47 protein-coding genes, 2 tRNA genes and 1 other annotated feature (2 of these 50 cut by a window edge) are annotated in these 57,671 nt (G+C 49.6%); of the genes, 11 read left to right on the forward strand and 38 right to left on the reverse strand.

Annotated features, from left to right (window positions below; translation table 11 throughout):
• From H70357_RS27000 to H70357_RS27090, 19 genes are all read right to left on the reverse strand, one after another.
• A protein-coding gene (locus tag H70357_RS27000) for a sugar transferase (RefSeq protein ID WP_038595794.1) crosses the window boundary here: on the reverse strand, positions 1-344 show its 5' portion. It extends 277 nt beyond the left edge of the window; the window shows 344 of its 621 coding nt (coding positions 1-344); the start codon lies at positions 342-344; its stop codon lies off the left edge, out of view.
• 47 nt (positions 345-391) lie between these two features.
• On the reverse strand, positions 392-1,396 hold the full coding sequence (locus tag H70357_RS27005) for a copper amine oxidase N-terminal domain-containing protein (RefSeq protein ID WP_038595796.1): 1,005 nt from the start codon (positions 1,394-1,396) through the stop codon (positions 392-394).
• A 1-nt stretch (position 1,397) separates the two neighbouring features.
• The gene (locus H70357_RS27010) at positions 1,398-2,135 is read right to left on the reverse strand and encodes a hypothetical protein (protein ID WP_038595797.1); all 738 of its coding nucleotides are present in this window, start codon (positions 2,133-2,135) and stop codon (positions 1,398-1,400) included.
• 24 nt (positions 2,136-2,159) lie between these two features.
• Positions 2,160-3,992, reverse strand: coding sequence for a polysaccharide biosynthesis protein (locus tag H70357_RS27015; protein ID WP_038595800.1), 1,833 nt, complete (start codon positions 3,990-3,992; stop codon positions 2,160-2,162).
• A gap of 42 nt (positions 3,993-4,034) precedes the next feature.
• A complete protein-coding gene (locus H70357_RS27020) occupies positions 4,035-4,724 on the reverse strand; it encodes a CpsD/CapB family tyrosine-protein kinase (RefSeq protein WP_038595802.1) in 690 nt (229 codons plus the stop codon).
• Positions 4,705-5,481, reverse strand: a complete 777-nt coding sequence (locus H70357_RS27025) for a YveK family protein (RefSeq protein WP_052092269.1) — start codon at positions 5,479-5,481, stop codon at positions 4,705-4,707. Before H70357_RS27025 ends, H70357_RS27020 begins: the two co-directional genes overlap by 20 nt.
• 99 nt (positions 5,482-5,580) lie before the next feature.
• Positions 5,581-7,608 carry an S-layer homology domain-containing protein gene (locus tag H70357_RS27030; protein ID WP_038595805.1) on the reverse strand — a complete coding sequence of 676 codons (2,028 nt, stop codon included), beginning with the start codon at positions 7,606-7,608 and terminating at the stop codon, positions 5,581-5,583.
• Between the two features lie 140 nt (positions 7,609-7,748).
• On the reverse strand, positions 7,749-8,531 hold the full coding sequence (locus tag H70357_RS27035) for a tyrosine-protein phosphatase (RefSeq protein WP_038595808.1): 783 nt from the start codon (positions 8,529-8,531) through the stop codon (positions 7,749-7,751).
• Positions 8,532-8,634: 103 nt separating this feature from the next.
• The gene (locus H70357_RS27040) at positions 8,635-9,222 is read right to left on the reverse strand and encodes a hypothetical protein (protein WP_038595811.1); all 588 of its coding nucleotides are present in this window, start codon (positions 9,220-9,222) and stop codon (positions 8,635-8,637) included.
• Between the two features lie 184 nt (positions 9,223-9,406).
• Complete coding sequence (gene yihA / locus H70357_RS27045) at positions 9,407-10,072, reverse strand: ribosome biogenesis GTP-binding protein YihA/YsxC (RefSeq protein ID WP_038595814.1); 666 nt, start codon at positions 10,070-10,072, stop codon at positions 9,407-9,409.
• Positions 10,073-10,084: 12 nt separating this feature from the next.
• Positions 10,085-12,448, reverse strand: coding sequence for an endopeptidase La (lon, locus tag H70357_RS27050; RefSeq protein WP_038595817.1), 2,364 nt, complete (start codon positions 12,446-12,448; stop codon positions 10,085-10,087).
• 269 nt (positions 12,449-12,717) lie between these two features.
• Positions 12,718-13,140 (reverse strand): VanZ family protein, encoded by a 423-nt coding sequence (locus H70357_RS34565; protein ID WP_052092270.1) that lies wholly within the window; start codon positions 13,138-13,140, stop codon positions 12,718-12,720.
• Positions 13,141-13,198: 58 nt separating this feature from the next.
• Positions 13,199-14,911 (reverse strand): ATP-dependent protease LonB, encoded by a 1,713-nt coding sequence (gene lonB, locus H70357_RS27060; protein WP_038595820.1) that lies wholly within the window; start codon positions 14,909-14,911, stop codon positions 13,199-13,201.
• A gap of 1,075 nt (positions 14,912-15,986) precedes the next feature.
• Complete coding sequence (locus tag H70357_RS27065) at positions 15,987-16,658, reverse strand: DUF559 domain-containing protein (RefSeq protein WP_038595823.1); 672 nt, start codon at positions 16,656-16,658, stop codon at positions 15,987-15,989.
• A gap of 441 nt (positions 16,659-17,099) precedes the next feature.
• On the reverse strand, positions 17,100-18,239 hold the full coding sequence (ispG, locus tag H70357_RS27070; protein WP_038600570.1) for a flavodoxin-dependent (E)-4-hydroxy-3-methylbut-2-enyl-diphosphate synthase: 1,140 nt from the start codon (positions 18,237-18,239) through the stop codon (positions 17,100-17,102).
• Between the two features lie 101 nt (positions 18,240-18,340).
• Complete coding sequence (gene clpX / locus H70357_RS27075) at positions 18,341-19,597, reverse strand: ATP-dependent protease ATP-binding subunit ClpX (protein ID WP_038595826.1); 1,257 nt, start codon at positions 19,595-19,597, stop codon at positions 18,341-18,343.
• Positions 19,598-19,609: 12 nt separating this feature from the next.
• A complete protein-coding gene (gene clpP / locus H70357_RS27080) occupies positions 19,610-20,200 on the reverse strand; it encodes an ATP-dependent Clp endopeptidase proteolytic subunit ClpP (RefSeq protein WP_038595829.1) in 591 nt (196 codons plus the stop codon).
• A gap of 290 nt (positions 20,201-20,490) precedes the next feature.
• Positions 20,491-21,819: a trigger factor gene (tig, locus tag H70357_RS27085; protein WP_038595831.1), complete on the reverse strand. Its 1,329-nt coding sequence runs from the start codon at positions 21,817-21,819 to the stop codon at positions 20,491-20,493.
• A gap of 96 nt (positions 21,820-21,915) precedes the next feature.
• Positions 21,916-22,809, reverse strand: coding sequence for a hypothetical protein (locus tag H70357_RS27090; protein WP_179091744.1), 894 nt, complete (start codon positions 22,807-22,809; stop codon positions 21,916-21,918).
• Between the two features lie 173 nt (positions 22,810-22,982).
• Here H70357_RS27090 and H70357_RS27095 point away from each other — a divergent pair.
• Positions 22,983-23,056 (forward strand) — tRNA-Arg (locus H70357_RS27095).
• Between the two features lie 1,264 nt (positions 23,057-24,320).
• On the opposite strand, the gene H70357_RS27100 is transcribed toward H70357_RS27095, so the two are convergent.
• The 9 genes from H70357_RS27100 to H70357_RS27150 form a co-directional block, all read right to left on the reverse strand.
• A complete protein-coding gene (locus H70357_RS27100) occupies positions 24,321-25,508 on the reverse strand; it encodes an anhydro-N-acetylmuramic acid kinase (RefSeq protein WP_038595834.1) in 1,188 nt (395 codons plus the stop codon).
• Positions 25,505-27,475, reverse strand: a complete 1,971-nt coding sequence (gene nagZ / locus H70357_RS34570) for a beta-N-acetylhexosaminidase (protein ID WP_052092271.1) — start codon at positions 27,473-27,475, stop codon at positions 25,505-25,507. Before nagZ ends, H70357_RS27100 begins: the two co-directional genes overlap by 4 nt.
• 34 nt (positions 27,476-27,509) lie before the next feature.
• Positions 27,510-28,682 (reverse strand): exo-beta-N-acetylmuramidase NamZ family protein, encoded by a 1,173-nt coding sequence (locus H70357_RS27120; RefSeq protein WP_038595836.1) that lies wholly within the window; start codon positions 28,680-28,682, stop codon positions 27,510-27,512.
• A 126-nt stretch (positions 28,683-28,808) separates the two neighbouring features.
• Positions 28,809-29,510 carry a hypothetical protein gene (locus H70357_RS27125; protein WP_063848057.1) on the reverse strand — a complete coding sequence of 234 codons (702 nt, stop codon included), beginning with the start codon at positions 29,508-29,510 and terminating at the stop codon, positions 28,809-28,811.
• A 46-nt stretch (positions 29,511-29,556) separates the two neighbouring features.
• Positions 29,557-30,663, reverse strand: a complete 1,107-nt coding sequence (locus H70357_RS27130; RefSeq protein WP_038595838.1) for an ABC transporter ATP-binding protein — start codon at positions 30,661-30,663, stop codon at positions 29,557-29,559.
• Positions 30,664-30,717: 54 nt separating this feature from the next.
• On the reverse strand, positions 30,718-31,551 hold the full coding sequence (locus H70357_RS27135; protein WP_038595842.1) for a carbohydrate ABC transporter permease: 834 nt from the start codon (positions 31,549-31,551) through the stop codon (positions 30,718-30,720).
• Between the two features lie 21 nt (positions 31,552-31,572).
• Entirely contained in the window at positions 31,573-32,484 is a 912-nt protein-coding gene (locus H70357_RS27140; protein WP_038595844.1) for a carbohydrate ABC transporter permease, read from the reverse strand.
• Between the two features lie 70 nt (positions 32,485-32,554).
• Positions 32,555-33,907: an ABC transporter substrate-binding protein gene (locus H70357_RS27145; RefSeq protein WP_038595847.1), complete on the reverse strand. Its 1,353-nt coding sequence runs from the start codon at positions 33,905-33,907 to the stop codon at positions 32,555-32,557.
• A gap of 26 nt (positions 33,908-33,933) precedes the next feature.
• Positions 33,934-34,776: a MurR/RpiR family transcriptional regulator gene (locus H70357_RS27150; protein ID WP_038595850.1), complete on the reverse strand. Its 843-nt coding sequence runs from the start codon at positions 34,774-34,776 to the stop codon at positions 33,934-33,936.
• 231 nt (positions 34,777-35,007) lie between these two features.
• Here H70357_RS27150 and H70357_RS27155 point away from each other — a divergent pair, with 231 nt between their 5' ends.
• Both H70357_RS27155 and murQ read left to right on the forward strand, forming a co-directional pair.
• Positions 35,008-35,958 carry a BadF/BadG/BcrA/BcrD ATPase family protein gene (locus tag H70357_RS27155; protein ID WP_038595854.1) on the forward strand — a complete coding sequence of 317 codons (951 nt, stop codon included), beginning with the start codon at positions 35,008-35,010 and terminating at the stop codon, positions 35,956-35,958.
• A gap of 22 nt (positions 35,959-35,980) precedes the next feature.
• Positions 35,981-36,877: an N-acetylmuramic acid 6-phosphate etherase gene (gene murQ, locus H70357_RS27160; RefSeq protein WP_038595855.1), complete on the forward strand. Its 897-nt coding sequence runs from the start codon at positions 35,981-35,983 to the stop codon at positions 36,875-36,877.
• Positions 36,878-36,950: 73 nt separating this feature from the next.
• Here murQ and H70357_RS27165 read toward each other — a convergent pair whose 3' ends face one another.
• The 6 genes from H70357_RS27165 to H70357_RS27190 form a co-directional block, all read right to left on the reverse strand.
• A complete protein-coding gene (locus H70357_RS27165; RefSeq protein WP_038595857.1) occupies positions 36,951-38,825 on the reverse strand; it encodes a FapA family protein in 1,875 nt (624 codons plus the stop codon).
• 194 nt (positions 38,826-39,019) lie between these two features.
• Positions 39,020-39,901, reverse strand: coding sequence for a phosphate ABC transporter permease PstA (gene pstA / locus H70357_RS27170; protein WP_038595858.1), 882 nt, complete (start codon positions 39,899-39,901; stop codon positions 39,020-39,022).
• Complete coding sequence (pstC, locus tag H70357_RS27175) at positions 39,901-40,845, reverse strand: phosphate ABC transporter permease subunit PstC (RefSeq protein WP_038595859.1); 945 nt, start codon at positions 40,843-40,845, stop codon at positions 39,901-39,903. The genes pstA and pstC overlap by 1 nt, the downstream gene beginning before the upstream one ends.
• A gap of 82 nt (positions 40,846-40,927) precedes the next feature.
• Positions 40,928-41,791 (reverse strand): phosphate ABC transporter substrate-binding protein, encoded by an 864-nt coding sequence (locus H70357_RS27180; protein WP_038595861.1) that lies wholly within the window; start codon positions 41,789-41,791, stop codon positions 40,928-40,930.
• A 66-nt stretch (positions 41,792-41,857) separates the two neighbouring features.
• Complete coding sequence (locus H70357_RS27185; RefSeq protein WP_038595863.1) at positions 41,858-43,204, reverse strand: stalk domain-containing protein; 1,347 nt, start codon at positions 43,202-43,204, stop codon at positions 41,858-41,860.
• Positions 43,205-43,476: 272 nt separating this feature from the next.
• Positions 43,477-43,920, reverse strand: a complete 444-nt coding sequence (locus tag H70357_RS27190; protein WP_052092272.1) for a hypothetical protein — start codon at positions 43,918-43,920, stop codon at positions 43,477-43,479.
• Between the two features lie 204 nt (positions 43,921-44,124).
• Between H70357_RS27190 and H70357_RS27195 the strand changes: the two genes are divergently transcribed.
• The 4 genes from H70357_RS27195 (at position 44,125) to H70357_RS27210 (ending at position 50,230) form a co-directional block, all read left to right on the forward strand.
• On the forward strand, positions 44,125-44,856 hold the full coding sequence (locus H70357_RS27195) for an ABC transporter ATP-binding protein (protein WP_038595866.1): 732 nt from the start codon (positions 44,125-44,127) through the stop codon (positions 44,854-44,856).
• Complete coding sequence (locus H70357_RS27200; RefSeq protein ID WP_038595868.1) at positions 44,853-45,896, forward strand: ABC transporter permease; 1,044 nt, start codon at positions 44,853-44,855, stop codon at positions 45,894-45,896. The genes H70357_RS27195 and H70357_RS27200 overlap by 4 nt, the downstream gene beginning before the upstream one ends.
• Before the next feature lie 57 nt (positions 45,897-45,953).
• Positions 45,954-46,661 (forward strand): TetR/AcrR family transcriptional regulator, encoded by a 708-nt coding sequence (locus H70357_RS27205; RefSeq protein WP_052092273.1) that lies wholly within the window; start codon positions 45,954-45,956, stop codon positions 46,659-46,661.
• Between the two features lie 227 nt (positions 46,662-46,888).
• Entirely contained in the window at positions 46,889-50,230 is a 3,342-nt protein-coding gene (locus tag H70357_RS27210; protein WP_038595870.1) for a DEAD/DEAH box helicase, read from the forward strand.
• Between the two features lie 138 nt (positions 50,231-50,368).
• Here H70357_RS27210 and H70357_RS27215 read toward each other — a convergent pair whose 3' ends face one another.
• Positions 50,369-50,725, reverse strand: coding sequence for a hypothetical protein (locus H70357_RS27215; RefSeq protein ID WP_038595873.1), 357 nt, complete (start codon positions 50,723-50,725; stop codon positions 50,369-50,371).
• 320 nt (positions 50,726-51,045) lie between these two features.
• On the opposite strand from H70357_RS27215, the gene H70357_RS27220 reads away from it, so the two are divergent.
• The 3 genes from H70357_RS27220 to H70357_RS27230 all read left to right on the forward strand — a co-directional run bounded on the left by H70357_RS27220 (position 51,046) and on the right by H70357_RS27230 (position 54,757).
• Entirely contained in the window at positions 51,046-51,261 is a 216-nt protein-coding gene (locus tag H70357_RS27220; RefSeq protein WP_231578324.1) for a hypothetical protein, read from the forward strand.
• Between the two features lie 319 nt (positions 51,262-51,580).
• On the forward strand, positions 51,581-52,417 hold the full coding sequence (locus H70357_RS27225) for a YitT family protein (protein ID WP_038595875.1): 837 nt from the start codon (positions 51,581-51,583) through the stop codon (positions 52,415-52,417).
• A gap of 53 nt (positions 52,418-52,470) precedes the next feature.
• Positions 52,471-52,692 (forward strand) — a binding site (T-box leader).
• 88 nt (positions 52,693-52,780) lie between these two features.
• On the forward strand, positions 52,781-54,757 hold the full coding sequence (locus tag H70357_RS27230; RefSeq protein ID WP_038595877.1) for an arginine--tRNA ligase: 1,977 nt from the start codon (positions 52,781-52,783) through the stop codon (positions 54,755-54,757).
• 306 nt (positions 54,758-55,063) lie between these two features.
• Here H70357_RS27230 and H70357_RS27235 read toward each other — a convergent pair whose 3' ends face one another.
• The gene (locus H70357_RS27235; RefSeq protein ID WP_038595880.1) at positions 55,064-55,513 is read right to left on the reverse strand and encodes a MerR family transcriptional regulator; all 450 of its coding nucleotides are present in this window, start codon (positions 55,511-55,513) and stop codon (positions 55,064-55,066) included.
• Between the two features lie 173 nt (positions 55,514-55,686).
• Here H70357_RS27235 and H70357_RS27240 point away from each other — a divergent pair, with 173 nt between their 5' ends.
• On the forward strand, positions 55,687-56,538 hold the full coding sequence (locus H70357_RS27240) for an aldo/keto reductase (protein WP_038595883.1): 852 nt from the start codon (positions 55,687-55,689) through the stop codon (positions 56,536-56,538).
• A 499-nt stretch (positions 56,539-57,037) separates the two neighbouring features.
• On the opposite strand, the gene H70357_RS27245 is transcribed toward H70357_RS27240, so the two are convergent.
• Positions 57,038-57,111, reverse strand: a tRNA-Arg gene (locus H70357_RS27245).
• Between the two features lie 280 nt (positions 57,112-57,391).
• Positions 57,392-57,671: the 3' portion of a hypothetical protein gene (locus H70357_RS27250; RefSeq protein WP_038595886.1), read on the reverse strand. 71 nt of this gene lie beyond the right edge of the window; only the last 280 of its 351 coding nucleotides appear in the window; its start codon lies off the right edge, out of view — the gene reads right to left on this strand; its stop codon occupies positions 57,392-57,394.

Below are 57,671 nucleotides of genomic sequence, written 5' to 3' on the forward strand. Positions count from 1 at the left end.
AGTGGTCTTGGGCCTATAAAGCTCATTTCACCTCTAATAATATTAAACAGTTGTGGGAGTTCATCTATACTTGATTTACGCAAAAATGATCCTATCTTGGTCAGCCTCATCATGTCAGGTAATAATTCGCCAGTTCGGTTTGTATCTGCTGACATGGTTCTAAATTTATACAGGGTAAAAACCCTACAATTTTTACCTGGACGTTTTTGCCGAAATAATACTGGACCATCAGAACTCACCTTAATTGCTATAAAGGCAGCTAACATAATGGGAGAAGTAAGAACAATAAGAAAACATGCAGTAAGCCAATCCATAATCCTCTTAACAATTAAGTAAGACTTCATTTATGATCAACCTCTATAGTTTAGATACTGAAAAAAATAGCGGGTAACTACCCCGCCATACCTTCAGCTAATGCCATACCTTTTTGCAATTCGGCTTCAAACGTTGCTCTGTATTGGGCAATAATAGCAGTGCTATGTCCATTACTCTTTAATTTTTGTTCAGCATCTGTAATAATACTATTGAAGCTCGCAGTGAAAGAGGATAACTGTTGTTTGCCCTTAGCTACAAGATTAGCCTTTGCAGCAGCGTCCTTAGCACTCACATACTCTATTGCAAGTCCATAAAGGGTTGAAGTGCTCTGATCGCGCAAGGCATTCAATTTCGCTTCTGTATCCCCTGTTATTTGTTCGTAGGTTAATGCTCCACTTCCACCAGCGCCCCCTCCAGTCGTTCCAGATGAAGGTTTCGGTGAAGGCGTTGAAGTTGGACCTGATCCAGTTGGAGTGGCAACGGGTACCACAGGTGTTGGAGTAACTTGAGCTTGATATGATGGCGATTCAGCAGTAATTGTCTTTGTTGTTTGATTCCAGCTAATGTTGTTGCCTACAGATTCCGATAAAAAACGAAGAGGCACATATAATGTTCCGTTAAGCATATAACTGCCCTGCCCCGTAGGAACTGTTTTGGTAGATCCATTAAATACAAAGCTCGCTTTCACTTTACCCAACATAATATTTTTGGTTACTGCTGAAATACTACCTACATTCCCAACATTCATTAAATATTCTTTAATCACTACCAATTCCGAGCTACTAGGTTCAGACACTGTAACCTTTACGCTCTTGGCATCCCAATTCACACTTTTCTGCAAAGCATAGGACATGAATCGAAGTGGAACATACGTTGTATTGTTGTAGGTGAATACATGCTGCCCGGTAGGAGGCTGTAAACTTACTCCATCAAAAATCATCTTCACGTTCATACTGGATGCTTTGATCGTATCAGCTACTGTTGCAGCTGATGCAGACAGTGGAGCAGATGCTGTTAATGGGGCAACTCCTATCAGTGTAAGCAGTAACAACACCGCTGCTGGAAATTTCGCCTTAGGCATATTACTCACTTCCTTCTTTTTCAGCTTTTTTTGCTTCTTCTTCTTCAACTAGTATTTGATCATGCGTCTTCCCTTGACTTACACCATATTTTTTGGCGACCTGGGACAACTCGTTATATTGTTCTTCAGAAACCTTACCAAGAATGATACTACGGGCTTCCCGCTTCTCTTCTATACTCAGACCACCTTTAGCTAACTCTTGCAGCCGCTTAATATCTGAGAGGCTTAATTGACCCATAACAATTGAAGCCACGTCTGCCTTATCCTTCACAGTAACACTTTCTTGTATTTGCTTTGCTTTGTCTGTTGAGACCTGAGCAGTATAGTCGTCTACTGCTGGAGTATTCGTAGGTTTACTTGTAGGTTTACTTGTAGGTTTACTCGTACCAGCGGTTGCTTGTCCGCCAGCATCCTCCCCCTTATCTGTACCCTCCGCAGCAGTTGTATCTGTAGATTTGGTGATTGCTGTGGATTGAGTTGTTGCTATAGGCTCTACACTTTTAGGTTCTCCACTTGCTGTTGGCTCCGCAGTCGCATCTCCCGCCACTACAGCAGGTTCAACTTGCTCTCCCTTGGTTACATTATCAGTAGTCTGATCCACTTCCACATCGAAGCTATCGGCCATTGAACTCATTAGTTTGTCCACTGCGTAATTGGCTGCAAATAAGCCGCCCACACCAAGCACTACAATCACCGATAGCGTCCAGAACAATATCTTCTTCCATCTCTTGTTGAACACTTCAGGCACCTCCATATCAAAGAATTAGCTAATTGCAGCTTGAGCTACTGGCTGCATTGGAACAATTTGGTTGATGACTTCACGAATGGCTTCTCCGTCTTCAGACAACACACGTTCCAATCGTTTGAATTCCAGTTCAAGCTGGTTCTGGCTTAGCACATTGGGTCTGCCGATGAAGATCCGGTCATGCTGGGTGGAACCCAGATTCTCCTCAGCAGTCAGCAGTTCTTCATACAGCTTCTCACCTTCCCGTATTCCAGAGAAGGTAATCGCGATGTCCCTGTAAGGCTCATAGCCAGATAAGGTAATCAAATCTTCCGCCAATGTCAGAATCTTGACAGGTTGCCCCATATCCAGCACAAAGACTTCCCCGCCGTTCGCGAAAGATCCGGATTGGATAACAAGCTGTACCGCTTCTGGAATGGTCATGAAATAACGCACCATCTCTGGATGGGTAACGGTAACAGGTCCACCGGCAGCAATCTGCTGTTTGAACGCCGGTATTACACTGCCACGGCTGCCCAGTACATTGCCGAACCGCACAGCCGAGAACTTCGTTGGACTTGAAGTGTTAAGACTCTGCACATACATCTCGGCGATCCGCTTCGTCGCTCCCATTACGCTCGTTGGGTTGACTGCCTTGTCTGAAGAGATTAGTACGAAACGTTCCGCTCCATATTTATCTGCACAGTCCGCTACATTGCGTGTACCGAAGACATTGTTCTTAATAGCCTCGGAAGGATTACGCTCCATTAGAGGAACGTGCTTATGTGCTGCCGCATGAAAGACTACGTGCGGTCTATGACACTCGAATACTTCCATAATCCGAGCGCGGTCCTGCACATCGGCTATGATTGTTACAACATTCAACTCAGGAAACTTCTTGCGGAGTTCCATCTCAATCGTATAGATACTATTCTCGCCATGTCCGAGAATTAACAGCTTGCATGGTGCGAATGGAGAGATCTGACGACATAGTTCTGAGCCAATCGAGCCTCCAGCACCAGTAATTAATACTGTCTTGTTGTGCACATATCCAAGGATACTGTTCAGGTCAGCCACAATCGGTTCACGGCCAAGCAAATCCTCTACGCTTACATCACGCAGCTTCTTCACCGAGATTTTGCCGGCGATTAGGTCATTCAGTGCAGGTATAATCTTAAGCTTAACTCCGGTAGCCTTAGCCAGATTAATAATCTCTGAAATCTCCGTTCTTGAGACAGAAGGCATTGCAATAATAACCTCATGAATCTCAAATTCCTTCACGATCCTGGGAATATCATACCTGTTACCCAACACAGGCACACCAAGAATAGACAAATGGTATTTATCCACACTATCGTCTATAAATCCAACGATTCGAGTATGTGCAAATGAAGGTCCCATCATTTCACGGGCAATCAGAATTCCGCAGTCACCGGCACCCACAATCAAAGTATGCGTCTCTGTACCCTTGGAGTTAATCCGGTCATTCCGGAACACCCTCCAGCAGAAGCGCACCCCACCGACCAGCAGCAAAATGGTCTCTGTCGCCCGTACCTCAATACTAAGAGGGACCCGCTCAGGCAAAATAAGAAATGCCACTGCAAAAGCAAGAACGGCGCCTACGACAATAGCTTTGAAGACCGAGACGATCTCGCCAATACTGGCATACTGCCACAATCTGCGGTAGAGCCCGAAGTAGATCAGACTCCCCCCAAAAGTGACAGTCGCAATAAGACCGAACATCAGCATCTGAAGCATATATTCGTCAGGGACGCCGTTAGGGAACCGGAACATATAAGAAGTTATAATACTGAACCAGATGATCGCAAGGTCAATGAGGAACAATAAATACACTCTGGTTTTCACTGTCATTTTTAGTGCCTCCAAAAATAACAATTTTGTCTATGGAACAACTCAATTTCCATAATAATAATAATAGTAACCTTCACTGGCTTTACGCTTCACATTATTTAGGACTACGCCCAGCATTTTGGCCCCTACACGATCAAGATTAGCCTTGGCCTTGGCCGCGATATCACGCTTAACCTTGCCATAACTCACTACCATTATGACTCCATCACTCTTAGAAGATACAATTTGTGCATCAGTAACTGCCAGCAGAGGCGGTGTATCAATAAGAACAATATCAAACCGTTGCCGAAGTTCTTGGAGCACACTGCTCATGCGGTTAGATGACAACATTTCAGCCGGATTAGGTGGGATTGGTCCTGAAGTCATCAGATACAGGTTATCCACCCCAGATTCTTGAATGACTTCATCCAGATTCGCTTGCTGAGATAATAGCGAGGATAGGCCTAACCTGTTACTTAAGGAGAACGTCTTATGTGCTGTTGGCTTACGCAAGTCACTATCGATCAAAAGCACCTTTTTATCGGATTGGGCATAAGCTGCCGCCAAATTGGCTGAGACTGTAGATTTACCTTCTTCTGGACCCGAGGACGTCACCATAATGACTTGAATTTGTTCATCGACCGAGGAAAAATCAATGTTCGTACGCAATGCCCGGAACGCCTCCGATACCGGTGATCGTGGGTTCGTAACAGTAATCAGATGACGTTGTTGTTTATTTGGCTGCTGTGACATGCTCTAGTTCCCCCGGCTTTCTGACTTGTGTCTGAGCTTGTGTCTCAGTACCTTTGGCTTCATCTTGTCCAACTCTTGTGATCATCGCAATAGTTGGCAATCCCAGATAACGCTCAATATCCGCCTCAGTCTTCAGCGTATCATCCATGTATTCTAGAAGAAATGCAATTCCGAGACCAAGCATTAAAGAAACAATAAATGCAATAGCAAGATTCATCACTACATTTGGTTCCACAGGTCCTGGTTCTACAGATGGATTAACCTTAGCCTCATTAAGAATAGATACATTCTGAACATTGAATAATGACGGAATTTCCTGTTTAAATACAAGCGAAATGGCATTCACGATTTCTGCAGCTCTCTGGTACGAATTATCTCGAACGACAAGTGTCATCACCTGCGTATTATTTACGGAACTCACGTTTACCTTCTTCAACAACTCCTCCGCAGTGATATTGAATTGCGGATATTCCTTGGCTACGACGTCTAGAATCGCCGGTGTCTTGATAATTTCCTTGTACGTATTAATCAGCTGTATATTCGTATTAATTTGGTTAAGGTCCAACTGACCCGCCGTAGATTGTGTAGGCGTCTGATTCACAATGATTTTCGTAGAAGCTTCGTATACGGGATTCTTGATATACAAACTGTAAATTCCGGCAAGAAGACATGCCACCATTACAATACTTGCAATTAGCCAAACTCTCTTCCTGACAATCTGAAAATAATCGCGAAGATCCAATTCTTGTGCTGACAAGTGAATTTCCCTCCAAGCTATTTCTGTAATATTTCAATCCACGCTAAAAAAGTGCCCCCTCTCACGTAGACGAGAGGAGGCTCTCCACTTGCTTATTGCTTACTTGAAGTTAATAGTACGATAGATAATTACCGCAGCTTCTGCACGGCTAGCTGTGTTTGTAGGGTTGAACTTACCAGCATTACCGATTACCAAGTTGTTGCTGGCAGCGAAGGCTACTCCATCTTTCAGCGTAGCATTGATCTTAGCAGCATCAGTGAATTTGTTCAGAGCCGAAGCATCTGTCTTTGCATCTGGGTGAGTCAATTTCAATGCACGGGAGATCAGTGTCGCCATCTCAGCGCGTGTAATAGTGGCAGTTGGATCGAATGTAGTTGAAGTGCGGCCTTGGATAATACCCTTCTCTGCAGCAACAGCTACATAAGGAGCGTACCAAGCAGTAGAACTCACATCGCTGAAGTTTTCAGTTGCTGTGCTGTTTTCCAAGTTCAGCGCACGAACCAGCATCTTAGCGAATTCCGCACGGGTAACATTGTTCTTAGGAGCGAATTTACCATTTCCGATACCTTCAATCGCACCCTTAGCAGCTACGACTTGAATTTGTCTTCCAGCCCAAGCTTGAACTTTAGCAATATCACTGAAGCTCACCTTATTCTCGAGAACAGCATAGGAAGAGAATGTGTCTCTTGGTTCAACGATATATTCACCGTCAAGCACGCCGCCTTGGAATTGCAAATTACTATAAACCACTTTTGCTACAGACAACAATTCTTTATCAAGACCAGTAGTATCCTTAAGTGGAAGCTTAATAGTCAATGGTTGCTTGAACGTTGTTGTTGGAACGTTCTTCACAGTAAATCCGAAATCATATACACTTGACGCCAGTTTCAGCTTAGTAATAGATGTTACTGTAGTATCAGCAGCAGTTGTAACTGTCAGGGCAACCTCTGTATTAAATTGAGCCATCGGAATTGTTACTGTCAGGCTGTTATAGGTCACACCCATGTTGGCAATACCTTTAGCCGTCGCAGCATCAACGATTACTTTGGACAGTGGAACTTCTACTGTCGACACTTTAATTGGACCAAGATCAAGCGTCAGTGTCAACGGGCCGGTATATCCTACAGCTTTTGCAGCTGCAACTAGTTTATCAAACGCCGCAAGGATGTCAGCATCAACCAATTTAACTGTGGCTTTATCACCTGTGATCACAACGTATTTGGACGCATCAAATATCGAGGCTTTGGCAAAAGCTTCAGCAGGAGTCAATGTAGTTGTAGTAGTACCACCACTAGCAACGCCACCACCGCCACCATTGTTACCACCACCAGCTTGGAGGTATGCGTTGTAATATGCTCTTGCAAGTACCAATAGCGCAGCTTTTTCTTTAGTAACAGATGCTTCGTTTTCCAGGTTATTCTTCACTGCCGCAAGATCCGCTCTGGTGACTCCGAACTTATTGAGTCCGTTAAGCACACCATTAACAGTAGAGGAACCCACTGCAACTTTAAGAGTAGCTTCTTTGGCTTGTTTGAAAAGAGCACTGTTTTCGTCTTGCAGCGCTGCAAGAATCACAGCTTCACTTTGTCCCTTGAAGAGAGGGATCAGTGTTTGTTCAACACCGTTTGTACCGAGGATGGAAGTGTATACTTCATCAACAGTTAGGTTAGGCAGACCAATTTCTCCAGCAATCTTCTTCACCAAGTCTTTGTAAGCTTGGTAGTTCTCAGACTTCTGAATGTCAGTTACTGCTGAATACTCAGGAGTATATACAGATGTAACGATCTCCACATAAAGTTTGTGTAATAGAGATTTGTCAGCCTGTGTCAGGAAAGTCAACTTATCCGTTACGGGAGCAAAATCCGCTTCCAATTGTGCTTGAGTCAAGCCCTGAAGCTCTCCACGGAAATCACGCAGGATCTGTTTGTCCGCTTCTGCCAAAGTTGCGTACAACACATTTGCACGATCTTTCAAAGCTGTAAAAATTACGTCATTGCTAGATGCCGCAGATGCAACGCCATTCAAATGTTTAGCCAAACCTTGGCTGCTGAAAGGGAAGCCTGCTACAGATGCTGCTGCCATACTTACTGCTAGTGTTGATACTGCTAATTTTTTCTTCAAAGTCACTTTTCATCCACCTCTTTGTATGTAGTGTTGAATCTGTTACTGCTGTTGCTGTTAGAATAGGTCATACTAAGTCTACGCTATTCTGATAAAATGTAACAATAACCCAGTATTACCCATTCTACCACTATTCGAGAGATTGGTCACGCTTTACGAGAAAATATTCCGAAGATTTTTTGACTTTTTTTGCGGGAACCCGTATAAAGCACTCGAACTAGCTCCTCGTTGGCGATAATTCTCTGTGAATTGTGGCGAAAACAGTCGGAAACGGCAGCCCCCAGTTCTTTCTCCACAACGTTGTAAGCTTCACTGAGACCAAAGGGTCGATGATGGCTGTCATGCGCATCGGAAGCGATCACATGAACAGCGTTTCTTCGACACAGGTCGAGTGATAGCTTCTGCAGTTTGCTTCCAAAGACTCCGGCAATACTCTGCGCTGTGACTTGTCCTAGTGCTCCCAGCTCTATTAATCTTTCTAATTTGGTGGGATCTTCAGCAATTTCAGCGTTACGCTCCGGATGGGCAATGACTGGGACAAAACCTTGAATCATAAGTTCATGGCAAGTTTCCTCCATGCTGCGTGGTACCCGAGAAGAAGGCATTTCTAGCAATATATACTTTGATCCCGCAAGCGTCAGCAACTGGCCTTGTTCCAAATCAATTAGGAGATCCCCGTATATGCGGATCTCCTGACCAGGTAGTACTAGCAGGTTAATACCAGCTTGTTGAAGTCTCTCATTCAAAAGCTGAACGGCTTGTCCAATATTTGGAGCGGGATTCATATATACTCCATTGGCATGGTGAGGTGTAGCTATTGCCGTAGAAATACCATCCTTCTGGGCGTCCTGTGCCATAGCGAGAGCCGCTTCCCAGTCTGCAGCTCCATCATCCATAAAAGGTAAAATGTGGTTATGAATATCTATCATATACTTTTTATCGATCCTTTTCTAGCTTTATTTTATAGATTTTTCGCAAAAACACAACCATTTCACTGGGGAATAATCGCTAGAATTAATGTGTAATTTATTCCTACAATTCCAATTCTATCAAACGCCGGTTTATTGCTGCAAGTTTACCGTCAATTTCACCTATCATTTTACCGCTCTGGACGGTAAGTCTGCAATCTAATAAACTATCAATTTCGAGGCGCAGCGCCGCAATCTCGCGTTCTATAGCGTCAGACTTAAAGAGAGTCATCATCTCCGATAAGGACTGTTTATGCTGATAGATCAGTTTGCTGCCACTAGCAGTCAGTTCTGAGATCCGGCGGACCGATCCACTCTCATAGTAATACTCCATTGTGAATCCTTGATAAATCCTATTCACTGAACCAGACCCTTTATAAGTGACGAAAAGCTTGCGGACTGCATTATTCAGATGGGGGTTCACCACCCGGCAGGAAAACGAGCAGATATAGAGATGCCCCCGGCGTTCCACATTGAGGCGAATCGCTTCCCCCCCGTTTTCCTCCAATACAATCTCCTGTTCTCCACCTCCGAGAACCTTAACACGGTGGCTAATATAGCAGGTATCGGCTGTGAGCAGAAACTGGTTCATCTGAAATTCTGTCATTTGCAAAGTTGTATTTACATATTCCGTCGCCAATCGCTGAGCCATAACCATCCCTCTATTCTTTATAGCAATCATTAGATTGATTATACAACGTAGAGCGGCGGGTTTCTCTCATGCTAGAACAGGCTAAAGACCGTTAATCCCTATTATGGGGTGGAAATGGGAGAATAGGTGAGGAATTCGCATTGATCCTATGATATACGCATATTTCCCATATATCAGGACCAACTTATTCTTCAGAGATATCCTCAGACTGAGATGCTTCCACGGGATCCTGGCTTTCCTGCTCATCCTCTATATCTTCTTCGGAAGGAAGGCAGTATCTCTCAATCAGTTCCCACAGTTCATCTTTGCCGAGGCCCAGTTCCGAGGAAAAGGAGATGAAATTATCCCCCGGCAATACACCGAGCTCCTGTTTCATAATTTTGATATGTTTTGGCCAGCGGGTCTTTGGAATCTTGTCCGCTTTGGTTGCCACCACGCAGAGCGGCAGATCATAATGCTTCAGCCAATCAAACATCATTTTATCGTTACTGGTTGGCGGGTGACGCAAATCCACTATAAGCAGAATAAGCCTTAGCGTGTCCCGCTCTGCCATATACTTTTCGACCATTTTCCCCCATGAGGCACGTTGGGTTTTGGAAACTTTGGCATACCCGTAGCCCGGGAAGTCAACAAAATACATATCTTCGTTGACACGGTAATAGTTCATATGCTGTGTCTTGCCCGGTGTGGAGCTGGTACGGGCCAGATTTTTACGGTTAATCATCCGGTTGATCAGGGAGGACTTCCCTACGTTGGAGCGCCCTGCCAGAGCAATCTCCGGCAAGGCGTCAACTGGGTATTGATCAGGGCCTACGGCGCTGATGATAAATTCGGCATTGTTAACTTTCATAGGACTTCCTTTCTAATGCACACTACTCGGCGCTTCACTGCTAATTTCTGTATGATGTTCAACAAGCGCATGCTGCAGCACCTGATCCATATGGGATACAGGCACAAACTCCACATCGTTTCGTACGCTCTCCGGGATATCCTTGAGGTCGCGCTCGTTGTCCTTCGGAAGAAGGATTTTTTTGTAACCGGCACGGTGGGCAGCCAGCGATTTCTCCTTGAGCCCGCCAATCGGCAGGACACGCCCGCGCAGCGTAATCTCCCCCGTCATTGCCACGTCTTTAGATACATATCGTTTGGTCAGTGCGGAGATCAATGCAGTAGCAATGGTGATCCCTGCAGAGGGGCCATCCTTCGGTATTGCTCCTTCAGGGATGTGAATGTGGATGTCGTTTTTCTCATGAAAATCCGGCTCTAGTCCCAGCTCCTCCGCCTTTGAACGGGTATAGCTAAAAGCGGCCTGTGCCGACTCCTTCATCACGTCACCCAACTGTCCCGTAAGCGTGAGCTTGCCAGTGCCCTGAACAACCGTTACTTCGATCAGTAGCGTGTCGCCTCCAACCTCGGTCCATGCCAGCCCGGTTACGGTGCCAATCTGATCCTCCAACTCGGCCATACCGTAACGGTACTTCGATACACCGAGGTAGTCCTTGACCTCACCCGGCAGGATACTGACTTGTTTCTTCTCATCGGATACAATCTGCTTCGCTGCTTTGCGGCAAAGTGCCGCGATCTGCTGCTCCAAATTACGTACCCCGGATTCCCGGGTATATTCGCGGACGATCTTCAGCAGGGTGTCATCTTCAATGGACAGTTGCTCATCCTCCAAGCCATGATTCTTACGCTGCTTCGGCAGCAAATAACGGCTGGCAATTTGCAGTTTCTCCAGTTCTGTGTAACCGGGAATGAAGAGCATCTCCATCCGGTCAAGCAGGGGACGTGGAATATTATGCACAGCATTCGCAGTTGTCACGAACATAACATTCGACAGGTCGAACGGCAACTCGACGAAATGATCGCTGAATGTATTGTTTTGCTCCGGATCGAGCACCTCCAGCAGTGCCGCCGAAGGGTCGCCGCGGAAGTCCGCCGCCATCTTGTCGATTTCGTCAAGGAGAAAGACCGGGTTAACGCTGCCCGCTGTCTTCATCCCCTGGATGATCCGGCCCGGCATTGCACCGACATAGGTGCGGCGGTGGCCGCGAATCTCAGCTTCATCCCGCACGCCGCCCAGAGAAATGCGCACGAACTTGCGGTTCAGTGAACGGGCAATCGAACGAGCTAACGAAGTTTTGCCGACACCCGGAGGTCCTACCAGACAGAGAATCGGGCCCTTCAGCTTCTTGACCAGCTTTTGGACGGCCAGATATTCCAGTACCCGTTCCTTCGGCTTCTCCAGACCGTAATGATCCGCATCCAGCACCTGCTCCGCCTTCAGAATATCCAAATCATCCTCTGTCGATTCGCTCCAAGGCAGACTCAGCAGCCAATCCACATAGTTGCGGATGACGCTGCCTTCCGCCGAGCTAGCCGGCATTTTTTCCAAGCGGTCGATTTCCTTCTCGATTTTCTCCTGCACACGTTCCGGCAGATTCTTTTCTTCCATCAGGCTACGCAGCTCATCCGCTTCACCGGCCCGGCCTTCTTTTTCACCGAGCTCCTTCTGGATCGCTTTCATCTGTTCACGCAGATAATATTCCTTCTGGGTTTTCTCCATCTGTTTCTTCACACGCTGGTTGATTTTGCGCTCAAGTTCAAGCACTTCACGCTCATTGTTAAGGATATCGAGCAGCTTCTCCAGGCGTTTGCTGACATCAATGGTCTCCAGAATCTCCTGCTTATCCTTAATCTTTAGTGCCAAATGGCTCGTGATGACATCGGCGAGTCTTCCCGGCTCTTCAATATCAGAGACAGCAGCAAGCGTTTCTGGGGTGACTTTTTTGGACAAAGTGATGTAGTGTTCGAATTGGCTCAGTACGGTGCGCATTAGAGCGTCACTCTCCTGATCCACATCCTCCTGCTCTGGCAGCTCGCGCGCCATCACCTCGTAAAACTCCTCATTATCCATATAATGAATAATTTCGGCCCGCTCCACACCTTCCACCAGCACACGAATCGTGCCGTTGGGAAGCTTCAGCATTTGCCGCACATTCGCGACGGTACCGACCCGAAAAATATCTTCTTGTCCCGGCTCCTCAATATTCACTTCCGACTGTGAGCAGAGGAGAATCAGGTTATCTTCAACCATAGCTTTTTCCAGCGCCCGAACGGACTTCTCGCGGCCCACATCCAAATGAAGAACCATACTGGGGTACACAAGAAGACCTCTAAGGGGCAATAAAGGAAAACGACGACCTTTTGTTTTGTTTGGTATCATCGCTTTCGCACCTCCCATGGTTCTCAAGTAGTGTCATATGCATTCATTCTAACAAAAGCGGCATCAAAACACCAACAGGCTGCCTTTCAGTGTAAACGTTCTACGTCTTTCCAGCATATCAACGCAGCAATTAGTATTTGCGGCTCGCATGTGGAATATGTCCGTTTGTGGATAAAGCGGACAAAAGGAGCAAGAAATTGTGCTGAAATGTGGAATTCCATAAAAAAGAGCGGCGGGTTTCCCGCCACTCTTTCGCTGTGCAGTAACATCTAATTCGCATTGCTTAAATTGCGATCAAACTTAATTCTGTTCACTATCTGCACAACCATCGCCCCCAATAAAACACCGGCAGAATCAATGGCTACGTCATACAATCTGCCGTCACGTCCAAAGTATAATTGGAGCAGCTCTGTCAGCAGGGCAAAAGCAATGGATACAAGAATACTCATAACGGTGCTCTTACTCCGTCTATAGAACAGGACTGCCAGCACAGCAAATCCTGAGAAATGTCCTATCTTTCTGATGATATACCCGGAGGTATACTTCAAATCCAGCGTCGTCAGTTCGTGGAAATCGGCTGATCCCAGCCAATGAAACGATGGAACGGTGCCGTTCACCCAAAAGCTGGAGTCAGAAGCACAGGTGAATACAAGCAACAGCATGGCCCATGCGATAAGCACAAAAGTTTTCATTACAATACCCACTTTCAAATTACAGTGTTTATAGTATCGCAGATTTGTAATCAAAAATCTAATTTTGCATATCCCCTGCAGCGTCAGCCTTAAAGAGCGAAGGTGACGCAGAGAACGTCTCGCCGGAGACTGCAGGCAGCCTTACATCCGCGGTCTCTGCGCCGAACAGGTGACGGAATACCTCTTCCACCGTCTCCACCGGAATGACCCGCAGGGGGGCGAGGTCGGCGAATAAGGATTGCCAGTTTTCTTTCGGAATCAGCACAGTAGTTGCTCCAGCCTGAAAAGCTGCCTCTACCTTGGCGATTACGCCGCCGACTGGCTTCACACGTCCATGAATCCCGATCTCACCGGTGATGGCAACAGTGTTGTCAACCGGCAAACGGCGGATTGCGGAGACGATGGCAACAGCCATCGCCACTCCAGCGGATGGACCGTCAATCGGCGTACCACCGGGAAAGTTTACATGCAGATCGTAACGATCCGGCTCCAAATTCATCGTGCGCAGGACCGTCAGCACGTTCTCTACAGATCCTTTGGCCATACTCTTGCGACGGATCGTACGCGATCCCCCGCCAATCTCTTCTTCATCAACCACACCGGTAACATTTAGCCGACCCTGACCGCTAGCAGGTGCAGCCGAAACTTCAATCTCCAGCAAAGTACCCATACCAGGTCCATACACCGCCAGGCCGTTGACCAGCCCTATCTGAGGCGATGAAGGAATCTTGCGTTCCGTCCGCAGCGGCAGCTGACTGCTGCCAGCCACCCATTCCACGTCGGCCGCTGTCAGAGTGTCACGTTGTTCGGTCAAGGCCAACCCTGCGGCGAGTTGAATCATATTGACGGCTTCCCGGCCGTTAGTGGCATATTGCTGCACCACAGTCACAGCTTCCGGGCTGGGCTTCAAGCCAATTTTCTGAATCGCATCACGACCGATCACGGCGATCTCATCAGGCAGCAAAGGACGGAAATAAATTTCCATACAGCGTGAACGCAGCGCCGGTGAAATTTCATCAGGAGAACGGGTGGTTGCTCCGACAAGACGGAAATCGGCTGGCAGACCATTTTGAAAAATATCATGGATATACGCAGGTGTATTGCTGTCCTCGGAATTGTAATAGGCACTTTCCAGCAGCACTTTGCGGTCTTCAAGAACTTTTAGCAGCTTGTTCATCTGAATGGGGTGAAGCTCACCGATTTCATCCAGAAAAAGAATCCCGCCATGCGCCTTGGTCACAGCTCCCGGCTTCGGCTGGGGCACGCCTGCAACCCCCATTGCACCGGCCCCTTGGTAGATCGGATCATGCACTGAGCCAATTAGCGGATCGGCGATTCCCCTTTCATCAAAACGGGCTGTAGTCGCATCAATTTCTGTAAATTTGGCATCACTTTTGAAGGGGGATAGCACATTCTTTTTCGCTTCCTCCATGACGACACGGGCAGCAGCAGTCTTGCCGACTCCCGGAGGTCCGTAAATGATAACATGCTGCGGGTTGGCGCTGCACAGCGCCGCCTTCAGGGCACGCAGCCCATCCTTTTGCCCGACGATATCTCCAATGGAGGCCGGACGCGTCTTTTCCGAGAGCGGTTTGGTTAAAGAAATCATCCGCATCTTCCGCAGCTTATCCAACTCCTTGCGCGACTCACGATCCACCGCCGTCTTATTGGTCTTCTGTCCCCGCAGCAAATTCCAAAAATAAACGCCGATAACCAGCGCGAAAAAGAGCTGCACGATCATCAGCAATATGCTCAATGAGCTTAATTCCATAGGTCATCCTCCCATTTCATTCAGTCTACCTGGTCTATACCGTTGGCTACTACTAGGTAGTATAGCCGTTTCGGTCATTCGTAAACGCAGTGGGGCAGTATTTATGAATAATTAACTAAATTTTGGATAAAAAAATCAGGGGTATGACCGAAGGTCAGATTGACGGGATGGTTATCTGAATTTTATAGCTGAATGTTACAGGAATGAATAAGTGGGTGATGTAGGAAAGGGTATGGGCGGATAAGATCGGTAAGGAGTTGGGCAATCGTAATGAGAGTCAGACGCGGTTCGCCTTCGTGCTAATGCTGCACCTAGGGGCAGGAGAGACCGGATGACTGGCGTTGTTGAGGGTGATCGAGCGTTGCTGCTGACATATATTTAACCGTAGTTGCGATACGGACGTCCTCGCGTTGCTGCACATCGCTAGTCGTTGGTATGCGCCACTAAGGGTAGCTGTAACTTTGGGCGATTGTACGTTGATGCGACGTCCTCGCGTAGCTGTAACTGGGCGATGATACGTTGATACGGACGTCTTGGTGTTGCTGTGCCAACCAGTCGTTGATATGCACCACTAAGCGTAGCTGTAACTTTGAGCGATAGTTCGTTGATGTGACGTCTTGGCGTTGCTGCGGCCACTAGTCGTTGATGTGCACCACTAAACGTAGCTGTAACTGGGCGATAGTACGTTGATGCGACTTCCTCGCGTAGCCGCGGTCACCAGGCGTTGATATGTACTTCTAAATGTTGCTGCTGCGGGCCATACATGGAGCAGCCTCACAAACTTTTGAACAGACTTTTTACCAAAGGGAAATATTCCCTCTATTTCAAGTTATTTGTTCTATATAGCTGAAATAGAGGGATATTCTCCCTATGTTTTTAAAGATTATTGTGAAATCAGCTTCTCCATTAAAGGTTAGCGGGCAAATTCCCCGCAACTTGTAAGTACGGGCACATCACAGCAAATTTATAGGGTACATTTCCCGCTATCCCGTGAATTCAACTGTTCTTCGCTTACTAAAACCCTCCATCCTATTTCTCCATGTTCGACCACCACTTAGTTGCTGCACTCACTCTACTATTCCCAGTAACTGAGAACATTGCGCGCCAGCTCATACCTTACCCTCCGGACACCATCGCCACGTTTTGCAGGCGTCAGCCAACCTTTTTCACTTATCTTATACAGCATGTGCCGGGCCGTTTTAGGATCGAGTGAGAAATATTCAGCTACATCCTGCGGTCGTACGGTTCCGGCCTGACGGATTACAAAACGCATAATTTCTCTTTCAACCAGCAGCAACTTCTCCACTGGAACAACTGGTCCTATATATCTACTCAACACCATGCGCAGCAATGTAACACATAATTCAGGACGCTGCTCCACATCATCGTAGGCAAAGGAGATGACTTGGTAACCCATTGCACACAGAAACGTTTCGCGGTTCAACTCATTGCTATATTTCTGTCTGTCCATATCCTTTACATGTGCAGCATAACCTTTGATCTCCAACAGGAGTCTGATCGTTCCCGGCAAAAATGCAAAATCAGCAAAATAGGAACGGCCGCGCCAGTCCATGACTTCATATTCCGGATGAAGATCGCAGAAGTCACCACGCAGCGGCCACCATACATTTTGCAGAAATAATGCTTCGGCATGCCGATGCCCCCTCTCCAGCCTCCCCCTTCGCTCTCCGCTCCTAGAATCTAGATGATGCTGAATAAACTCTTCAATATTCGGCTTGTGATTCATATCCGCTAATCCCCCTTTGGTTATACAAAATAAAAAACGCCCCATTTCACCGCCGGATCACCCGTGGTGCAATGGGACGTTTTTCGCCACCTTGCTTGATGCTATAAAAAAATTAGGAACAACTATCTATACTTAGAGGGAAATACGCCCGCTATTATATCCAGAATGCTTGTTTCTCGAGCAATAAAGGGAATACTGCCCTTTAATTATTTCTAAATCTCCGAATCGTCCTAAGATGATTGAATTAAAGGGACGAATTCCCCCTATATTCTTCACTCCCTTGAATAATAACAAATTAACGGGAGTATTTCCCCTTAGTAAATTTAATTAGTGCAATTATAGTATAGCCAAACTGCAGAGCAACGAGTTCCAATCAGCAACTGAATGAAGGATGATTAGATAAAAGGAGTCAGCTTGTTCGACTAGTTAGAATAAGTTCTACTATTCTTCCGGATTACCCACACCTATAGCAGGAGCCAGTCCAGCATGCTTGCGGCCGGGGATTTCGCCCGTTGCTTCAAAGTGAGCGACAATGATGTCGATCTCCTTCTTCAGTTCGGAGACAAGCTCTGCCTCAGGAACCTTGCGGATCATTTTGCCGTAACGGAACAGCAGTCCCTCACCACGGGCACCGGCGATGCCGATATCGGCTTCACGGGCTTCTCCGGGGCCGTTAACGGCGCAGCCCAGCACCGATACTTTGATCGGTACCTTCAGCTTGGAAATATACTCTTCTACTTCGTTGGCGATGGAGAAGAGATCAATGTCCAGACGTCCACAGGTCGGACATGAGATCAAGGTGGCAGCGTTGGAGATCAGACCAAAAGTCTTGAGCAGTTCACGCGCTACCTTCACTTCCTCGACTGGATCGGCACTGAGTGAGATCCGCACGGTGCTGCCGATGCCCATGGAGAGCAGTGCCCCGATACCTGCCGAGCTCTTCACGGTTCCGGCGAACAACGTGCCGGATTCTGTAATGCCCAGATGCAGCGGATAAGGAATGACTTCTGCCGCCTTGCGGTAAGCCTCAATAGCCATAGGCACATCCGAAGCCTTCAGGGAAACGATAATGTCATGGAAATCGAGTTCCTCGAGAATTCCAATATGATAAAGTGCGCTCTCGACCATAGCTTCCGGAGTCGGATAGCCGTATTTCTCGAGCAAGTGGTTTTCCAGTGAACCGGCATTTACGCCAATGCGGATCGGAATTCCTTTTTCTTTGCAGGCTTTGACTACAGCTTCCACCTTGTCGCGGCGGCCGATGTTGCCGGGATTGATCCGGACCTTGTCGATGCCGTTCTCAATAGCCAGCAAAGCTAGCTTATAGTTAAAATGAATATCCGCTACAAGCGGAATATGAATCTGCTTCTTGATTTCCTTGATCGCAGCAGCCGCTTCTTCATTGTTGACAGTTACGCGCACGAGTTGGCAGCCCGCTTCCTCCAGCCGCAGAATTTCAGCGACCGTAGCTTCCACATCAGCGGTTTTGGTCGTACACATGCTTTGAATAGCAACCTCATTGTTTCCCCCGATAATAACTCCGCCAACATTGACAGGACGGGTCTGGTGTCTCAAGAACATGGTTTTCTCCCCCATAACGATCAAAGCTCCACCCCCACCGATCCCGCTTTGTGAAGCGGGATAGCGGCAAAAAGGTGGAGTCTGTGAATTGTATTGTTTAATTAGGCGCTTTCTTCCTTCTTCTTGTCTTTCTTGATGCCCAGCTCAGGCAACGCCTTCTCTTGAACGACCTGCTCCGTAATCACGCAGTCCTTGATGTCATCGCGTGAAGGAACCTCATACATCACATCAAGCATAATACTCTCTATGATTGCACGCAGACCACGGGCACCCGTGTTACGTTTGATGGCTTCCTTAGCGATGGCTTCAAGCGCCAGCGGTTCAAATTTCAGCGCGACATTGTCCATTTCCAGCAGCTTGATATACTGCTTGGTGAGCGCGTTTTTCGGCTCGGACAGGATGCGCACCAGCGTATTCTCATCAAGCGGCTCTAGCGTGGAGATTACCGGCAGACGGCCGACAAACTCAGGAATGAGACCAAATTTAAGCAGATCTTCAGGCAATACCATGGACAGGTATTCGCCTGTCTTCAGGTCCTTCTGACCTTCAACAGCAGCGTTGAAGCCGATGACTTTTTTGCCGATACGGCGTTTGATCATTTGCTCCAGACCGTCAAAAGCACCGCCAACGATGAACAGGATATTCGTCGTGTCGATTTGGATAAACTCCTGGTGAGGATGCTTGCGTCCGCCTTGCGGTGGTACGGAAGCTACAGTGCCTTCCAGAATCTTCAGCAGGGCCTGCTGTACACCTTCACCGGAAACGTCGCGTGTAATGGACGGATTCTCGGATTTGCGTGCTACTTTATCAATTTCATCAATATAGATAATACCGCGTTCGGCTTTTTCCACATCATAATCCGCAGCCTGGATCAGCTTCAGTAGAATATTCTCAACATCCTCACCCACATAGCCCGCTTCCGTAAGGGAAGTGGCATCTGCAATAGCAAAAGGAACGTTGATAATCTTCGCCATGGTCTGCGCCAGCAGCGTTTTACCCGAACCTGTTGGACCGAGCAGGAGAATATTGCTCTTCGTCAGTTCAACGTCTTCGATCTTGCTTTGGCTGTTCACACGCTTGTAGTGATTATATACAGCAACGGAGAGCGATTTCTTCGCCTGCTCCTGGCCGATTACGTATTGATCAAGAATATCACGGATTTCCTTTGGTTTCGGGATATCCTTCAGGTCCAGCTCTTCCTCATGGCCAAGCTCTTCCTCCACGATTTCCGTGCACAGCTCGATGCATTCGTCACATATATAAACACCAGGTCCTGCTACAAGCTTACGAACCTGCTCTTGTGATTTGCCGCAAAAAGAACATTTCAATTGCCCTTTTTCATCATTAAATTTAAACATCTTACCACCCCTTTAAGATATGATCGGTGAAGAGAGTACCTGGTCAATAAGCCCATATTCCTTCGCTTCTTCCGCGCTCATGAAGTTATCGCGGTCCGTATCCCGTTCGATTTTTTCAAGGGGCTGACCTGTGCGATCCACATATATTTGATTCAGCTTATGTCTAGTCTTGAGGATCCAGTCTGTGTGAATCCAGATATCGGATGCCTGCCCTTGAACGCCGCCGAGCGGCTGATGAATCATGACCTCACTGTTGGTCAGCGCGTATCTTTTGCCCGGAGCTCCAGCAGTAAGCAACAGCGATCCCATACTGGCTGCCATTCCTACACAAATCGTAGAAACATCGGGTTTGATGTATTGCATCGTATCATATATACCCATGCCGGCTGTCACAGAACCACCAGGCGAGTTGATGTACAGGTGAATGTCTTTTTCGGGGTCATCTGCTGCCAGGAACAACAACTGGGCAATAATCAGATTGGCGACATCATCGTCAATTGCATTGCTCAGGAAGATGATGCGATCCTTCAGCAATCTGGAATAGATATCGTATGACCGTTCTCCCCGACTTGTTGATTCCACAACCATTGGTACCAGACTCATGCCACCAACCTCTTTTCTCTATACAGATTAGTCTTTCCGTTCAGAAATATTTTAACACGTTCAAGGCGGTATGTCATTTTTTCACTGCTGAGGAAATCCGCATTGGTCATGTGCCTGCCATTATAGCGCAATTTCAGACACATTGCCAATCCTCTGTTCGGTTATGTACCTCCAAACACCAGCACCCGATAAAAATAAGGCACGTAACAAACTTACGTGCCTTATCAACTGTCTATGGAGGCCGTACTACTGCTTGGCCGCTCTAGGTAAAATTGTAACTCCAGAAAATACTACTCAGCGCTTGTTTCTTCAGCAGCTTCTTCAGTTGCTTCAACTTCCACGCTGCTGGATACGAGCAGTTCAATGGTCTTGCGCAGCGAAATTTCTTCGTTCAAGCTGCTCAGGGAACCGTTAGCTGCAAGGATACTGCGGATTTCTTCAGGAGAACGTTTGAAGGATTCAGCCATGGAAGCGAGCTCTTGGTTCACTTCTTCTTCGGAAACTTCGATCTTCTCTTCCTTTGCGATCACTTCAAGCACCAGGTTGTTGCGGACGCGTTTTTCGGCATCGTCTTTCATTTGGCTCTCAAGATCTTCACGGGTTTGACCGGAGAAGCTGAGGAACATATCCATGTTCATGCCTTGTTGGCGAAGACGGTTGTCGAAATCGCGAACCATGTTTTGAACTTCACTGGCGATCATTGCTTCAGGAATTTCCACTTCAGCATTAGCTGCTGCTTTGTCAACTACTGCAGTTTCACGAACGCCTTTCAGCTCTTCCTGTTTGCGGGATTCAAGCTGTGCTTTCAGATCTGCTTTGTATTCTTCCAGTGTGTCGAATTCACTTACATCTTTGGCGAACTCGTCGTCCAGGGCAGGAAGCTGTTTGCGTTTGATTTCATGCAGCTTCACTTTGAATACAGCAGCTTTGCCTGCAAGGTTCTCTGCATGGTAAGCCTCAGGGAAAGTAACTTCTACATCCTTGAAATCACCAGTGGACATGCCTACAACCTGCTCTTCAAAACCAGGGATGAAGGAGTTGCTGCCAAGTTCCAGGGAATGACGTTCTGCTTGACCGCCTTCGAACTGCACGCCATCTACGGAACCGTCAAAGTCGATTACAGTGATATCGCCATTAGCTGCCGCTTCATCTTCAACAACAACCAGTTCAGCATGACGTTCTTGCAGACGTTTCAGTTCGGCATCCAGCTCTTCTTCAGTAACTTCAGCTTTTTGAACCGGAACTTCCAGGCCTTTGTACTCGCCCAGTTTCACTTCAGGCTTAACAGTGATCTTCGCTTTGAAAATAAATGCTTGACCTTTAGCGAATTGCTCGATGTCTACTTCAGGACGGTCTACCGGGAAAATGTCGGTTTGCTCAACAGCTTCGCCGTAAACTTCAGGAAGAAGAATGTCGATGGCATCCTGGTACAGGCTTTCTACACCAAAACGGGATTCAAAGATCGGCCGAGGCACTTTACCTTTACGGAAACCAGGTACGTTTGCTTTCTTAACCACTTTATTAAAAGCTTTGTCGAGTGCTGCAGCTACGCGTTCTGCTTCTACTTCGACTTCAAGAACTCCAAGGTTCTTCTCTATTTTTTCCCAAGTTGCCTTCATAATATACTTTTCCCTCCAAAAATAGGTTACATGTTTACTTTAAATAATCACGCAATTCACGCACAGAATAACCATTATATTATATACAACATCGCTTTATTTATCAAGTAGAGAACTCTTTACAAATCCTTTGAGAGAACGATAGGCTCCTTCAAATTGAAAGCGCATGCCGCCTGTTATCCCGTACATCCCGCGTGTTTCTTCCTCCTGCCGCGTTCCGTTCAGGCTTTCTGACACCATTTGATGCAGCGCACCCGCCCAAATATCGAGCAGCGCATCCTCTCCGTCCAACAATTTTCGATATTCGGCCGAACCGTAAATCGACATGATAAATTGTCCCCAAAGCTCTTGGGCAAAATAATAAAGTGTAGGCTCATGAACCTCCGCCTGCTCAGCCACCCGTTCCATCACTTGGCTCACCTGCAGCGGGAAATCCTCATTTTGCAGCGGTACCGTCTCAATCTCCACAATCGACGCTTCCTGTCCGCGCATCAGCTTAATGGTTCCCTGTACGCCGCGCCGCCGGAGGGTCTGGAGTGTACGGAATTGCAGCAGCGGATGAACCGTTGCCTTCTCCAGCCAGTCTGTCAGCGTCTCGTCGACATGTCCGCCCTCCAGATAAGAAAGCTGCTCCAGTGCCAGGATCGTCGCTTCGGACAGCGGCTCGTTCATGATACGCTTCAATAACTTATCAGGATAATCCGCATCCTCTTCCTGCTTCGATTTAGCCAGTATGCGGGCCATGTCCTCTTCCTTAAGATCCTGCTCTTCACCGGGAGCGGCATCTTTCGCATCTCCGCCCTGGGCAGCGTATGGAAAGGCCGCCTCCAGCCAACTAAGCAGCGACTGCCATTCCTCGTAGTGCCGCTCTTCCTGACCTTGGCATTGCAGCAAAAAGCGCAGCAGTTCCATCGCTTCCCCGTAACGTTCACTCTCCAGCATCACCGTGAGCTGAATCTGATAGTAATCCAGCGTCTTCGGAAACAGCACGACATTCTCTTTGGCAGGGGAATTCGAATGATTAATGAGGGCACCTCCTTTTCTCCGAACCTTAATCAATTGTAGATTATAGCATATCCCGGCTAGGTTTCAAAAAAACAAGTTGAAAAAGTTATCTATGTATGATAACATAATTTTTGCTTGCTTTTCGCTCAAGCTATTATGTCCCGGTAGCTCAGTTGGATAGAGCATGCGCCTTCTAAGCGCACGGTCGGGGGTTCGAATCCCTTCCGGGACGTCCTTTCAGAAACAGCCTTCCTTCGGGGAGGCTGTTTCTGCGTTCAGGCGAGCGGAGCCCGCTGCGGGCTGGCGCGTCCAAGAACGCGATGCAGTTCGGAATTAGAATGTCGGGAACACGATGTCAGCTGGACGTTGGCGTGTCCGGCAACGCAATGCCTTCTGACTGGACGTTAGGCATCTAGAATCGTGAAGCCCCCGGGGGTTCGTTAGACGTCTGGAACGACGAGTGAAGCCCGTTGGGGATTCGTTAGATGTTTGGAATGACGAGTGATGCCTGTTGGGAATTCGTTAGACGTTTGGAATGACGAGGGAAGTCCATTGGGTGGACTACCATATCTTTGAATGAAGTCCGTCGGGTGCTGAGCGACCACAAACGAAAATATTAGTGGTTCAGTTTAGCGGCAACTCGGCTACTGCGGACTCAGGAGACGCTATTTAGTCAATTACCAGACATCCGGGGGAGTCGCGGACTCCAGAGTCGTTATTTAAAAGAAATTAACCTAAATCGGGGATTTCAGCACAAATAACGCCTCCTCAGTCCGGATGCGCCTAAAAACAGCCTGATCTTTAATAATAAGGCCCCCTGGGTCCGAAGCGGGTGAGCAATAGCACCTTTCGTCAGTAGATACAGATTCTGCTTGAATTCTTTCCGTTGTCCTTCCTCTAACACGTCAACTCCATGCATAAAAAGAAACAACCCCGCCTGATAACAAGCGGGGCATTTGCCTATTTACTAACTGCGTTTATCCTACTGGTTGAATTCACCTACCAACTGCGTTTATCCACTGGTTGAATTCACCTACCGACTGCGTTTATCCTACTGGTTGAATTCACCTACCGACTGCGTTTATCTACTGGTTGAATTCACCTACTAACTGCGTTTATCCTACTGGTTGAATTCACCTACCAACTGCGTTTATCTACTGGTTGAATTCACCTACTGGCTGCGGTTATCTACTGGTTAGATTCACCTACCAACTGCGTTTATCCACTGGTTGAATTCACCTACTGGCTGCGGTTATCTACTGGTTAGATTCACCTACCAACTGCGTTTATCCACTGGTTGAATTCACCTACCAACTGCGTTTATCCACTGGTTAAATTCACCTACCGGCTGCGTTTATCTAGTGGTTAAATTCACCTACCGGGCGTAATCTACCGGTTGCGTTTCACCCGCTGTCTGCGTTTACCTGCTGTCTGAGTCTTTCTGCTACTACGTTTACGCAGCAACAGTTAACTTCGCATGTGAAAATCAAATCCCCTTATGGAAACGCCAGCTTGCCCATCACTGTCGGGCGGGACGCTCCTGTGGCCGAAGGAAGATTATTGGCGACTCCGTGCATGAAATCATTGCCCAGCAAGGCGAAAATAATCGCCTCCTTCGCGTCGTCGCTGAAACCCAGCACGCTTGAGGTTATTACAGCCTGTTCCGTCAGCAGTTGCTGAAGCATAGCCAGCAGTGCAGCATTGTGCGCACCGCCGCCGCTGACGATGACCTCGTCAATTTGGCATACAGGGAATACGTACCTTAGATAACCTTCCGCTATCGTCCGCGCGGTAAAGGCGGTAGCAGTAGCTACAATATCTGCATCGTTCAAGCCGCGTGTCCGGGCCAGGGTCACAAACTGTTCGGCATAAGCTTTGCCGAAGACTTCCCGGCCTGTAGACTTGGGTGGCTTCAGTGCAAAATAAGGGTGCTCCATCATTTGATCCACCAGCATTTCGTCTGGTGTTCCCTGCGCGGCCCACGATCCTCCATCATCATAAGACATTTGACCGCCGCTCAGCAGATATACAGTCTGATCAATGACCATGTTCCCGGGGCCTGTATCGAAGGCAAACACATCCTCCGGACCCGCTGCGGCAGGAAGTGCTGTACAATTCCCGATTCCTCCAATATTCTGTAGCAGCCGCCCTTTCTCCGGATGCCGGAACAGAATCAGATCTCCATAAGGTGCCAGCGGCGCCCCCTGCCCGCCAACTGCCATGTCACCCGGGCGGAAATCCCCGACCACAACCCGGCCGGTTCTCTTGGCCAGTACAGACAAGTCGCCAAGCTGGAGCGTGGAACGGACCAGAAGCGGATCATCGGTTGCCGCTTCTGGGATATGCCACACGGTCTGGCCGTGGGAGCTGATGAGATCAATCTCATCAAGCTCCATTCCGACACTGCGTACCGCTTCTATGGCCGCCTCAGCAAACCGTTCCGCCAGATATACGTTCATACCACATACCAGGTCCACCGATGAATGTTCTATCGTGCATAGCTCCTTCAGCCGCTCCCGAAGCCCGTCGTCATAGGGCACAGAGGAATAATGCAGCAGTTCAGCCTTGGCAGCAAGTCCGCTTCCTTCTATTGAGACTATCGCTGCGTCAATGCCATCCAGCGAAGTGCCGGACATTAAACCAACAACAACAGATTTTTGTTTAGTCCAGAGCGGGCCAATCATAAGCTAAGGCCCCAGCCTGCCGGATATTTATCCCCGAGCGATACCGGCAGTCGTCCCTGAAACGGAATTTGCCCGAGCAATGCTTTGGCTGCACTTTCCAGCGCAAGCGGACGCCCTTCATATGCAGCAGCATAAGTCTCTATCTCCGGCATTGCCAGCAGGTCATAAGGATTGCGCAGCGCAACAACCGCAAGCGGCTTGCCAAGCGCCCGCAAGGATTCCACCAAATTGCATTGATCGGGATTAAACTGCGCATTGTAGGTGCCGACAACAATCTGCTCAATGTCCTCAACCCGCGCTACCTCCAGCAGGTCAGCAGCATAGCTGGCAATATCTCCTGCCGGAACGACACGGTCAATACAATCCAGTCCATATTTACTCAGCATCGTACCAAGTCCCGCGGTTTCGCCAAAAGCTTCATCCACAAGAGTGGCTACTACAGGAGCTGCCGTAACTGCTAGCGTCTTCTTCCGTTGTAGGGGAAGCACAGAGGATTGATTGCGGACCAAGGTGATGCTGGCTTCACTGATACGGCGCGCCACTTCTACATGCGGCGGAGCTTCCAGCAGGCCGAGACCTGCATATGCTGCGGCAGAGCTGGCCGCGTGCCCGTATTCAACATCTACCGCAGCGGGATTTGCAGCATGCTCGTCTTCCATCTCCAACAGTTTGGAACCCCCAGCACTTGTACCTTCTGCACTTACAGCACTCGCACCGCCTGCACTCACTGCTCCAGCGCCATCTGCACTCCCAGCACTCGTTCCTCCTGCACCCTCAGCACTTGTGCCTTCTGCACTCACTGCTCCAGCACCCCCTGCACCCACAGCTCCAACGCCGCCTGCACTTACGGCCGTTGAACCCGCTGCCGAAGAATCCGCCGCACCAGCCCCGCCAACAGATCCGGCTGCGATCACACCCCGCTTCACCTTCAGCGCGAGCAGCCGCCGCACCGAGTCGTCAATGCGGGTTTCGCTGATTCTGCCTTCAGCGACCGCATGAAGGATAGCTTCAATGGCAGCCAGCTGACGGTCAGCGCGGTGGCTGATCAGAACGATATCAGCCCCGGCTTCAATGGCCAGCACCGAAGCTTCAACGGTGCCGTAGTGCTCGGCGATGGCGTTCATCTCCATGCAATCGGTCATAATAATCCCGCCGAAGCCCAGTTCTTCTCGTAGCAGACCGGTCAGAACCGCCTTCGAGAGTGTAACCGGAAGCTTCTCCTGCTCAAGTGCCGGGAAGTAGATATGCGCCGACATCATGGCATCTACACCTTCGGCAATTGCTCTGCGGAAAGGAACCAGCTCTACGCTGTCCATACGTGCCCGGTCATGTCTAACGGTTGGCAGATCCAGATGCGAGTCCACATCAGTATCCCCGTGGCCCGGAAAATGTTTAGCCGTAGCCGCGACACCTGCATCCTGAAATCCGCGGATCGTCGCTGCGCCATAATCGGCTACCTTCTCCGGCGATTCGCCGAAGGAACGGACGCCGATCACCGGATTCCGGGCATTATTGTTCACGTCCAGCACGGGAGCATAATTCAAATTAATGCCCATGGCGCTCAGTTCCCGCCCGCTGATCAAAGCCGCCCGATAGGCATCCTCTACCGATCCGGCCGCTGCAATTGCCATTCCGCCGGGCATAAGCGCCACACCTTCAGTAATGCGGGCGACCATACCGCCTTCCTGGTCGATGGAGATCCAGAGAGGAGCCTTGCCGCCTTCCGCTGCAGCCCGCTGCAACTCAGCGGTCATTCTGGCTACCTGCTCCGGCGTCTCTACGTTGCGGGCGAAGTAAATAACACCGCCGATCCCCCCTTTTGCAACAAGCTCGCGAATTCCGTCGTCCGGCACAGCGGTTCCTTCGAAACCGCACATCAGCATTTGCCCGATTTTGTCACTGAGACTCATTTCGGCGACCACCATATCAAGGCCGCTCTCTTGTACTGCTGCCTCACGCCAATCCATTGCCACCGCCTGCCTTCCCCCAATCAGATTTTAGCTATTCATACAGAAGATAAGGCTTCCGCAACATCAGCCATTTATCGCTTTCTTCCTGCCATTGTCCAATGATTTCCCGCAGCCCCTCTGCTGTGCCAATGCGCCTGCGCACCGCTTCGCCGCCGGTCAATAAATCAATGAAGTATCTCCCGCCTTCTTTCGGCGGAGCAACCCACTGAAACTGCTCCGGATAGAGTGAACACACCTCATGCAGCATGGCAAGTCCGGTACGTACGGATTCATAAGCCTGCGGCTCAGTCACGAATAATCGCACACCACCGCATAATTCTCCTTGATGTTTGGAGAAGGTTGGTGTTGCATACACAGGATGGAAGTGCACACCCGGAAGCTGATGTTTCTCCATCGCTTCGGCAAGTAATGCCCCATCCAGCCATGGTGCGCCAACCCACTCAAACGGGCGGGTGGTTCCCCGCCCTTCTGAGAGATTCGTTCCTTCAAAAAAACAGGTTCCAGCATAAACTCTCACCGTGTCGATCGTCGGCACATTAGGGGAGGGCATCATCCACGGGAGACCCGTGTCCATAAATTCCAGCTGACGATTCCAGCCTTCAAGCGGGATGACATCCAGAACACAGCCAATCCCTCTCTTGTCGTTCGCCATAAGCGCCAATTCCCCGATGGTCATCCCCGTGCGGATCGGCATGGACCAGGCGCCAACCATAGATTCGTAGCCAGCCTCCAAAAGCCCGCCTTCGCTGCCGGTTCCGCCAAGCGGGGCAGGACGGTCGAGTACGAGCAGACTTTTACCGTTTTCCGCACAGGCCTCCATTACGTACAGCAAGGTTGATACATACGTATAAAACCGCACGCCCAGATCCTGAATGTCAAAAATAAGCGTATCCACCTCATCCAGCATCTCAGGCGCCGGCTTCTTATGCATCCCGTACAAGCTGTACACCGGAATCCCCAGCCCCGCGTCCAGCTCATCCGTGAATTTCACACCGGCTTGGTGCTGGCCGTATATGCCGTGTTCACACGCAAAAAGTGCCGTAAGTCTAGAAGATTCCAGACTCCGGCACACCTCCACACTGGAGCGAAAGTCCGCCGTTATGCCGGTAGGATTTGTAACCAACCCAATCCGCCGCCCATCTAGCAGCGGGTGAGACAAACCTGCGGCCAGCCGGTCCACCCCGCAGCTCACCTGTAGACTCATAACCATTCACCTCCGGCAATGATGCCAGCGGAGCTATCCGCCCCGAAGCTTACCTGTAGGCGCATGACAATCCCCCTTCCGGCATATAGGAGTACTGAGGACAACCGCTGTGCATTATCCTCCGGTTCATAGCAATCTCCCGCCTGCATAGAGCTCACTTGTCTCAGGCACACCCTCCTGCTCATCATCCTCATCGGGATGAAGTACATTGTAAGCAGCTTTATGCAGATAGACGGCAAGCATGCCGTTGAACAGCGCCATGAAACCTACTACGGTCACAGTCAGCATGATCCCCACAACCAGCGCCTGGAAGAAGGCCCCGATGGTATAAGCCGGATAACGGAGGAACAGCTTGACGCTTTCCCCCATGGCCTTGAAGATGCCCATTCGGCGCTGAATCACCAGTTGCAGCGTGTAGAATTGAGAAACAAGCGCCATAGCGACAAAATACGTCTGGAAAATAGCAATCGTCCAGCTTACCGCCCCGTCACGGCCTCCATAGAACCACCAGGTTGACCATAAAATCAGCACCAGCAGGGAGCATAGCAGACCGAACGCCACTGCCGGCCCAAAACCCTTGCGCGCACCGCTGAGCATCTCCCTGACACTCAGCTTCTTTCCTTCCGTTCTCCGGTGGTACGCATGGAACACACCGAAAAACAGCGGCATGTAAAGAAGCGGAATCAGGATAAATGACAACGCTATAGGCGCAAAGATGACCACTGGCACCAGCATAGCCGAACTGGCCAGACTGAGCAGCGCAATCGGCACAATCTCCCGGAATGACTCCACTCCCGTACTCACCAAGACTTGATTCAGTTTCTGCATTGCTTGTCTCCCCTTTCTACCTTGCAACCCTTATAACCAGCTTGTTCTACCAGACAATTCTTTCTTCAGTTGCCGGATCGAAATAACGTGCTTTGCTGAGATCGAAAATAAACTGCTTATCGAGATTATTGTAGGCTTTCGTCTCCGGATGAACCTTGGCGGTTACCGTTCGGCTGCCGATTTTAAAATAGACCAAATTCTCGGAACCCAGATGCTCTACTACCTTAATATGCGCCTGCATTTGATGTTCTGTAGAAACTCCCGGTGCGAAGTCATCGCCGTAGATATGCTCCGGGCGGATGCCAAGAATAATCTCTCTGTTGTTATAGCCTTGCAGACCGGCCGCCGCATCCTCTGACAGCAGGAATTCAGCACCATCAATAACTACACGTCCCTGTTCAATCCGGGCATCAATAAAGTTCATCGCCGGAGAGCCGATGAATCCGGCTACGAACATATTTTTGGGATTAGCATACAGTTCGGTCGGAGAAGCCACTTGTTGAATGACACCTTTATTCATAACAACAATCCGCTCACCAAGTGTCATTGCTTCTACCTGGTCATGCGTAACATATACAATTGTAGCGCCGAGACGTTTATGAAGCTCGCCCAGCTCAACACGCATCTGAATCCGCAATTTCGCGTCCAGATTGGACAATGGCTCGTCGAACAGGAACACCTGCGGATCACGCACAATCGCCCGGCCGACGGCCACACGCTGGCGCTGTCCTCCGGACAGCTCGCGCGGCTTGCGTTCCAGCATCTCTTCGAGTCCGAGAATGGTCGCGGCTTCCTGAACTTTTTTCTCAATATAATCCTTCGGTTTCTTCAGGTTCTTCAGTCCAAAGGACAGATTCTCACGGATGCTCATATGCGGATACAGCGCGTAATCCTGGAACACCATCGCAATATCGCGGTCTTTAGGATGAAGGTTGTTTACGATACGCTCGCCGATGATAATATCCCCGCTTGTCTGCTGCTCCAGGCCTGCGATCATCCGCAGCGAGGTGGTTTTGCCGCAGCCTGAAGGTCCGACGAACACAACAAATTCTTTATCATTAATAACAAAATCGGAACCCGCCACCGCAGTAAAGGTCTGCTTGTTCTGATCGTCAAATTGTTTGCGCACATTGCGGAATTCAACTCGTGCCATTGCTCTTCCCCCTCATATCTAACCCTGTGAATTTTGAGAATATCAACAATTAACCTAGCCTTTTACAGCTCCAATGGTAATGCCCTGCAGGAAATAGCGCTGCAGCGAGAAGAACAGAATCAGCATCGGCAGCGCACCAACTGTCGCCCCTGCCATAATCGCTCCGAAATCGGTAGACTCTGCGAATACAAAGGAAGCCAGTCCGACCTGGATCGTCCGCATTTCCGTCGAATTCGTAATCAGGAAAGGCCAGAAAAATTCATTCCAGGAAGCGACGAAGGTGAAAATTGCGAGTACGGCAAGCCCGGGCTTTGCCAGCGGAAGAATAACCTTCCAAAAGATGCCGAACTCGCTGCAGGCATCGATCCGCGCCGCATGAATCAGCGAGGTCGGAAGAGAGGACATGTACTGCTTCATCAAAAAGATATTGCCAACCGTGATCGCCGTCGGCAGAATAATCGCGGTATAGCTGTCACCGAGATTAAACACGTTGACGATTAGAATATAGAGCGGAATCAACGTTACCTGTGCCGGGATCATCATCGTGCTGAGCAGCACCCAGAAAATCGCGTTGCTTCCGGGAAATTTCAATTTAGCAAAAGCATATCCCGCAAGGGAAGCGAAAAACACATTGGTAATGGTAAGGATCGATGAAATCAGCAAAGAGTTGAACAGCCAGCGCCAGGCCGCTGTTTTGGCAAAAAAACGGTCATATGGAGCGAGCGAGAAAGCCTCCGGCAGCATGCTTGGCCGGAAACTGGCGGATGCAGCAGAGTCCTGCACGGAACCGACAATCATCCAGTAAAGCGGAATAACCGTTACTATACTCCACACTACAAGACAAGCCACCGCCACCCATAGAAAGATGGTCTTTGATCTAGTTTTCATTACAGGTTCGCCCCTTCCATCCTAATACTCGACATCACTCGAGAAATATTTAAACTGAATGACAGAGACCAGGATAATCAGAAACGCCAGCACGAACGACTGCGCCGAAGCCAGGCCAAATTCATAAAACTGGAACGCCGTCTGGTAGATCAGATAAGCAATCGTCGTTGTCGCAAAGTTCGGCCCGCCCTGGGTCATCATGTACACCGAGATAAAGACCTGGAAGGAAGTAATCACTCCCGTTACAAGCAGATATAGAGTGGTCGGTTTCAGCAAAGGCCAGGTAATCCGTGTAAATTTGGTCCAGCCGCTGGCATGATCAATATCAGCCGCTTCATAGAGTGATTTCGGAACTCCGCCCATCGACGCCAGATACAGAATGATTCCCGCTCCGTGCGAGCCGAGCCAGTTCATCAGAATCAGCGAGAAGAGTGCAGTCTTGGACTGTCCAAGCCAGATCACCGGGTCAAGGCCAAACCATTCCAGAAACCGGTTCAGAAGCCCGACATTCGTCGGATCAAAAATTGCCAGCCAGACGATGGATATCGTGACGCCGGACGCAACTGCCGGAAGATATAGTGTAGCCTTGAAGAAAGTCTGCCATTTGGTCTTCATCTGGTAGATTAAATAGGACAGCACAAACGTAATGACAATATTAACCGGTACCGTGCACACCGTAAAAATAACGGTATTCCACATCGATTTCCAGAAGGTTGAATCCTGAAACAGCCGCTCATAATTGTCGAAGCCGATCCAGGTGGAGTTCATAATGTTGTACTGCTGGAAGCTCATGATCAAGGCAGATACGACCGGATATAGTGTAAACACCAGAAACAGCAGAACGGGTGCCAGGATAAACAGGTACGCCCATCCATATTCACGCCATAACCTGCCGGCGGAACTGCGCGTCCGCTTTGGCGCGATTGTCGTCATCCCTTTCCTCCTCCTCTTGTAAGAGAGGGCGCCAAATTCAACAAATGCGATGGGCGCCCCCCTTAGAAAACTACTTATTCAGCATTTGGCTTCCTTTACTGTTGAATTCTTTTGCGATAGCCTCAGGTGATTTCTCCCCGGAATACAGGGCTTGGATATTCGGTGTTACAACCTGCTCCTTGAACTGCTTCATTTGGGCTGCAATAGCGGTGTCGAGCTTCAGTGTTACAGGCATTGCAATGTTCTCAGCCATGATCGCGGAAGCTTTGATTGTCTCTTCCGTTCCAAGCGCTTTGCCTGCAAACAGATCAGCTTGCGATTTACGTACAAATGGAAGCACCAGCTCATTGGAGGAATTACCGGCTTTAGCACTGCTCAGATAATCCAACACCAGGAATGTATTTTTGGCATGCTGCTCGCCTTTGTCATTTTTCTGTTTAAAGGCGATATAGCCTTCCGCGCCCATCGTAGTTTTGGCTGGAGCAGCATCATTGTGCGGAACCGGCAGCAGAACGAAATTAATTTTCTCGCCTGTGATCGTACCCGCATCAATATCCTTGTTCCGGTTCTGAATCATTACGTCATAATAAGGGATGGCTTTGGAAATAATGGCGGCTTGTCCGGCATAGAACATATCGGAACGTTTGGCCGGAGCAATGGCTGCGGTCTCTTTGGGCATGTAGCCTTTGTCCAGCAGGCCTTTAATGAAGCTCAGCGTGTCAAGGATACGTTCATCGTTCCACTGGAAAGCACCGGATTCATCCAGAACATCAGGCATATTGTTGTTGCGGGACAGCATTTCAATGAAATCCAGCGATGTTCCGTCTGTCACCAGCGGATATTGGGTGGAACCGTCGCCCAAGGTTTTGGTCAGCTTAGCAGCAGCGGCTTCAAATTCAGACCAAGTCCAGCCTTTTTGCTGAATCGAAGCCCAGTCAATGCCTGCTTCTTCCAGAATCCGCTTGTTCCCGCCCCAGCCCCATTGGAACTGGTAGAGCGGCAGGCCGTATTGTTTGCCGCCAATCTGGGCGAGCTCCAGTGTTCCCGGAAGGTAGTCATTCTTGATGTCGTCCGTCATGTACGGATCCAGATCAAGCGCAAGCCCGGTGTTGACATAGGTGCCATCCACACTGTGGAAGTACAGATCAGGCGGGCTGCCGGCATTCAGGGCTACGTCGAATTTCTTCGGACCCTCCGCCCAAGACAGCACTTCCGTCTTCACGGTGATGTTTGGATGTTCTTTTTGAAAATCTGCTACCAGACCCTTTAGTTCATCCTCATAGGCTCCGTGCACCGGATAAGTCCAGACGGTAACGGTATCTTTGGCATCCGGGCTGCTTGCCGCCTCCTTGCCTCCGGAGTTGCCACATGCGCTGATCAGCATCATAACCAGTACCATACTAAGCAATAAACTTTTCTTCATTATTTCTTCTCCCCTTATTTTTCCGGCTACAGCCGTTTGATATGTTGTCTGCTCTTTTCCAGATAAGTAACGGACTGTTCATAATTCCGGCTTGCAACGGCGAGATATAAAATATCGATAAGATTAAGCTGTGTAATCCGCGAAGCCATCGCTCCGCTGCGGATTTCATTTTCGGTGGCGGAGGTGCATAGCGGAATATCCGCGCTCCGGCTTAGGGTGGAATTGCCATATTTCGCGATGCTGATCACGGTTCCCCCATTATCCTTCACAATGGATGCTGCCCGGATAACCTCTTTGGTCTCGCCGGAGTATGAAATGCATACAGCCACGTCGTCAGCAGTTGCGGTTATGGCGCTCGTTAACTGGACATGCGGATCGGCAAAAGAGAAGCTCATCTTATTAATCCGCAAAAACTTCTGCTGGGCATCCATCGCAATCAGGTTGGAGGCTCCCACTCCGAAGAAATAAATCACCTTCGCCCGGTCAATCGCTTCAACCGCCCGCTCAACCATGGCTTCATCCAAAATCGTGAGAGTATCCCGGATCGATTGAATATTATTATTGGATACATTCTGCATAATGGCTGAAATCGTGTCATTGGGACGAATCTCCTGGTAGCCAATGATTGCCGGATCTCTGCCCTGAAGATCACCGGCCACTTTAATCTTCAGATCCTGGTATCCCTTAAAGCCGATGGACTTGCACAGCCTGACGATTGCCGCCTGGCTGGATCCGCTCTTCGTAGCCAAATCAGCGATGGAGAGCTGGATCATTTCATCCGGATTCTGCAGGATATACGCAGCAATCTTGTGCTCCGACGGACTTAGTGTTTCATACAATTCCCGCAAACGAATCAAACCGCCATTCATTGGAATCAATGCACCTCCCTATAGAATAGAACTCTCTTTGAACCGACACCCCACAAAACAATGTTAGCTTTGTTAACTCATAAGGTTTGATATTCTCCCAAAACCTTGGAATGAATTCATTATATGAGTTGTAAAATAAAATTTCAACATTTATTTTTCTTGTGAAATTTTATTTTACTTTATGCTCTTCATCTCATATAATTAGTAAAAAATCAAAGTGGTGATTGATCGATGAAAGTGTTCTTAGGCCTTGATGGAGGTGGCACAAAGACCGATGCAGCCGCTTTGGATGAGCGGGGAACATTACTCGCCCGCTATATTGGAGGTCCATCCAATCCGCATAGTTCCTCCTTCGGGACAGCGCTTACAGAAATTATGTCAGCTATTGACGGATTGATAGAGAGACTGTCGATAAATATCGATGAAATTACAGCAATATGTCTCGCTGTGTCAGGTTTCTCCAGCATCGATGAAGAAACCCTCCTTAAGAGGTCCGTTCAGCAGCATGTATTGAAACAAGGCCTATCTATTCCGGTGTTTATACAATCAGAAGGACAGATTTCTTTGATGGCCGCAGTGGGAAGCAATCACGGGGTGCTGGTCATCTCGGGTACCGGATCGATTTGCTACGGCTATCTTCCGGATGGATCCGGCACCCGCACCGGCGGCTGGGGACATTACCTTGGAGATGAAGGCAGCGGATATCAAATCGGGCTCCGTACACTCAAAACGGTGATGCGCAGTTATGACAGTGTTTGTAAACCCACGATAATGACCGATATGATTATGGAGGAATACGGATTTAAGCTCATTACGGATTTGAAGGGATATATTTATATCCCTTCCCATTCCAAAGCAGAAATTGCCGCCTTCTCAAAGGTTTGCATTCAGGCGGCTGGAGCCGGAGATGCTGCTGCTATTGCCATCCTTACCGAAGAAGCTGCGTCCTTAAGCGATACCGCTGCGGCCCTGCTTCGCCGCAGCCCCACTCTGCAGAACTATCCCGTAGTGCTCAGCGGCTCGGTGTTCAGGTATTCCCCGATCTTCCGCGGGAACTTCTGCAGCAGCCTGCAGAAAACTATTGGCGGGTTGAAATTCGTAGACGGGAGCCTTGGGGCTCCGCCATCCACCGGAGCAGCCATGACTGCACGCAAGCTGTTTAATGACTACAGACAAGAATAGACTGGCAGGAGGAAGAAACCTCATGAATCCTATTTTGGACAACCTGATTACAGAGCAGCTCAATGATAAAACAAGCGATATCGATAACCTCAGTTCCACTGAAATCATGGAGCTGATAAATAATGAAGACCGGCTGGTCGCCGAGTGTATTCAAGGGCTTATCCCGCAGATTGCCATCGCTGCGGACTATATCGTCCATGCCTTTCAGCAGGGCGGGAGATTGTTCTATGTAGGGGCCGGAACGAGTGGGAGAATCGGCATTCTTGATGCCTCCGAATGTCCGCCCACCTATGGCACAGACCCGGCTATGGTGCAGGGATTAATTGCCGGAGGGTTTCAGGCGATTAAAGATCCCGTTGAGGGTGCGGAAGACAGCGAGGAATTAGGCGCAGCCGATATCGACTCCTCCGGCATCACGGCGAAGGATGTGGTTATCGGCATTGCCGCCAGCGGGCGCACACCCTATGTTCTGGGGGCGATGAAACGTGCCGGAGAACTTGGAGCGGTTGTCATCGGCTTATGCAACAACCCCGGAACACCGATGGCAGGCCTCGGTCAATTAACCATAGAAGCAGTGGTTGGCCCGGAAGTCATCATGGGCTCTACCCGGATGAAATCAGGCACCACGCAAAAAATGATTCTCAACATGCTGACCACCACCGCCATGATCCGGATCGGGAAGGTCTACCGTAATCTCATGGTCGATCTGAATCCCTCCAACAAAAAACTGGTGCACCGGGCCAAACGGATTATTGGACTGGCCACCGATGCTTCCGACGAAGTGATTGAAGCGGCTTATCATGGCGCAGAAGGCCATGTAAAGACTGCCATTATTATGATATTGGCCAATGTGGATGCTGAGGAAGCGCGGAGCAGACTGCTGGCTGCAGACGGATTCGTGCGCGGAGCATTGCAGTAGTCTGAACTTCATTCCTTCAGGACAACACGAACAAGCCTTTCCGGGTCCTTCCGGAAAGGCTTGTTCGCCATATCTAAGGCTTGGCTTCCATGCGGAGCTTAATCATCCGCACAGTTTCGATATCAAATATGATATTCTCTACCGGCTCCATAATATCCGCTGTAAAACGGTCGATCGTTACTTTGCCCATGTACATTTTGCGGACAGTAACACTCTGTTTGGCCTTCAGGTAAGACTGCGCCCCGCTCTCCCCGCCGACAAAATAGGCTAAAATGTTCCCTCCTGCCTCCAGCTTGGAACCACGGCAAACCGAAAACGTCTTATGAAACGTAATATTCCCCGAAGAAAACAGTTCACTCTGCACAATGCCGTCCCGGTGGATGTTAATATCCCCATTCGATTTCAGTGTGCTGTTCTGGCATTTGCCGATATTAACCTCCACTTTGGATTCCTGCATCCGTGCCACACCAACATGCAGCTCCTCCAATATACCGATAACCCCACTGAGCGAAGTTTCCGTCAGGAAATCGACCAGCTGCACCGGCTTCAGGAACAGGTTGAGAAAATGCAGGGTCTGTTCCAGATCTTTATGAAAGGAAGCCTTCACCGTATCCAGCACCAAGAGGAGCTCCTTAATGAGCTGGGGGATTTTTTGAAACTTGCTTTCCAGCAGCAGCAGCACGGCCTGTCCGTACTTCACACTCTTTTTGTGGCTTTGTACGGCTTGTACGAGCATCTGAGTAGCATTTTGCAAGACCTTGCACTCCTCAATCAGCTGCTTGGAGAAGTTGTAGATCCGGTTGTACATGACGCCGAAATAACCGGAATACAGCTTGCTGTTAACCACGTTTCCTTTCACTAGAATGCTCCCGGTAGCAGTAATTGTGGAGTTGTAGACACTTCCGGAAACATAGACATTGCCCAAGGATTCAATAATCATGTTGTCCTCTACATTGCCGCGGATAATCACATCGCCCGAGAAGATGATATTGCCGGTGTGGATGCTCACATTGCCGGGAACGAGGTAGGAAGTGCAGATGTCAAAACATTTGACTTTGTCGCCAGTCACCCTGGGCCTGCCTTCGCGCAGGGCGCGGACCTCATTGTTGATCAGCAGCACTGTGTTATTCCTTGCAGTCACTGTAATATCAGCAGGCTCAGGCGGATAAAGAATTTCTCCATATACATCATAGCCGGGAATCCCTTCGACGACCGGAATCTTGCGGGCAATGACCTCACCGCGGATCACTGAAGGAATGCGGAGATGGCTGCGGTAATCCACCTGTCCTTCAATTTCACTAAATTCATTCTCAATCGTCTCGGAGAAAAACAATTCCAGATACGCATTCTCCCCAGGCACAGCCGCTCTCCCTTTGGCAGCAGTAATCGGCTGATAGGTCGGATTCTGAAGTTCGGCATGTATGCCGGAGATGTTCAGGTTCTGGATGATCTTCTTATGCTCAAAATCAACAATGATCTGATTCAGGCCAAGCATGCCGATGACATTCGCCGAATCCTGCGATGCTTTCACCTCTACTATGCTGGCTGTGAAATGGTCATTTAATTTCCAGGGAAATCTTTTAGATCCAAGTAGGGTGAAAAAGGCCAGCAACCTGTCCTCGGAAACAGTAATGGTATAAAGCGGCGGTTCGACGATCTCCCATTCTATGATGTCTTGTGAGGTGACAGCTGACGGCTCTGTAAGCACTTGACCGTTTACATGAAGCAACACCGGGAGCAAGGCCGATATCACTGCTGGTGATCCGCCTGGAAGCGGGTCCTGAACAAATATCTTTCCAGCCCGGACCAGCAGCCGTCCATCCCTTTCATTGTCGGAATTATCGTCTTCCATAAAAGATTCTTCGATGCTCACCTCACTCTCAATCCGTGAAAGCTCCAGCATGTTAATCAGTTTATTGAGTTCCTTCTCGGACATGTGCTCCGCCATCACTCGCACCTCCTGGTTAGGGACTAGCTAATATGTAACTGCTTTCATTTTAGTATTATTAAGAATTTTAAGCAATTAACATTCGGTATTCTCTTCTCTTCCCTTCCCTATCCGCCATACAAAAACAGACTGCACTCGCGGCATGAAGCTGCTGCTGGCAGTCTGTTTTTTTGTATTCAATGAAATTTAATTGTTCAGCGCCCCTTGCGGCGATTTCCGAGCCATAAAGGAAAGCGGAAGACAAAGTTGATCAGCAGGACTACGAAGACCAGCACCGCCGCCGATTTGTCGGCGATCTGCCGCGCGTCTTCGACAATGGCTTCGGATTGCACATACCAAAGATGCACAGCGAGCGTCTCTCCAGGCGAGAACAGATTAAAGTCCCACATTTCTCCGGAGGTGCTGAGTCCTGCGGTCAGAATAATAACCGCCGATTCGCCGAAGGCACGGCCGGCCACAAGACAGACACCGGTGACAATCGACGACATGGCTACCGGAAGCACCACTTTGCGGATGACATGGAATTTGGTCATGCCAAGCGCATATCCGGCTTCACGGATTTCACGGGGAACTGCCTGCACAGCCTCCTCCGTCACCCGGGTCAGCATCGGCAGGTTAAGCAGCGCCAGGCTGACACCGCCGCCAAGAATCGTCAGGCCGACACCGAAGTATTCGGCAAAAATCGCCAGACCCAGCATCCCAAACACAATCGAGGGTACCGAGGACAACGACTCCACGCAGATGCGCAACGCGCCGGTAAAGCGATTGTCCGGGGCATATTCCGCCATGTAGATGCCGGCTCCGATCCCAATCGGTATGGAAATCAACAGCGAAATGAACAGAATGTAGAAGGAGTTGAACAGGACCGGTCCGATCCCTCCGCCGGGATCAATCTCCTCCGGCTGCTTGATCAGGAAATCGGGTCTAAGCGCCGGCAGTCCCTTGCTCAGGATCGTAAAGAGCAGCCAGAAGATCAGCAGCATCACGAGAGCGCCGAGGGTATAAAAACCAAAGGTCGCAATTTTGTTGCGCCGCTGGGCACGGGCAGTATAACGGGTACGTGTGAAACCGTTCATTACGCATCCCTCCTTTTCCGTCCCAAAATGCGGATCACCAGGATCAGCACAAAGGAAATGAGCAGCAGCAGGAAAGCCATCATATGCAGCGCATAGTTCCAGGTAGAGTCAAACTCCACATTGGAGATTTGCATGACGATATTACTGGTCAGCACAGATGATGGCGTGAACAGCGTCTTGGCCAGCTGCGGGGTATTGCCGATGACCATAACAACGGCCATGGTCTCCCCAACAGCCCGGGTCATTCCGAGGATGATGGCCGAGATGATGCCTCTGCTGGCCGCAGGCAGGATCACCCGCATAATGACCTGAAGGCGGGTTGAACCAAGGGCATAAGCGGCATCCCGGTATTTGCGCGGAACGGCAACAATAGCATCGTCGCTGATCCGGCAGATCGTCGGCAGCACCATCAATGCCAGAACGAGCGCAGCGGCGAGTAGTCCGTCACCCAGCCCTTCCCCGCTGACTCTGCGCAGAAAAGGCAGAAGGACCGTAAGCCCCAGATAACCATATACTATAGAAGGAATTCCGACGAGCAGGTCGAGCACTGGCCGGATAAAGTTCTTCATCCATTTCGGAGCAATTTCGGCACACAGCACGGCCATGCCTACGGAGATCGGCACGGCAATCAGCAGCGTCAGTGCTGTAAGCGACAATGTATTTACAATGAAGGCAGCAGCCCCGAAGGCATCCTCTTCCGGCGTCCAGTTAAAGGAGAAGAAAAATTCAGCCGGTGAGAGATGAGCGAACAGAAGCAGCGCCGTTTTGCCGATGAAAATAATAACAAGTCCAAGCACAAAGCAAAGCGCAAGAATGCTGAATATAAAATAATAACGGGATAAGGTATTGCTGATCAAATGTCTGCTGTGGCGTTTCTCACTGACTTTAACCTCGGATAGACCCTTTTGTGCCCTGGATGCCAGGCCCTGGACTGGTGCCCCCATACGTTCCCTCCTGTAAGCGGCCACCCCCGTGTGGAATCCGGGGCTGGCCGCATGTACCGTTCAATATAGTGAAGAATAATGACTAGGATTTCATTGCTGCGATCGGAATGAATTTAAGCTTTTTGAGCGAGCCGGTTTGGAACTTTTTGCTCTGAACATAATCGATGAACTCTTTGGTAACACCGGTTGGCTGACCTTTAGTCATGTAATAACCATAGGCCCAAATTTTGTACGAGCCATTGATTACATTGTCTGTAGATGCTTCAATGCCATTGAATTTCACGGCTTTGATGTCGCTGCCGCTTACATAGACAAGGTCGATATAACCGATAGCATTAGGTGTAGTCGCAACGGCTGTCTTCATATCACCGCTGGAACCGGTCTCCTTGTAGTTTTTTTCTTTCTTGACGATATCTCCGCCCGCAAGAGCTTTAGCCTGATAGTTTACACGTGTACCGGAACCGAAAGCGCGGGTGATCACGACAATGTTCGCATCCGATCCGCCGACTTCCTTCCAGTTGGTGATTTTACCGGAGTAAATGCCTTGCAGCTGTTCCGTCGTCAGGTTGTCTACGCCCACATTCTTGTTCACGATGGTGGCGAAAGGAATGACAGCTACCTTGTTTGCCACTTGTCCATCAAAAGCTTTAAAGCCCGGAACGTCAATGCTGGCATCCCAGTCACAAGCGCCGATGTCGGCGATGCCTTTCTTCACGGCCTGCGGTCCGGTAACGGAGCCTTTGCCTGAAGCAGCGATCTTCACTTTAGGGTGCAGCTTCTGGAACTCCTTGGCTGCTTGCAGCGTCAACGGCAGCAGCGCTGTCGAGCCGTTTACTGTGATTTTGCCTTTAAGTGTGTCAGCCGCTGCTGCCACTCCGGCAAACGATGCGGTTACCGCGATAACCGCGGTCAATGCTGTAACTGTAAATTTTTTAAACATCTTCATGAGTAAAATCTCCTCCCGGCGGTTGCGCCGTTAAATGTTGTTGGTTCTGAAGCAGGGAATATAATCTTATTTCGACAGCTGCAGGGCTTTGCCGTTCTGAACCAGCCAGAGCGTGCCGCCGCTAACGAGAGCGAGCTTGCTGCCGTCATGGGATGCAGAAACTTCAGTCACGTCTTCGGCTGTGCGGAACAGTTCACTCTTGGCCCCGTCAGCACTGATAGCATAAATTACGGTACTTCCGTCCGCCGTCACAGCGGATACAACCAGACCACCACTTACACCAGCTGCCCAGTTCGCTTCGCCATCAAGGGCAATATTCGCGCTTTTGCCATCGGCTCCGATTGATTTCAGGCTGTTCGCCGCGTTGCCTTCGGGATCTGCACTCAGGTACACAATGCTGCCGTTATTCAAAATTTCCGGGTAGAGCTTGTTATCCAGTTCAGTCGTCAATGCTGCCGGCTTCGCATCTTTGGTTGTCAGATCCAGCTTGTACAGCTGTTCTCCAGCCTTGCTGAAATCTACCGTCAACGAATCCTCAGTGCTGTCCGCATCATTTTTGGCTACGCCGGTAACATTGACGATATAGACCACGTTCTTCTCGTCGGCAGATACGCGGAGCTCGGATTTATTCTCTACTTTATCTTCAAGCAAGGTTTTGACCGTTCCGGTCTCCAGCGAAATTTGGGCGATCTTCTCCTGCTTGTCGCCCTGGATGAAGTAAATCTTCTTGCCGTCCTGCGACCAAACCAAATCAGTCTTAACACTGGTATCCTTGCCGAGCGGTGTGATCACCCCATTGAACAGGTTGATCAGCTTGAGCTGGCCTGTCTCGTCACTAAACGCACCCCACTTCTGGTCAGCGGAAACGGCGAAATCGACAGCTCCGTCATTCGAGGAGAACAGCTCGTAATTCCCCGGCGTGTTGCCGAATTTCAAGAGCTGGGTTGTTTCCGCATCACTTTTATTGGCGATCAGGCTTCCATCCGCACTCCAGTGCAGTGTATCAAAATCACCTTCCGGAAGGGCAAAGCTGAGAACAGTAGCTGAATCCGTCTGCAGCTCACCGCCAAGACCAGTGACCAGTTTTGTCAGTTCTACGTAGGTTTTACCATTATAGAAAACAGGTGCTACAGTGAACTCCTGCTTGGTGCCATCTACCAGATAGCTTTTAGCTCCCGTTTGAATTTGTATAGTATGTAATCCTTTGCTGTCGTTGAGTTCAAAACCGCTGCTGCTGACTTTCACATGGGCTCCAAGCTCTCCGGCAACCTGACTTAGCGAATACAATCTATAGCCGTTTTTGTCTATTGTGCTGAGTGCAACTGGTGTACCGTTCACAGTCCACGTAGTCGTACCTTCCTTGACTGCAGCTGACTGGACGGCGGCGGCCTCAGCACTATTACTTGTTGCCAAAACACTTACCACTCCTCCTGTTACAAGAAGCGAAGAAGCCAAAGCCGCACTCAACCATTTACTATTCTTCAATTAGATTCACCCTTTTCCCTTAGGTAACTGCTAATGTTATTTTCATCTACGAATGTCAATTCTGTTCTAGAGGAATGTTATGGAAATGTTAAGTGCGGCAAATCCTTAATAATAAATAAAGCCGGCCCCGGAAACCTCCGGGGTCGGCTTTATTAAAACTGGGGTTTAATCGGCAATATATGTAAAACAGTGTGAATAGCTTAATTCTCGATCCACGTAACAATCACTTCGGCACCGCCCGGTTTCTTGTCCAGGCTGCTCCCTATAATAGAATAAGAGTAATCGCCTTGAACTTTACCGTTAATAATCAAATTGTTCGAATCCACAATTTGTGTGCCCTGATCCAGTTCCTTGGCCTTAACATACTCTTTATATGTACTTCCTAGTGCATCCATACTCTCTTCTGTCTCAAAGATCAGCATGGATGACTTTTTTCCGCCCACCAGCTCCCCATCCGTAAACGTAATGCCTGCACCCACAGGAATCGGAAAGTCCCCGGGCAGATATTCCGCCTGGTCCACACTTTCTTGCGCTAAGGTGCGAAAATGCTCACTGCCTGTTCCCGGACCGGAGCTGCTGCAACCGCTGAGACCCATTGCAGTAAACAGCGCCAGCATGGGAAAAACGAACTTCTTGTTGAACATCAAATAAACCTCCTCCTGTATGAAAATAGAGTTATCGGGCTTTAGCTAATACCCATAATTACCCTGATTTGTTCTTGTGAAAACCAATATTCTAAAATTTAAAATATTAAACTATCCGCAGAAAAAAGATTTACATCGGCAGCTGATTACATTAATATAATGAGTGAGTACTCACTCATTATTATGAGAATTGAGGAGATAGTTATGAATCAGGGGACTTCTGTTGTTTCCGTAAACCACGTCTGCCGGACGTTTGGCAGCAAGGAAGTGCTAAAGGATATTTCCCTGCAGGTTGCAGAGGCGGAAACCTTCGGCATTCTAGGCCCTTCCGGCTCCGGCAAAACTACGCTGGTGAAGCTCTTGACCGGCATTGATGAAGCGACCTCGGGCGAAGTGCGTGTATTGGGGATACCCATGCCTAAGCTTGCCATGCTGCAGCAAATCGGGTATATGGCTCAGTCTGACGCCTTGTATACGGAGCTGAGCGCAAAAGAGAATCTGGAATTCTTCGCCGCTCTCTATGGACTGAAAGGCGGAAACCGCACCCGCCGGATCAGGGATGTCTTGGAGCTGGTCAATCTGCAGGATCATCTGCGCAAAAGAGTTGATCAGTATTCCGGGGGGATGAAACGCCGTCTGTCACTGGCGATCGCCTTATTGCATGAGCCTCCGCTTCTGCTTCTTGATGAGCCCACGGTTGGCATTGATCCCGTACTGCGCCAGTCCATCTGGAAGGAACTAAAGGCGCTGAACCGCAAAGGGACTACCATTGTACTCACTACCCATGTGATGGATGAAGCCGAGAAATGCGACCGTCTGGCCATGATCCGTGATGGTGAACTGCTGGCGGTGGATACACCTGCTGGTCTGCTGAACGCTACCGGTTCTGCTTCTCTTGAAGAAGCTTTTCTATATTATGGAGGTGTCCGCCGATGAGAATCCGGGCGATCACCCTGCGAATTCTCCAGCAGTTTATTCATGACAAAAGGACGATGGCACTGATGTTTATTGCCCCCCTGCTCGTTCTCAGCTTAATGAGTCTGGTGTTTAACGGCGACGACTATGAACCGAAGTTTGGTGTGTACGGAAATACCCAAGCCATCTCTGCGGCGTTTGAGAAGCAAAGCACTGCTGTGGTCGAATACGCCACGGCAGAGCTGGGCAACGAAGCTTTGAAGGAGGGCAAGATCGATGCGCTTGTCACAGTAAGCGGCGCTGCTCCTGAAGTTGTGCTGGAAGGCAGCAACCCCACGGCAAATCGTGCGGCACTGATGGCCTTACAGGAAGCGGTCCAGAGCCTGCAGCCTGTTATACCCGGCCAGGGACAAGGTCAGCTGAAGCCGCAGATCAGCTATCTGTACGGCGCTGAAGATATGACTACAATCGACCGCTTCGGTCCGATAATGATCGGCGTCTTTGTCTTCTTCTTCGTCTTTCTGATTGCCGGCGTTTCCTTGCTGCGGGAACGGACTACCGGAACCCTGGAACGTCTGCTCTCTACCCCGCTGAAGCGCTGGGAAGTCGTTCTTGGCTACGTGTGCGGTTTCGGGATTTTCACCGTATTCCAGGCGCTGCTGATCTCCTGGTTTTCCATTCAGGTGCTGGGAATTATGATGGCTGGCAGCTTCGGTTATGTCCTGCTTGTGACACTGCTGCTGTCGATGACGGCGCTGACGCTTGGTACACTGCTCTCGGCTTTTGCTGCCAATGAGCTGCAGATGATGCAGTTCATTCCGCTAATCATCGTGCCGCAGATTTTCTTAAGCGGGCTGTTCCCGATGGATACGCTCCCAGTGTGGCTGCAGCGGATCGGGCTGGCGACACCGATCTATTACGGCTCGGAAGCGCTGATGGACATCATGATCCGCGGCAAAGGCTGGAGCGACATCGCGCTGGATGTCTTTGTTCTGATCGGTTTCTCTCTGCTGTTCATGCTGCTGAATGTGCTGGCCCTGCGCAAACACCGCAAAATGTAATTTCGCAAGCAGCTATGATAATATAAACGGAAAATACGAGGTTTGGAGGGCAAAAGAATGGAGACGGACAATGCTGCGGGGCAGCAGCATGAGGGGGAGCAGTGGATTGAGGAGCTGCTGGCCATCAGTCAGGAAGAAAAAATGACGCCGAAGCAGATCGCCATTCTGGAGGCGGCGATTGAAATATTTTCAGATAAAGGATATTCGGCTGCGGCTACCAGTGAAATTGCCCAGAAGGCGGGGGTGGCGGAAGGGACGATCTTCCGCTATTACAAGACCAAAAAGGATCTGCTGCTCTCCATTGTCGGGCCGACGATGAGCCGCATGATCGCGCCCTTTGTCATGCGCAATTTCGACGGCGTGCTGGATGGTCCTCCCGAGAGCTATGAGGCATTTCTGCGGGCTTTTATGGTCAACCGGCTGGAATTCGCCCGCAAGAACTTTAAGATTCTGAAAATTCTTATTCAGGAAATCCCCTTTCAGCCCGCATTAAGGGAACAGTTCGCCGAGAATGTTCTCGGCCAGGTACTGGAGCGGGTAACCGCCATTACCGAGCATTTCAAGGAAAAGGGCGAAATTATCGACATGCCCACACCCGCAATTATCCGGTTTACGGTCTCTTCTGTAATCGGATATCTGCTGGCCCGTCTGCTGTTCCTGCCGGATAGCGATTGGAATGATGAAGAAGAGATTGAGCAGACTTTGGCTTTCATGCTGTACGGTATCAGCGGACCGGCAGTACGCCCAGAAGCGAAGGGAACTTAGGCCGGAAATTTACACTGACACTTTCAATAGAAGGGCCAACTCCAAACCGCAGAAATGCGGTTTGGAGTTGGCCTTTTTTTACATTGCAAACACTTAGAGTGATCCCGCACCGCAGCATCTGCTCAGGATTCCGGTAAATGGTTTTGAAGGCGTACGCCTGTTCTGTTATTATGGGTACTATAGCAAATTCGGACTTATGGACAAGACAAAAGGAAGTGATTAGGGCTGTGGGTTTCTATGTGCCGGAACGGGTAATCAGGCTGCTATGCGGCGGTGCTGCTTTGGAGCAGGGAACGGTTTATTATGAAGCGGATAAGGTCACGCTGACCTATGCGGAGAACAATGTTGAGCTGGAATATTCAAAATACCGGGCTGAGGTTCAAGGCCTCGAAAGCTACGAAGTGGTGCTTGCTATAGACAGTGACGGTGATGTAAATGGGGAATGCACCTGCCCTGCATACCACCACGGCGGAGCTTTTTGCAAGCATATCGCAGCTGTTCTCGTCAATATACTCCGTCAGGAAATGGACACGGAACTCTCCAGAAGTATGGCCGGCCCCAGTCTCCACCTTCACGGAGGCTCCACCGGAGAGAGCGGCAGACTTACTCCGCGTAATCCGGAACCTGCAGCCTTTGGCTCAGGGGAACATACGGGTGACCGGAAGCTGGTGACCAGCATGCTGGATATGTTCGGCAGCTCCCGGAAGCGTCCAAGCGGCACCGGAACCTATAGCGATATCAGAACTCCGCTTCAGGTTGAGTTCATCTGTAAGCCGGTTCTGTACACCGATGGCACTCATAAGCTTGGAATTGAACTGAAGATCGGATTAGAGCGGCTTTATATTGTGCAGAAAATCAGAGCTTTTCTCGAGCGCATCCACCGTGGGGAATCCTTTGAGTTCACCAAGCATTTTATCTATGACCCTTCCTTGCACAGCTTCAATAAAGAAGACAATGCGGTGATTCTGAAGCTGATCGAAGTCCTTTTAAATGAAAAGATGTACCGCGAAGCTGTCAGTCCACATACGCATTATTCGGGTGGCCCGGGAGGGGAACGGCTGCTGCCGGTTCCGCCTTTTTTCTGGGAGCAAGTTCAGCCTGCGCTAACAGCAGTATCCTCTGTACAATTGCAGCATGGGGGAATAAGCACGGAAGGGCTTCAGATCACAAACGCTCCCCCTCCGCTGAGCTTTCAATTCGATCAAACCCCGGATAACAGCTACCGTCTGGATATCCAGGGGCTTGCGCAGCTTACAGTCATGGAGGATTACGGGCTTATCTTGTCTGAAGGCAGGCTGCTGAAGCTGCCGGTTCAGGAATGCCAGCGTCTCTCCGAGCTTAAGAAAATGCTGGCGTCCTCCCGCAAAGATGAAATTGCCATTGCCCCGGAGCAAATGGAGCCTTTTATGGACAAGGTGATTCCCGGGCTGAAAAAGCTGGGCCATGTGTATATTGCCGAGGCTATCCAAGGCCGCATCATCCAGGCACAGCTTCAAGCCAGACTTTATCTTGACCGGATAAGAGACCGGCTGCTGGCAGGTCTTGAGTTTCAATACGGCAATATTGTGATTAATCCGCTCGATGAGAAAGCACGCGAACGGGGCAATGAGGTGATTCTGATGCGGGACGGGGAAACCGAAGGGCGGATTCTTGCGCTGATGGATCATGCTTCTTTTACCCAAACGGAAAGCGGCTATATTATGAGCGATGAGGACGGCGAATTTGATTTTCTCTATCATACCGTGCCACTGCTGGAGCCGTTGCTTGAGGTATATGCCACTACTGCTGTCAAGGGAAGACTGCTCACCGGAACAGCCCTGCCGAAGGTAACCTTAAGCTGGAACGAAAAAACCGACTGGCTGGACTTCAAGTTCGCCATGGAAGGAATCCCCGAAACGGAAATTGTACTGGTGCTGAAATCGCTGCAGGAGAAACGCCGCTATTACCGGCTGCCGGATGGGGCGCTGCTGCCGCTGGAGAGTGCGGAATTCTTAGAAATCATCACCTTTATGAACGAAATCGGAATCCGTCAGGATGAGCTCAAAAGCCCGCAGTTCTCTCTCCCCCTGGCCCGCGGCCTGCATTTGAATGGCGACAGCGCGGGGGACTCCGTCACCATGGGACGCTCCCTGCGCCGGCTTCTGGCCAACATGCAGAATCCCGAAAATCTTGATTTCCCTGTGCCGGACAGCCTTATTCCCGTACTCCGGGATTATCAGCAATATGGTTTCCAGTGGCTGAAGACGCTGGCCCATTACCGTTTTGGCGGCATCCTGGCCGATGATATGGGTCTCGGCAAAACGCTGCAGAGCATCGCCTTCCTGCTCTCAGAGCTTAAGGATATCCGGCAGGGAGGCCACCCTGCGCTGATCATCGCTCCGGCCTCCCTGCTCTACAACTGGCAGAATGAGCTGAAGAAATTCGCCCCGGAGATCAAAGCGGCCATAGCCGACGGGAACTTAACCGAACGCCGACGGACACTGAAGAACACCGCAGGAAACGATGTAATCATCACCTCCTATCCGCTGCTGCGCCGTGATATTGAAGAGTACGCCAAGCATTCCTTCCACACCCTGTTTCTGGATGAGGCGCAGGTCATCAAGAACCATGCGACCCAGACGGCTCAGGCGGTAAAAATATTGCAGGCGCGTTACCGCTTCGCGCTTACCGGAACGCCGGTAGAAAATGCTCTGGAGGATCTATGGTCGATCTTCGGAGTTGTGTTTCCCGGACTGTTTCCGGGCAAAAAGGCCTTTCATGACCTGCCCCGGGAGACGGTTGCGAGGCGGGCTCGGCCTTTTCTGCTGCGCCGCCTAAAAAGCGATGTACTGAAAGAGCTGCCTGATAAAATCGAATCTCTGCAGGCCTCGGAGCTGCTGCCTGAGCAGAAAAAACTGTATGTCGCTTATCTCGCCAGGCTGCGCAAGGAAGCGCTCAAGCATCTGGACAACGACGGGTTTGGCAACGGCAGAATCAAGGTGCTTGCCGGGCTGACCCGGCTGCGCCAGCTCTGCTGCCACCCCGCGCTGTTCATTGCAGGCTATACCGGCGGCTCGGCGAAATTCGAACAGCTGCTGGAGATTATTGAAGAATGCCGCAGCTCCGGCAAACGGATGCTGATATTCTCCCAGTTCACCGAAATGCTCGGCCTGATCGGCCGTGAACTGGGCCTGCTGGGTGTGCAGCATTTCTATCTCGATGGCCAGACGCCTTCAGCCCAGCGGGTGGAACTCTGCAACAGGTTCAATGAGGGTGAACGGGATCTTTTCCTGATTTCACTAAAAGCGGGTGGTACCGGACTGAACCTGACGGGAGCGGACACGGTCATTCTCTACGATCTCTGGTGGAATCCCGCTGTTGAGCAGCAAGCTGCCGACCGGGCCCACCGGATCGGGCAAAAGAAGGTGGTTCAGGTGATCCGCCTCGTAGCACAGGGGACTGTTGAAGATAAGATGTACGAGCTTCAGCAGAAGAAAAAGAACCTGATCGACGAAGTCATCCAACCGGGCCAGGAGGCCATTTCTGCCTTAAGCGAGCAGGATATCCGTGAAATCCTGATGCTTTCATAAATTGGCCATGCACGCTTATCTCCTGGCACAGCAAGCAGGGACTTTCACAGCCTAAGGCTGGGGATGTCCCTGTTTGCTGTATTTTTTTTAGAATGACATAAGGATTTGTTACTCTACCGGGTTCGGACTCCGCAGATATTACAACTCGTCACTCCATTTCTCATGCGTTACAACACGATGGGCATCCACCAATTGACCGTCAGCTTGTTTGCCCCATACTGAAATCCCTGCTTTTTCTCCTAGGTCATCGCCTGTAAAGAGAAATTCGAAAGCATCCAGATCGGCAAAGTAGTCTCTGGTCACCACCTCGCCTGGTGCGATTTCGACAACTTCACTCACATATAAAGTTCTTGTAGTACCCAGGAAGTAACCTAGAATATTAATAACCAGTACTTCTGCAGCAGCCCGATTCACAATCTTTACAGTTACAAGCTGCGCCGGTCTTATGCCAAGAACAGGATTATTCTCTATAGGTCCAGTAGATAATGTGGTCATCCCGTCTTATTCCTCCTTTCAATCCACTCATTTGTGAATATCAAACTCTGATTCTAGCGGTAGTGTTAATTGATCGCACAATATATTAATATTCGTGTGCTACCCTGACGGTGTGGACAGAAGACAGGCTCCATTCACCAAATCCTGCAGCAGTGCATAAAGTGTACAAAAGAGAGTTCGCCCACTAGTGGCCGCTGTTCTGAAAGAATGTATACGGAAGAAGGGAGTCCATGCCCCCTCCTGGAAAAGGAAAGAAAACGAGCATAAAAAAACAACCGGCAAACCCTAAAACGCAAAGTCCAAAGGGGCTGGAGTTTGCAGTGGCTGCACTTCTTTTATCAGGCAAGTTAAAGGTAGACTCTGTCCAGATGTTCACGGACGCTTCGCTTCTTGTCAGCCTGGTTGGCAAATATAAATCACTTGGCAATTTGAGCGACAGCAACGTTGATAAACTGGTCAGCTTTCTCAACGACAACAGCAGCCTGACCTTGAACGAGATCATGGCCGCTTTGAAGAAAAAATCAGACAACTCTTGAGTGGAGGAATAAAGGGAGGCCTAGCACGTATGGACAATTTTGACGGTGAAGATTTTGCCGGGGGGATCCTGCTGGTCATTGTAATTGCGCTGCTTATCTTTGGTTCAACGGATATTAAGGATCTTACCGCTGCGCCCACTTCCGATTGAAACGGGACTCCTTACTTGAATTAAAATCATTTACATCCCATATAAGGCTTGTTATGATTAAAGTATCAAAAGAGCTGCGCAACTTATGTTTGCTACAAAGCGATTAAAGGATGATTTTTTCCTTTAATCGCTTTTTTGTGTGAGCTTTAAAAATCATGGAGGTATATCGTATGAACAAAAGAGTACATGATATGGTTATGCTGCTTCTCGGGGCATTTATTTTTGCGCTGGCAGTCAATTTATTTGTGATTCCCAATGACTTTGGTGAGGGTGGCGTGACAGGAATATCGATCATTCTGTATTATTTGCTGAAATGGTCTCCTGCGCTGGTCGGCATCATCTTGAACGGGATTTTGCTGATCATCGGCTATAAGCTGCTGGATAAAAAAACGACGGGATATACCATCATCGCTGTTGCCTTTAACTCCCTGTTCCTGTACTTGACCAAGAACTGGCAGATCGCTTCGGATGAGCCGGTGATTAACGCTATTTTCGCGGGTCTGTTTGCCGGGGTCGGGATTGGACTGATCATCCGGGTCGGCGGCACGACTGCAGGTACGACAATTCTGGCTCGTCTTGCCAATAAATATTGGGATTGGAATATCAGCTATGCCTTGCTGTTCTTTGACCTTATCGTTGCCGCACTGTCCGCCTTCGTCATTGGTATCGAAAAGATGATGTTTACGTTCGTTATCCTCTATATCGGAACCAAAGCCATGGAGTTCATTATCGAGGGCTTGAATCCTAAAAAAGCGGTGACCATCATCTCGGCACACTATGACAGCATTGCCGTACGGGTTACGGAGATTATGGACCGCGGAGTAACGGTGCTCCGGGGATACGGCTATTACACCGGCGAAGAAAAGGAAGTCCTTTACATCGTAATTAGTAAGCAGGAAGTTTCCATGCTCAAAAAAATCGTACGGGCTGAGGACAAAAATGCTTTTGTCACGATCCACGATGTACGCGACGTGTTTGGTGAAGGATTTATTGATATTTCTAAATAAGCCAACCGGCTATTGATTTATTCCATAAATTCGCTATACTGATAAAAATCAATATACAATCGATGAACGGGAAAGTAGTTGCCTTGGACCCTAGTCCCCAGCGAGCCGGAAGAGTGAGAGCCGGTACAGGCCAGTTAATGAAGCGCACCCGGGAGATGGACTTCTGAACTGATAGTAGGAAGCCCCGGCTGAAGACCGTTAACCTGTAAGGTGGCTAAACCAAGTTGTTTAGCAACAAGAGTGGTACCGCGAGCGCTAAAGCCCTCGTCTCTTTTAGAGACGTGGGCTTTTTTTGATGTTTTTTAGCCCGCTAAGTACATGTAACGCAAATCTGCTTCAAGAATTTTAAAGGAGGTTCATCCCGTGTTAAGCCAACTTATCAGAACAAGCTTGGAACAAAGCGTCCAGCAGGTATTCAGCAGCCTGAGCGCTGCCGCACCAGAACATTTAACCATCGATCTTGAACAGCCCGCTAATCCGGATTTCGGCGACTACTCCAGCAATATTGCCATGCAGCTGGCCAAAGTCCTGCGCAAGGCCCCAATGGCTATTGCCGAGCTGATCACAGCGGAGCTTGGGCAAGAGGAGGCGATCAAGGGATTGCTGCAGCGAATCGAGGTTGCGGCTCCGGGCTTCATCAATATGTACGTGGATTGGCAGGAGTGGGCAAATCACAGCTTTGAGCTGCCGCCAGGGAACGGGAATAAGGTGATCATTGAGCATACTTCTGTAAACCCAAACAAATCAATGCATATTGGACATCTGAGAAACTCCTGTATTGGAGATGCGCTGGTTAGGATTTTGAAAAAAACAGGTTACAACGTGGAAGTTCACAACTATGTGGATGACCTTGGCAATCAGCTGGCAGATACGGTGGTCGGGCTAATGAATGTGCCGCTCGCAGGTGATCATGTCCGCTTCGGTGATTATTGCTGGGATATCTACGCCGGAATCAATAAGGAATATGCGTTGCATCCTGAGACGATCCATAAACGGACGGAGATTCTCCACGCATTGGAAGAAGGAAACGGCAATACCGCTTGGCTCGGCAGCCTTGTGGCTGAACGGATTGTGAGAGAACATGTTGAGGAAATGAAAAACTTCGGCATCACCTACGATTTGCTGGTGTGGGAGAGCAGTATTTTAAAAGAGGGATTTTGGTCCTCTGCTTTTGCGCTGCTGGAACAGACAGCCGTTTTTGTTCAGGAAACCGAGGGCAAGCTGGCGGGATGCTGGATTCTGAAGCAATCGGCAACAGAAGGCACAGGGGCGGATTCAGAGGAACATCAGAAAGATAAGGTGCTGGTGCGCTCGAACGGGATTTTGACCTACACCGCCAAGGACATCGCCTATCATCTCTGGAAATTCGGACTGCTGGACAAAAACTTCTCCTACAGCGAGTTTAATGCAGGCGTTTGGACGACGGGTCCAAGTGGACAGCAGATGCCTTTTGGAGAGGCAGATATGGTGGTTAACGTCATTGATTACCGGCAGGAGTATCCGCAGGCGATGGTGAAGCAGGCTTTAGAGGTATTGGGATATGCCGGGCAAGCCGGGAAGCTTCATCATGTAAGCTATGGCGTGGTTTCTCTTAGTCCGGCTTCCGCCGCTGAACTGGGGATCGATACCTCGGACGGCAAAACCTCTTACGCCATGTCCGGCCGTCAGGGCATCGGCATCAAGGTCACCGAGCTGGTCCAGCTCATGGAGAACACCATTGAAGCCACCCGCTCCGACAAAAACGGCCTGTCCAGCCGGCTGATCGCCACAGCTGCAATCCGTTACTATCTGCTGCGTTTCAATCTGGGGACGGAGATTGTGTTTGATTTCAAGCAGGCGACCGAGATTTCCGGCAATACCGGCGTATACCTGATGTATACCTATGCGCGTGCGGGCAGTGTGCTCAGTAAAGCCGCTGGAATGGAGGCAGGAGCCGTATTGGGAGCAGCGGCAGCTGCAACGTTGAAGACGGATGCAATGGCGGTAAATACGGCGGCGAGAGCGGTACTGGCGGCGGATGGGGCAGCGGATGGGGCATCAGAACCAGCTGCGGTGCCGGATTTCCCGGCCCAACTGGACAAAGCGGAGCTTGCCCTGCTGAGACATCTCAGCATCTGGCAAGACACCTTATACAGCGCGAGCATCGAGCTGACGCCAAATGCAATCTGTAACTACGCGCATACTCTGGCCTCGCTGTTCAATAACTTTTATTCCGCCTGCCCGATTCTCAAAGGGGAGCAACTCACCATCCGCTTCCGTCTCTGGCTTACTTCAACATTCCAGGAAACGCTCGGCGAAGTGCTTGAGGTGCTTGGCCTGCCGAAGCCGGAGCGGATGTAACGGAGAATTACGAAGTTGTTGTGCATGGATCCAATGTGAACCATAGACTAGACACGTATTCTCCTATGTTTAACACTGCAGCTGATTACCCGCTGCGGGAAAAAGATCAGCGGGAATTATGCCTGTTAATTCTGCTTCAAGCCTTGCTTAATGAGGTCGCCCGATTGGTCCGCGGCGGCCTCATGATCTGTTTTCTGCGCTAACGTTCTCCGTTCATGACTGATGTGAATCTTGTTCATTGCCAAGCCAATCTGGAGTTTAAAACCGGGTATTTTCTTCAGAACGGTTGTGTCTCACGTAGCTCTCTCACGCCTTCCGAACAGGGGGCGAGTAAAATACATCACTATGCATATGCTGAATTTTGTCCCAGTTGCTAGGATTGGTCGTGTCTGGAGAGCGGTGCTCCATAATGGCTTGATAAAGGGCGGTTTTTTCTTCCAAATGGGCAACGTGCTGTTTGGCTTCTTCGAGCTTAGCGAGCGCTGCTTCTTTATGCTCCATCATGAGTGCGGAGCGTTGCGGAATGGTCGAATCTCCTTCGAGACAGAGATCGATGTACCTTTTTATGACTTCAATCGGCATCCCGGATTGCTTGAGGCATTTGATGCCATGCAGCCAGTTGATCGATTCTTCGTCGAACATCCGAATATTATTTTGATTGCGCTGTACGCTTGGCACCAGGCCTTTATCCGTATAAAAGCGTACAGCGTGCTCGGTGAGTCCCGTTATTAGGGCGGCTTCTTTGACCGTATGCATGTGAAATCCCCCATGGAAAATAAATTTTTGAAGACGCCTTGACTTCGTGTAACACGAAGGTCCTAAGCTTATTGTAATGCAAATGAGCCGTAAGTGGAACCCCCGCTTCAGTGCCCGATTCAGGGGATACGCGCCGTTTGCTATTATACATTTGATCATTAGGAGGAATTACAATGCAAACCGTAACATTAAATAATGGTGTAAAAATGCCGATCATCGGCTTTGGTGTCTATCAAGTTCCGAATGCTGAAGAATGCGAGAACGCGGTATATGAAGCGCTGATGGCCGGTTACCGCCTGATCGACACCGCCGCCGGTTATCTGAATGAGGAAGCGGTCGGACGCGCGATCAAGCGCAGTGGCGTGCCGCGTGAGGAGCTGTTCATCACGACCAAACTTTGGGTTCAGGATGCCAGTTACGAGAGTGCCAAGCTGGCGTTTTCCAAATCCTTGAAGAAGCTACAGCTCGATTATCTCGATCTATACCTTATTCACCAGCCGTTCGGCGATTACTACGGCGCTTGGCGTGCGATGGAAGACCTGTACGGCGAAGGCAAGATCAAGGCGATCGGTGTCAGCAACTTCCTGCCCGACCGTCTGATGGACCTCATCGTGCATAACGAAATCGTGCCGGCGGTAAACCAGGTCGAAACACACCCGTTCTACCAACAAATCGAGATCGCCGCTTTTATGAAAGAGCAGGGAGTTCAGCACCAGTCGTGGGCCCCGTTTGCTGAAGGACTTAACAACTTGTTCGGCAACAAAATGCTAGTCTCGATCGCAGAAAAACACAACAAGTCCGTAGCCCAGGTCGTGCTTCGCTGGCTTGTTCAGCGTGGAGTCGTTGCTATTCCAAAATCGGTGCGCAAAGAGCGGATCGTCGAAAACTTCAACATTTTCGATTTTGAGTTGAGCGCAGACGATATCGAACAAATTTCCACTCTCGATACGCGGGAAAGCCTTTTCTTATCGTACCGCGATCCGGAAGTCGCCAAGATGATGGGCAACTGGAGAGTCGATCTGTAAACCTTGATCGAACCGTAACTCATCACGCGTTTATCCTCATCTATTAAGAAAGGACAGGGCGGGTCCCCCTTGTCCTTTTAAAACTGCTGCTAAGGGTGCAACGAAATCTATACTCCTACCATTACAGGTAACACACAGAACCACCGAGACATCTATAACTATCCTGCCCGCGAATAGTGTTCACTTATTGCAACTATCGTTTCCCGCCCTATAAATTTCACTCAGACGTTAGATTAGCACACTGTAGAAAATTAGCGGGTGCTATTCCTTTTAGTTGCTGCAATTCCTCGGTGCATGCTGGATTAGCGGGCGGTTTGCCCGCTAGTGCAGACGCGTATTATCAGGCGGACCAGCAAATGGGGTGCTCCAAAGATAGAGGGTAATAAAGCCGCCCCTCTTGCGATGTTTATCCTCCCGATGCAGATGCTCCAACGCCCCCAGGGGCTTCTCACCCCCGGACGCACAAACAGCCTTCCCGAAGGAAGGCTGTTTTGTGTGACGTCCCGGAAGGGATTCGAACCCCCGACCGTGCGCTTAGAAGGCGCATGCTCTATCCAACTGAGCTACCGGGACAAAAGTGAAGTAATTGATTCCTAAAACATATGTATTCACGCAACGTTCTCTATTATACCGCATTCAGATTTTTTTTCAAGGCTGCAGCAATATAATTTACTAAAATACGGCGAAACAGCAACGGCAGCACAGCAGATCAGCCTATCCTCACCAGTTACCCTCCCACAGCATTTCTGTCCCCGGGGCAGAATCAGCGGCGGCCAGCCGCTCACCCCAATCCGTTCTACCCCCGGGGCAGACTGCGGCAGTTTTGCCGCATCCAATCGCCGGATTTCAGGAGTCACTTGTGGAAATGCTGTTCCAGCTGCTTTTTCAAGTCGCCGAAGATAAGCAGTTCTCGCTGGAATTTGGAGCGTTCATCCTCGGGGCTCATAATGATGCTGCCAGTAAAAGCACTGGCCGTCACATCCTGAAAAGCGTCATGCAAATTGTTATCAAACCAATCGGTTGCAGTATTCGCGTCATTCGTCAGAATCCGCACAATTTCATAACCTTCCTCGCGCTGGTCTTCAACAATGTACACCAAAAGTGCGGAATCGCCTACAGCTCCCGGCAATACG

The sequence above is a fragment of the Paenibacillus sp. FSL H7-0357 genome, from assembly GCF_000758525.1.
Lineage (GTDB): Bacteria > Bacillota > Bacilli > Paenibacillales > Paenibacillaceae > Paenibacillus_AQ.

Excerpts from the sequence above, each read along its gene's own strand:
- H70357_RS27005 (WP_038595796.1), bottom strand. The coding sequence starts at position 1,396 with ATGCCTAAGGCGAAATTTCCAGCAGCGGTGTTGTTACTGCTTACACTG.
- H70357_RS27015 (WP_038595800.1), bottom strand. The coding sequence starts at position 3,992 with ATGACAGTGAAAACCAGAGTGTATTTATTGTTCCTCATTGACCTTGCG.
- H70357_RS27020 (WP_038595802.1), bottom strand. The coding sequence starts at position 4,724 with ATGTCACAGCAGCCAAATAAACAACAACGTCATCTGATTACTGTTACG.
- H70357_RS27035 (WP_038595808.1), bottom strand. The coding sequence starts at position 8,531 with ATGATAGATATTCATAACCACATTTTACCTTTTATGGATGATGGAGCT.
- H70357_RS27040 (WP_038595811.1), bottom strand. The coding sequence starts at position 9,222 with ATGGCTCAGCGATTGGCGACGGAATATGTAAATACAACTTTGCAAATG.
- yihA (WP_038595814.1), bottom strand. The coding sequence starts at position 10,072 with ATGAAAGTTAACAATGCCGAATTTATCATCAGCGCCGTAGGCCCTGAT.
- lon (WP_038595817.1), bottom strand. The coding sequence starts at position 12,448 with ATGATACCAAACAAAACAAAAGGTCGTCGTTTTCCTTTATTGCCCCTT.
- H70357_RS34565 (WP_052092270.1), bottom strand. The coding sequence starts at position 13,140 with ATGAAAACTTTTGTGCTTATCGCATGGGCCATGCTGTTGCTTGTATTC.
- lonB (WP_038595820.1), bottom strand. The coding sequence starts at position 14,911 with ATGGAATTAAGCTCATTGAGCATATTGCTGATGATCGTGCAGCTCTTT.
- H70357_RS27065 (WP_038595823.1), bottom strand. The coding sequence starts at position 16,658 with ATGAATCACAAGCCGAATATTGAAGAGTTTATTCAGCATCATCTAGAT.
- ispG (WP_038600570.1), bottom strand. The coding sequence starts at position 18,239 with ATGTTCTTGAGACACCAGACCCGTCCTGTCAATGTTGGCGGAGTTATT.
- clpX (WP_038595826.1), bottom strand. The coding sequence starts at position 19,597 with ATGTTTAAATTTAATGATGAAAAAGGGCAATTGAAATGTTCTTTTTGC.
- clpP (WP_038595829.1), bottom strand. The coding sequence starts at position 20,200 with ATGAGTCTGGTACCAATGGTTGTGGAATCAACAAGTCGGGGAGAACGG.
- tig (WP_038595831.1), bottom strand. The coding sequence starts at position 21,819 with ATGAAGGCAACTTGGGAAAAAATAGAGAAGAACCTTGGAGTTCTTGAA.
- H70357_RS27100 (WP_038595834.1), bottom strand. The coding sequence starts at position 25,508 with ATGATTGGCCCGCTCTGGACTAAACAAAAATCTGTTGTTGTTGGTTTA.
- nagZ (WP_052092271.1), bottom strand. The coding sequence starts at position 27,475 with ATGGATTGGCGTGAGGCAGCAGTACAAGAGAGCGGCCTTGATATGGTG.
- H70357_RS27120 (WP_038595836.1), bottom strand. The coding sequence starts at position 28,682 with ATGAGTCTACAGGTGAGCTGCGGGGTGGACCGGCTGGCCGCAGGTTTG.
- H70357_RS27125 (WP_063848057.1), bottom strand. The coding sequence starts at position 29,510 with ATGCAGAAACTGAATCAAGTCTTGGTGAGTACGGGAGTGGAGTCATTC.
- H70357_RS27130 (WP_038595838.1), bottom strand. The coding sequence starts at position 30,663 with ATGGCACGAGTTGAATTCCGCAATGTGCGCAAACAATTTGACGATCAG.
- H70357_RS27135 (WP_038595842.1), bottom strand. The coding sequence starts at position 31,551 with ATGAAAACTAGATCAAAGACCATCTTTCTATGGGTGGCGGTGGCTTGT.
- H70357_RS27140 (WP_038595844.1), bottom strand. The coding sequence starts at position 32,484 with ATGACGACAATCGCGCCAAAGCGGACGCGCAGTTCCGCCGGCAGGTTA.
- H70357_RS27145 (WP_038595847.1), bottom strand. The coding sequence starts at position 33,907 with ATGAAGAAAAGTTTATTGCTTAGTATGGTACTGGTTATGATGCTGATC.
- H70357_RS27150 (WP_038595850.1), bottom strand. The coding sequence starts at position 34,776 with ATGAATGGCGGTTTGATTCGTTTGCGGGAATTGTATGAAACACTAAGT.
- H70357_RS27155 (WP_038595854.1), top strand. The coding sequence starts at position 35,008 with ATGAAAGTGTTCTTAGGCCTTGATGGAGGTGGCACAAAGACCGATGCA.
- murQ (WP_038595855.1), top strand. The coding sequence starts at position 35,981 with ATGAATCCTATTTTGGACAACCTGATTACAGAGCAGCTCAATGATAAA.
- H70357_RS27165 (WP_038595857.1), bottom strand. The coding sequence starts at position 38,825 with ATGGCGGAGCACATGTCCGAGAAGGAACTCAATAAACTGATTAACATG.
- pstA (WP_038595858.1), bottom strand. The coding sequence starts at position 39,901 with ATGAACGGTTTCACACGTACCCGTTATACTGCCCGTGCCCAGCGGCGC.
- pstC (WP_038595859.1), bottom strand. The coding sequence starts at position 40,845 with ATGGGGGCACCAGTCCAGGGCCTGGCATCCAGGGCACAAAAGGGTCTA.
- H70357_RS27180 (WP_038595861.1), bottom strand. The coding sequence starts at position 41,791 with ATGAAGATGTTTAAAAAATTTACAGTTACAGCATTGACCGCGGTTATC.
- H70357_RS27190 (WP_052092272.1), bottom strand. The coding sequence starts at position 43,920 with ATGTTCAACAAGAAGTTCGTTTTTCCCATGCTGGCGCTGTTTACTGCA.
- H70357_RS27195 (WP_038595866.1), top strand. The coding sequence starts at position 44,125 with ATGAATCAGGGGACTTCTGTTGTTTCCGTAAACCACGTCTGCCGGACG.
- H70357_RS27200 (WP_038595868.1), top strand. The coding sequence starts at position 44,853 with ATGAGAATCCGGGCGATCACCCTGCGAATTCTCCAGCAGTTTATTCAT.
- H70357_RS27205 (WP_052092273.1), top strand. The coding sequence starts at position 45,954 with ATGGAGACGGACAATGCTGCGGGGCAGCAGCATGAGGGGGAGCAGTGG.
- H70357_RS27215 (WP_038595873.1), bottom strand. The coding sequence starts at position 50,725 with ATGACCACATTATCTACTGGACCTATAGAGAATAATCCTGTTCTTGGC.
- H70357_RS27225 (WP_038595875.1), top strand. The coding sequence starts at position 51,581 with ATGAACAAAAGAGTACATGATATGGTTATGCTGCTTCTCGGGGCATTT.
- H70357_RS27235 (WP_038595880.1), bottom strand. The coding sequence starts at position 55,513 with ATGCATACGGTCAAAGAAGCCGCCCTAATAACGGGACTCACCGAGCAC.
- H70357_RS27240 (WP_038595883.1), top strand. The coding sequence starts at position 55,687 with ATGCAAACCGTAACATTAAATAATGGTGTAAAAATGCCGATCATCGGC.